Genomic DNA, 57,671 nt, shown 5'->3' on the forward strand with positions numbered 1-57,671 from the left:
GCTCAGCGCCTGAACTCCATGATCGTATCCAACGAACTGCCGGATGCGATTGTGCTGGACAAAGGTAAGGATGTAGAGCGTCTGGTAGACGCAGGCAAGCTGGTTGCGCTTGACCCTTATCTGGAGAAATATCCGGAGTTTGTTGCAGCGATCGGCGAAGAGACGCTGAACATGCTGCGCAGCGCCGACGGCAAGCTTTACCAAATTCCGAACTGGTACATTAACGGCGACCAAGGCAACGGCAACGCGGCCTACATCGTCAACAAGAAAATTCATAAAGATTTGGGCTCCCCTCCGCTTGAGACTTGGGATGACCTTGAAGCTTATTTGAAACAAGTGAAGGAAAAGCATCCGAACATTATTCCTTTTGATGCGGGTGAAGTACGCGACGGTTCCGAGCTGCAATTGCTTGGCATGCTGTATAGCGGCGCGGCGAATGGGAATACGCCTCATTACATCTCGCCAGGCGGCATATTCGGCGTACCGCAAGGCGACAAGATCGTCTCCATCTTCCAGGATGAGTCCTTCAAGGAAGCGGCGCTTTATACGAGCCGTCTGTTCCGTCAAGGCTTGACATCCCAGGATATGTTCACGCAAACCCGCGACCAAATCAATGAGAAGCTAAGAGCGGGCAATGTCGCTGTATTCGCAGCATACGACGCCGTAGTTGAAGGCATTGGACGCGAAGCGAACAACACACTTAAAGCCAAAGATCCAGAAGCGGGTTATGATGTGATCTGGCCAGTACACAAGGCGGGCGTAGATAGAAATCAGGTGTTCCCGTCCGGTTACAATGCACTTGGCTGGAACGTCAACGTCATTACGACCAAGGCTTCTGATCCTGAAGCGATCTTCGCTTACATGAACTGGGCAACGAGCGAAGAAGGTCAACGCGTATTCTTCTTTGGTCCTCCGGGACTGTTCTATGACGACGTACTAGACGGTGTGCCGGTACCGAATGATGCTTACATCAACCGCGATCTCAAAAAATACGATGAGCTGAAAATCGGCGAATTCAACTGGTATGGCAATACGGTTTATATCGATACGACAAAAGGCAAGCGTGAGCAATTGCTGTCAGAGGAAGCGCAAGATTGGACGACAGTCGGTCAGACGACCATATCGTTCAAGACGTCCAAAAACATTACGGAGTTCTCCAATCTGACGCCGGTTCCAACGTCGGAAGAAGGCATTATTATGCAGCGTCTGACGGATTACTACAAGCAAGCTGTATCTCAGATCGTCTTCGCAAAGACTGACGCGGAAGTGGTTTCACTTATCGAGAAGGCCGATAAGGATACGCAAGGTTTGGGCTACCAAAAACTGCTGGACTGGAAGAGCACTAAGTGGAAAGAGAATCTTGAAATTATGAAAAAATAATTGTGCCACAACCCCTTCGACTTTGCGTTGATTGCTGATAGACGGCAACCGGCGCAAAAGTCGAAGGGGGTTTCATTAAGGAATAGGAAAGAGGGGCCGCTTTCGAAGGTTGTATAACCTGCGAGAGCGGCCCCTCTTACTTGCGGCTTAGTCGAGCGGCGGAGTTGTAACGCCTTCGCGCTCGGCTTGTCTGCGATGGGCGATGCGGCTTGCTGCGGAGGCGGCAATAGCACCGACAATATCATCGAGGAAAGTATGGATTTCGCCGTCGGTTTTGCTGTTCAGGCGGACGAGTATGCCTGGCTTTAATTTATCGACATAGCCGAAGTTCGTAAAACCGATGCTCCCGTATACGTTCACGATCGACAAAGCCAATATTTCATCGCAGCCATACAAGCCTTCATCATGCTTGATCATGTCTTGCAGCGGAGGCAGCAGCTTGCCTTCCTCAGCAAGCATATCCAGTTGGATCCCGGTCAGCACGGCGTTCTGCACCTCACGCTTGGACAATACGGCATCCACATGCTCCAGGCAATCATCCGCCGTCAGACCTGGAAAATAATCCTTCTGCAAGAAGAGCACCAGCTCGGCAATATCCCCTTTGGTCACTCCTCGTTTGGCGAGCCATTCATCCGTTGCAGCAGCTACTTTCGAGCTGTTCAGGCTGTAAGTATTCGAGTTCTCGTTCAATGTGGTTCCCCCTCATGATTTTATGGACAAAACTGGTCTAAAACAGGGAAGGGCTCGTATACATATTACTACAAATGAGGAGTTGTACAAAGCCGACAGGCTAAAATCAATTGGGGAGGAATTATCTACATGATTCAAAAAAAATGGATTCGCCGCACCGCATACGTTGCCCTTATGGCACTGCCCGTTCTAACCGCGGGATGCGGATTGTTCTCACAGCAAACAAGCAAATCAATCGATCCGCCGCAACAAGTGGAGCAGACCGATGGGATCGAGGGTGAAAGCGAGCCTACCGGACAGGCTCCGGCTGAGGGCATAACCGCCTCTACGCTTACGGTCTACTTGCAGGACAGCAATGGCTATTTGGCACCCGTTACGGTGCCTGCAGCATTGACTGAAAAGGAATCAGCACCGCAGAAGGCATTGGAAATTATGGTGGACAGCGGCGCTTACGCTTCCCTTCTGCCAGAAGACTTCCGTGCCCTCATCCCTCAAGGTACGCAGGTGCTGTCCTATGATTACGATGTGGAGCACAAAATCGCTAAAATCAATTTGTCCGAGGCGTTCACGGATTACCCGGAGCAGGATGAGCGAGCTATCGTCGAAGCGATTACATGGACGCTGACGGCCATGAGCGGCATCCAAGGTGTAGAGCTTCAAGTGGAGGGCGAGCCGCTTGAGGAGATGCCGGTAGCGGGCTTCCCGATTCAAGGCGAGCTGACGCGCACGATCGGCATCAATATCGAGCAGGCGGACGGCGTGAACATCACAAGCTCCTATCCGGTTACCCTGTATTTCTCCGCTGAGACGCTGCATGAGGAGCAATATTATGTGCCGGTTACCAGACTTATCGAGCGTTCAGATTCGACGGCGCACGCCGCACTTGAGCAATTGATCGAAGGACCGCTTGATAAGAAGAAGCTGACAAGTGTCATACTGCCCGATGTGGCAGTAACGAACATCGAAGAGAAAGACGGCGTTCTCGTAGTGGATCTGCAAGACGAGGCTTACGTAACAGGCCAGCTCATCCCATCCGAGATGCTGCAAGCTGTCGTCCTGTCGCTGACGGAGAGCACGAATGCGTCGCAGGTCCAGATCCGAATTAATGGGGAGACGAACCTGGTCGACGACAGCAACAATTCCTATAGTAAGCCAGTAGGCAGACCGCATCATGTGAATGCGCTGAAATCGTAAAACATAGGTGTGAGCGAATAAAAGACTGACCCGGCGGAGCAGTTGCCGCTAAGGGTCAGTCTTTTTTATTTTCATAGGAATTTGACACATGGAGCACTGTAATTTGCGCCTTTAGATGCATTCCTTTCATGACTTTGTTAGAATAGAAAGGGTTGAAAATGGATGAATGATTCAGGAGGCTTATCAAATGAGAAATGACAGCCGGGAGCCGAACCAGCTTCGGCCGGTATCGATTACGACGAATGTAAACAAACACGCAGAAGGTTCGGTCTTGATCGAGGTAGGCGATACGAAGGTTATCTGTACGGCCAGCATTGAGGAACGTGTGCCTCCTTTTATGAAGGGACAAGGCAAAGGCTGGATTAACGCAGAATATTCGATGTTGCCGCGCGCAACCCATTCGCGTAATCAACGCGAGTCTGCCAGAGGCAAGCTCACGGGACGCACGATGGAGATTCAACGCCTTATTGGCAGAGCGCTGCGATCTGTAGTCGATCTGAGCGCGCTAGGCGAGCGTACGATTACGTTGGATTGCGATGTGATTCAAGCCGACGGCGGCACGCGTACAACGTCCATTACGGGCGCCTTCGTGGCATTGGCTCTTGCGGTGCATCATATTTCGAAGACGGTCTCCTTCAATAAATATCCGATTCGCGATTTTCTTGCTTCCGTTAGTGTAGGCGTTATTCAGGAAAGAGCGCTGCTCGATCTGAATTACGAGGAGGATTCGAAGGCGAAGGTTGATATGAACGTTGTTATGACGGGTCAAGGCAAATTCGTTGAAGTGCAAGGAACGGGCGAAGATGCGCCGTTCTCGCGTGAGGAACTTAATGAGCTGCTTGCGCTTGGTGAGGCTGGAATCGCCGAATTGATCGAGAAGCAGCGTGAAGTTCTGGGAGAAGTTGCCGCTCGCATAGGGGTTAAGTAAATGACGAGAAACTGGCTTGAAGGTCATGATACCGTAGTCGTGGCTACCAAAAACGCCGGCAAAGTGAAGGAATTCGCTCATGCGCTCCAGAAGCTGGGGAAAGCTGTTGTCAGTCTGCACGACTATCCTTCCATTCCTGACATTGTCGAGGATGGAGATACTTTCGCGGCTAACGCTCGGCTTAAGGCAAAGGCAACTGGAGACGCGCTGGGCGTGCCTGCCTTGGCAGATGACTCCGGCTTATGCGTTGATGCGCTGGAAGGAAGACCAGGCGTCTATTCCGCACGTTACGCGGGTGAGGGGGCGGCTGATTCCGCTAATAACGCGAAGCTGCTGCAGGAACTGAGCCAGATTGGCGCTGCATTGGCGGAGCCTGAACTAAGTGACGGCTCGAAACCGCTCAGCCGCGCTCAATTCGTATGCGCGCTCGCGCTGTATGATCCCGCGACAGGTGAGTTTATCGAAGCGGAGGGCACCGTTGACGGCATTATAACGGATCGTCCGCATGGCGACGGAGGTTTCGGCTATGACCCGTTGTTCTGGCTTCCTCAGCTTGGCAGAGGGATGGCAGAGCTGTCCAAGGAAGAGAAGGGCGCTATCAGCCATCGAGGCGAGGCTTTGAAGCTGCTGATGACGAAGCTCGGAATCCATAATGAATAAGGCAATATGAGAAATGGCGATGCTCAGGATGGTAATCCTGTCATCGCCATTTTCTGTTCAGGAGTTGCTCGCTATCCCACTGTAACTTTATACTGCTTCAGCCACACATTGACTTGATAGAGATAGGCAAAAAGCTGGGGACCGGACATGAGCTGACCGAACCATGGGAGATTCGAGCTGGCGGAATCGGATTCTGCGAGTTCCCTTACCTTTTTCACATTAATTAAGGGAAGCAGAGGAGAGGTAGGATCGTTTAATACATCCAGCAGCAAGCCTTTGACCGCAGCCAAATAGTTTGGGTTATGCGTCTTCGGATAAGGGCTCTTCTTCCTCCACAGGACGTCATCGGGGAGAGCGCCTTGCAGCGCTGTGCGCAAAATCCCTTTCTCCCGGGTGCCTGCCGTCTTGATTTCCCAGGGTATGTTCCACACATATTCCACCAACCGGTGGTCGCAGAAGGGAACGCGAACTTCAAGTCCGGCAGCCATGCTCATCCGATCTTTCCTGTCTAGCAGCGTAGGCATGAACCGGGTTATGTTCAAATAAGACATGCGGCGCATCCGTCTACGGGTCTCATCCTCGCCATCCAATTGTGGAACTTCTGCAACTGCATCGGCATATCGGTCTCCGATATATTCAGCCGGCCTGATCCAGGCCGCGATATCAGGGGACAACAGATCCGCGCGCATCCCAGTTGCGAGTGACCATGGGAAAGTATCGGCCTTCAGTGCCTCCTCCCGATGAAACCACGGATAGCCGCCGAATATTTCATCCGCCGCTTCTCCTGAGATGGCCACAGTCGCCCCTTTTTTGATCTCATGACAGAAGAGCAGCAAGGAAGCGTCCACATCTGCCATGCCCGGCAAATCACGTGCTATCGTGGCATTGTGCAACGCGGCGACCAGCTCCGGTGTATCGAATTGAATCGGATGATGAATCGTGCCGAGATGCGAGGTCATTCGTTCGATCCAGGGTGCATCGCTATTCGGCTGGAAAGCATGTGCCTTAAAATGTTTGTCGTTGTCTCGGTAATCGACCGAATACGTATGGACGTTGCCCTGCCCGTTCTTAGTGTAATAATTAACAGCCAGCGTCGTAAGTGCGCTTGAATCCAGCCCGCCTGACAGGAGCGTGCATACCGGCACATCGGAAATAAGCTGGCGGATGACCGTGTCCTCCAGCAACTCTCCGACATGCTCCGCTGTTTGTTGCACATCATGCTCATGCGGGGCGCTCCTAAGCTGCCAGTACGTAATCGTTTTGACGCCCGCCCGGTTCACGACCATGCATTGTCCCGGTTTTAATTCGCTTATTCCTTTATAGACGCCATGACCTGGCGTTCTCGCCGGTCCGATGACGAAGATTTCGGCTAAGCCTTCTGCATCCACTTCCGCCTTCACTGCCGAGTGCTCTAGAATGCTTTTCGGCTCCGAGCCAAAAATAAACAAGCCGTCCCGCTGGCTGAAAAACAGCGGTTTGACGCCCAGACGGTCTCTTGCAAGGAACAGTTCCTGCGCGGTTGAATCCCAGATTGCAAAGGCGAATATGCCATTGAACCGTTCTACGCATGCCCTTCCCCACTCCATAAAGGCGACAAGCAGCACTTCCGTGTCGCAGGTTGTCGTAAAGGAGCGTCCTCGGCTCTGAAGCTCCTTCTTTAGCTCTGGAGCATTATATAGCTCTCCGTTATAGACGATCACATATTTGTCGTCTCCCGTATACCGAATCATGGGCTGGGCGCCATTCTCCGGGTCCATGACGGAGAGGCGGCGATGTCCAAGCGCGCAATGCGTTGTAATCCAGGTACCCGCCGCATCAGGTCCGCGCGGGGCGAGTGTATCTGTCATTCGCTCCAGATTGTCGCTTTCTTTGGTCAAGTCGCTGTTCCAATCCATCCAGCCGGTAATTCCGCACATCCTTCTCATTCCTCTCTATGCTGGACTCCAGTTGCGATCATAACAGTTATATGCTGAAAAAAGGGATATAATGTCTGTCCGACGGGGGAAGCTAAGAGGGACAGCATGGTGCTGAGAGGCAATTTCAAAATGGAAGGAATGGGCATGGAATGATGGATGAGCATCGTTATGAAGAAAGATTTGAAGGCAGCAAAACCTTCTATGTGTCCGTACAGGCCGGGCAAATACTAGAGGATCAAGGAGCGGCAGCCTATGAGCTGGAGATTTATACGAATGCTGACCAGGTCAATCTGCTCAGGGAGCTGTTTGAAGAGCTGGCATCGATGGATGAAGCACAAACCTTCCACTTCGCAGGCAGTCCTTTCTCGCCGAATAATGACGAGGCGCTGAACGGCGCATACGACGACATTATTGGTCGCATCTATCGGCTGCTGCATGAATGCGGAACCAGCGATACGAAGCGTCATATTGAATCGATGGAACTATTTTAATGGAGAGAGGAGAGGGATATAGTGGATACTCTTCGAGAGACATCCATGTTATAATTTGTCCTAAAATGTTTTGGGGGCGAATGGGATGCAAAAGCTGGTGTTTTTTGTAGGAGTAGCAGGTACGGGGAAGACGACGGTCGCTTTGAAGCTTAGCCGATTTATGCCCGCGGCATTTCTTGACCGGGATACGATTGGCGGCAGATTCGTAGAGGCTATTCTCGAGATGAAGGGGCTGGACCCGAAAGACCGCGATTCCGATTTCTATAAAAAGAACTTGCGCGATTTGGAATATGACACGGCTAAGGATGTCTGTATTGAGAACTTGGCTGCGGGGCAAAACGTTTTTATGATCTCGCCGTTTACAGCGGAGCTGAAAAACCGGGAGTGGATCGAGGACGTCCTTGCTGCCGCAGAGCTGACGAAAGAGCAGGTCGATGTGAAGGTAATTGTCGTTACTTTGCAGGACATGGAATTGCAGCATAATCGGATAGTGGCCAGAGGAACGGAGCGCGATACGTGGAAGCTGGAGCATTGGGGCGACTTCCAGAAACGGGTCGATTTTGTACCTGCGATTCAATGGGATATTCCTGAGAGCAGCATCCTGGTCTTCGACAACAGCGGCGAACTTACGGATGCGAAGGTAGAGCAATTGCGCAGCTTTGCGCTTGGCGAGTAACATATAAGCAGAATTTATTTGAGCTCCCGGCATACGTTGTCTTGCCTGGAGTTTTTTTATCTCGGGAGTTGCGGCTATTGTAGCTAACCGGATTTTTCGTATAAAAAAAGCTGCTTAGCAAGCCGGAATCGACTTCGCAAAGCAGCTGTATGTGTCATTCATGGCGTCCCAGGAGGGATTCGAACCCCCGACAACTCGCTTAGAAGGCGAGTGCTCTATCCGACTGAGCTACTGGGACGCGTGAGTAATAATATAGCATGGCTGCTGGAGGTTTTGCAAGACATTTTTTAGATATTATCAAAAAAACTTCGGCATTTTTTTCTTGCGACCAGGCGTGGTATAATCGTACGCAAGATTGCAGGATGATTCCTGAAGCCAAAAAAAGGGGTTACTCGAAGGCGGTGTTAACATTACAACTCCTCAAGATCCTCACACAGAGGGTAAAGACAACGTATACTTATTTCCAAGCATGCTGGATCAATATCAGATTCAATTGACCCGAATGCTGGAAGCGGAGCAATACCGCGAAGCGAAAGAGCTTCTAACCTTTCTTCTCCAATGCCAAGGGCAGGAGAAGCGGCATTACGAGGAATGGGACAGTCTGCTGGACTGGCTGGAGATGGCCTTTCCTGACGTTGCGGACAGCGGCGCTGATCCCGGAACGGACGATGCCGGGAATGAAGAAGAGACGCTGCGTGAGCAGTTGCTCAAACCGCCTGTTCAAGATGAAGCTTACATCCATCAGGTGATGTATATCATGCAGCATCATCCCATGATGGATCAGCAAATGCTGGCACTGGAGAGAGCAGCATACATAGATGACGGCAATGTAACAGAGACCATACTGGATTGGCTGAAGAGCGCACCGTTCCATCCGCTTCTCCAATTCAAAGCTCTGCAATGCTTGCGCAAGCGCGGAGCATCGGGCACCCTGTCCATTGAGCGTTTGGATGAGCAGGTGGAGGTAGAGGTTGAAGCGACTCCGCTGACGCTGGAAGAGTTCCCGCAGCCGATCGGGCGCATATTGGAGAGGACAGCGACGATCGCCGAAAACGATGATCCCACGCTGCCCCACTTTGCCAGAGAGCTGTGGAAGGAAAGTTTGGAATATTTGTACGGCACATCCGCCTACAGATGGATGCTGCACGACAACGACGAGACGGTTGACTGCTACGCAGCAGCGCTTCATTTGACGCTGAATTTGACGGTCTACGGCTCAGCGAATGACGACGATATACGCGATACATATGGCATTACGGATAGCCTCAGGTTCCGTTATGAGCAAGCATGCAGAACGCTTCGCGGTGTAGCCATGCAGCTCCAAGCAGACGGCGAAGAAGGCTAACCTTGAAAAAATTGTCCATCTTGTTTATAATGGAATGGTTTATGTAACGTGAAAACTTGTGATGCATGCGCATTTTTGGAGGGGAAGGCATAAAATGAAAGCAACTTGGGAAAAAATAGACAAGAACCTCGTCTCAATCGACGTCGAGGTAGATGCTGAGAAAGTAACGGTCGCACTCGACCAAGCCTTTAAGAAAGTGGTAGCAAAGGTTAACGTACCTGGCTTCCGCAAAGGCAAAGTGCCGCGGGGCATTTTTGAATCCCGTTTTGGCATAGAGAGCCTGTACCAGGACGCAATCGACATTTTGCTGCCTGAAGTGTACACAGCTGTTGTGAAAGAAAATGATCTTCAGCCGGTTGACCGTCCGGAGATTGACGTAACGCAATTCGCGAAGGGCCAATCCTTCAAATTCAATGCCAAAGTAACGGTTAAGCCTGAAGTTCAGCTTGGCGAGTACAAAGGCCTTGAAGTTGAAGCGGTTCAAGCAGAAGTGACTGAAGAAGAAATCGGAGCTGAACTGGAGCGTCTGCAAGGACGTCATGCCGAGCTGACGGTTGTGGAGGAAGGTCCTGCACAAAACGGTGATATCTCCGTAATCGACTTCGACGGATATGTAGACGGCGAGCAATTCGAGGGCGGCTTCAGCGAGCGCTACTCCCTTGAGATTGGTTCCGGTTCCTTTATCCCAGGCTTTGAAGAGCAAGTAGTGGGCATGGAGCTTGGCGATTTCAAGGACGTTGAAGTAACGTTCCCTGAGACTTACCACGCTGAGCACCTGGCAGGCAAGCAAGCTGTTTTCAAAGTGAAACTGCATGAGCTTAAGCGCAAATCTTTGCCGGCACTTGACGACGAGTTCGCGAAAGACGTTAGCGAATTCGACACGCTTGAGGAGTACAAGCAAGATCTCGTTAGCAATCTGAAAGAGCGCAAGGAAAAAGAAGCGGAGCAAGCTCGCGAAGTAGCTGTCGTAGACAAAGCGACTGCAGCGGCTGAAGTGGAAATTCCTGAAGCGATGATCGACACGGAAACGGACTACATGGTGAAGGATTTCGAAAACCGCCTGCGTATGCAAGGCATGAACCTTGACCTGTACTACCAATTCTCCGGCCAAACAGAAGAAGTGCTTCGCGGCCAAATGCGTTCCGACGCAGAGAAACGCGTTCGCAACAACCTGGTGCTTGAAGCGATTGCTAGCGTAGAAGGATTCGAGGCTTCCGATGCTGAATTGACAGAAGAGCTTGAGAAGCTGTCTACGCAATACAATCGTCCTGCAGAAGAACTGCGCGACATCTTCGAGAAGAACGGCAACATCAGCAATCTTCAAGAAGATATCTTGCTTCGCAAGACGATCAAGTTCCTTCTTGACAACAGCAAGACGGTATAAGACATCCCCGGCTTTGGCTGGTATAGAAGAATAAGAAGAACCAAAGATAAGGCGCGTGTATAATACGTGCCTTATTTTTACCCTACATATTGGTTTCAACCCTTGCATTTGCGGGCAATCCGCATACATATCGTTTCACCGTCGTCGTATACTGTAGTATTGGAAAATGACATCAAAACAAGTACGTGATACAATGAGTGAGCAACATACACTCCAAAACGAAAAGAGGTTGGTCGCATGAATCTGGTACCGATCGTAGTTGAACAGACGAATCGCGGAGAACGATCCTATGATATCTACTCCCGGTTGCTGAAGGATCGCATTATTTTTCTCGGAAGCGCTATTGATGATGACGTCGCGAACTCTGTTATCGCCCAGCTGCTTTTCCTGGCGGCCGACGATCCAGAGAAGGACATTCATCTATACATTAACTCCCCTGGCGGCTCTGTAACGTCAGGCATGGCGATATTTGATACAATGCAATACATCAAGCCGGATGTGTCCACGATTTGCATGGGCATGGCGGCAAGTATGGGTTCATTGCTGCTTACGGCAGGCGCCAAAGGCAAGCGATTCGCGTTGCCTAACGCCGAAGTTATGATTCACCAGCCGCTTGGCGGCGTGCGGGGGCAAGCGACAGACATTAAGATTCACGCGGACTGGATTCTGAAAACGAAACAGAAGCTGAATCAAATTTATGTCGATCGTACCGGACAACCGTACGAGAAGATTGACCGCGATACTGACCGCGACTATTTCATGAGTGCGGAAGAAGCTTTGGCCTATGGTTTGATCGATAAGGTCATTACTTCGCCGGGACTTGTGTAATTGACGACGACTTATAAGAAGGGGTGAGTGCATGTTTAAGTTCAATGACGAGAAAGGCCAATTGAAATGCTCGTTCTGCGGAAAATCCCAGGATCAGGTGCGCAAGCTGGTAGCCGGTCCTGGCGTATATATATGCGATGAATGCATCGAGTTGTGTACCGAGATCGTAGAAGAGGAGCTCGGCAATGAAGAAGAGCTCGATCTGAAAGATATTCCGAAACCGAAGGATATCCGCGCGATTCTGGATTCTTACGTTATCGGGCAGGAGTTTGCGAAGAAGTCGCTGTCTGTTGCGGTATACAACCACTACAAGCGCATTAATTCCGGCAGCAAGATTGAAGATGTCGAGCTTCAGAAGAGCAATATTTTGCTTCTGGGACCTACAGGTTCCGGCAAGACGCTTCTGGCTCAGACGATGGCCAAGATTTTGAACGTGCCTTTCGCAATCGCGGACGCCACTTCGCTTACAGAAGCAGGCTATGTCGGCGAAGACGTCGAGAATATTCTGCTTAAGCTGATTCAAGCAGCAGACTATGACGTGGAGAAGGCGGAGCGCGGCATTATCTATATCGATGAGATCGACAAGGTAGCTCGCAAGTCGGAGAATCCGTCCATTACGCGCGACGTATCCGGTGAAGGCGTGCAGCAAGCCCTCCTGAAAATATTGGAAGGCACGGTCGCTTCCGTACCACCGCAAGGCGGCCGCAAGCATCCGCATCAAGAGTTCATTCAGATCGACACGACGAACATCCTGTTCATCTGCGGCGGTGCATTCGACGGCCTCGAGCAGTTGATCAAGCGTCGTATCGGCAAAAAAGTAATCGGATTTAATTCTTCCGGAGAGCCTCAAAAAGATCTGAAGCCGGGTGAATATCTGTCCATGGTATTGCCGGAAGATCTGTTGAAGTTCGGTTTGATCCCGGAATTTGTCGGACGTCTTCCAGTCATCTCCACATTGGAGCCGCTTGATGAGCAGGCACTCGTTCGGATTCTGTCCGAGCCGAAAAACGCTCTTGTTAAGCAGTACCAGAAGCTTCTGGAGATGGACAACGTGAAGCTGGACTTCGAGCCGGCGGCACTCGATGCTATCGCGAAGGAAGCGATCAAGCGCAATACAGGCGCCCGCGGTCTGCGTGCCATTATCGAAGGGATTATGCTTGAGGTGATGTATGAGGTGCCGTCACGCGACGACGTCAGCACATGCCTTATTACCGAGCAATCGGTTCAGGATAAAATTATGCCTGAACTGACCGCCAAGAAGGGCAAGAAGAAGGAAGAAAGCGCCTAAACCATATGTAACATAACCCGTTCCACCCCATGGCAATTAGGCGTTCGCGCTCGGTCATGGGGTGGACTTTCGTGTTTTAATATAAGATAATATAAATGATTCGTTATTCCATTCATCTACCAAATCGGTAACGATGAATGGACATGTTTACCGGAGGCTCGTAGGTCTTATACGTTTGATGGGAGAGATCACTTATGTATTTGCGTCAGGACACAGTTGCGGTGAAGGTTGGAGATCTGACGATCGGCGGCAGCAATGAAGTTATTATTCAAAGCATGTGCACAACCAAGACGGCCGATGTGGAAGCAACCGTCGCAGAGATTCTCCGGCTGGAGGAAGCGGGCTGTCAGATCGTACGCGTGACCGTGAACAACAAGGAAGCCGCGGATGCTATTAAAGAAATAAAGAAACGCATTCATATTCCGTTAGTCGCGGACATTCATTTTGATTACAGGCTCGCGCTTGCGGCAATAGAGAATGGTATTGATAAAGTTAGAATTAATCCGGGCAATATCGGTCGTCGCGAGAAAGTCGAAGCTGTCGTCAAGGCCTGCAAAGATAAGGGCATTCCGATTCGAATCGGAGTTAACGCAGGCTCGCTTGAGAATCATCTGCTGGAGAAATACGGCTATCCAACGCCGGAGGCGATGGTTGAGAGCGCTTTGTTTCATATCGGCATTCTAGAGGAGCTTGACTTCCACGATATTATCGTGTCGCTCAAAGCATCCGATGTGCCAATGGCGATCGCCGCGTACAGCATGGCTGCGGAGAAGATCAAATATCCGCTTCATCTTGGCATTACAGAGGCAGGCACGCTCCATACTGGCACGATCAAGAGCTCTGCGGGTATTGGCGCGTTGCTGGCTTTGGGCATTGGCAATACGGTTCGCATCAGCCTAAGCGCTGACCCAGTAGAGGAAGTCAAGGTTGCCAGAGAGCTTCTGAAGACGTTCGGTCTCATTACCAATGCGGCAACACTCGTATCTTGCCCGACTTGCGGCCGTCTTGATATCGACTTGTTCTCCATTGCCAATGAAGTAGAGGACTATATTTCTAAAATTAAAGTACCGATCAAAGTATCTGTGCTTGGTTGCGCAGTGAACGGTCCTGGTGAAGCGCGCGAAGCGGATATCGGCATTGCCGGCGCTCGCGGTGAGGGTATGCTGTTCCGTTACGGAGAGATGATCCGGAAAGTGCCGGAGGCAGAATTGCTCAACGAATTGAAAAAAGAAATCGATGAAATCGTGCGTGTTTTTGAGGCTACTGGTGAAATTCCGGGCCGCAAAAACCATGCTCATGCTTAAGTGTGAAATGACGAAGGAGACTCTACCCTGTTGCAGGGCAGAGTCTTTTTTCGATGAAGCTATAATGGTCAACGAATAGAGCATAATTGTCCACATACGTAATATGGAGGGCTTGTCCTCTTAAGCCGCCTTATCCCCTGTAAACGGCTATGACCGCCATAAGCATTTGACCTACTACTCTTCAAACTTTGCCAAGCTCGTTCATCGAGGCTGCATTTATGGCTTGTGCTTCTTGTTTTTGTAGGATGTGATCATTTCATTAAACAGCCATGCCAAGCCGCTCGGCCAGTCTAGCCCCGCGGCATAGAAAGCAAGCGCATCCTGATCTCCGACGTTTGATGAAGCACCCTTGCCTTTTTCACCATCACGTTCATTGACGGTATCCTGGGAACGAGTAGCTTGTCCGTCTGTGCCTGCAGCGCCGTTCGCGTCTTCCTTGCCCGGATTCCCTCCTTGGCCCATAGCATGCGCTTCATTGTGTGTCTCGCTCAATGAATCTCCCCCTTTCCTGTCGATACTGACAAGATATTCATTAAGGGCAAGAAAGGTCAGGGGGAGTTGTACGAGGGAGAGTGCCTTTTTGTGCTGGCCACCCTCCTCATCTCCCCATTGAAATTGCTATTTTCCATCCGACAGGGCGATTATTCCGAAAGGCAAGAGGCAATACTGACTTAATACGGATAATTTTGACGGACGAACATCAGCAATCGCGCAGTACGCCAATAACCGCCGTCTTACGTTTGCGCTTGGAAGGAGCGGGTGAGAAATGAATTTAAGTCTTGTATTAATGTTGGTTCAAGTGTTTTTTGCGGTTGTCATTGGTCTGTATTTCTGGAATTTGCTTCGGAATCAGAAGACGAACCGCTCTGCGGTAGATCGCGAATCGAAGAAGGAGATGGATAAACTCAGGAAGCTGAGATCGGTCTCACTTACAAAACCGCTGGCTGAAAAGACGAGACCACAGACGATGGGCGATATTATCGGACAGCGTGATGGCCTCAGGGCGCTCAAGGCGGCGCTTTGCAGTGCGAATCCGCAACATGTCATCATCTATGGCCCGCCGGGTGTAGGCAAGACGGCAGCGGCTCGTGTCGTACTGGAGGAAGCAAAGAAAAATCCTTCGTCTCCGTTTTTGCCGGAAGCGAAGTTTACGGAAATTGACGCGACCACAGCGCGCTTCGATGAAAGAGGTATTGCTGATCCGCTCATCGGCTCGGTTCATGATCCCATCTATCAAGGTGCGGGAGCGATGGGAGTTGCAGGTATTCCTCAGCCGAAGCCGGGTGCGGTAACGAAAGCGCATGGGGGTATCCTGTTTATCGATGAGATTGGTGAATTGCATCCCGTTCAGATGAATAAGCTGTTAAAAGTGCTTGAAGACCGGAAGGTGTTTTTGGAGAGCGCTTATTACAATTCGGAAGATGCCAATATTCCGCTCTACATTCATGATATCTTTCAGAATGGCTTGCCGGCGGATTTCCGTCTGGTAGGAGCGACGACGCGTTCACCGCAGGAAATTCCACCTGCGATCCGATCGCGCTGCATGGAAGTTTTCTTCCGGCCGCTGCTTGCGGAGGAGATTGCCTTGGTAGCGGAGAACGCGGTAAAGAAAATCGGATTCGGACCATGTCCGGATGCGATCGATGTGGTAAAACGCTATGCAACCAACGGTAGAGAAGCGGTCAATGTCATTCAATTGGCAGCAGGTGTGGCTCTCTCGGAGAAGCGTGATGAAATATCGGCATCCGATATTGAATGGGTCGTTAACAGCAGCCAGATTCCGCCGCGTCCGGACCGCAAGGTGCCAAGCGCACCCCAGGTTGGCTTCGTGAACGGTCTGGCTGTGTATGGCCCTAATATGGGAACGCTCCTGGAGATTGAAGTTAGTGCGATAGAAGCGCTGAAGGGAAAAGGGCAGTTCACGATTACAGGAGTTGTGGATGAAGAAGAGCTTGGCGGGGGCTCGCGCACGCTGCGCAGGAAGAGTATGGCTAAGGGCTCGGTGGAAAATGTGCTGACTGTACTTAGGCGTATTGGGCTTCGTCCACAGGATTATGATCTGCATATCAACTTCCCGGGCGGTACGCCAATCGACGGACCTTCTGCCGGGATTGCGATGGCTACGGCTATCACGTCTGCCATTACAGGCGTGCCTATTGACAATAAGCTGGCCATGACAGGTGAAGTAGGCATACATGGCAATGTGAAGCCGGTTGGCGGTGTTTTGGCCAAGGTGGAGGCAGCATTCCAGGCTGGTGCGGTTCAAGTTGTCATTCCAAAAGAGAACTGGCAGGCGATCTTTGCGAATTTGGACGGTCTGAAGGTTATCCCTGTAGATAAGGTGGAAGAGGTATTTGATCTTGTATTCCCACAGTCAGTTCGGGCGGAAGAACAACCTGAGAAACCGTTTGGAGCTGATACTTTTATCTCCACGAACGTTCCGTATTTGCAGGCTGATTCAGCTGAATGATAAAATAAGGTATGATGTTAATGAATGGAGGTGCTGGCATGGGACCTGGCAAATCGAAAGGTCGTCGTCTGCCCTTGCTTCCGCTTAGAGGGCTTCTCGTGTATCCCAGCATGGTGCTCCACTTGGATGTGGGCAGGGACAAATCGGTTCGCGCGCTGGAGAGGGCGATGGTTGAGGATCATATGATCCTGCTTTGCTCGCAGTCGGAAGTGAACATTGAAGATCCGACCGAAGAGGATATTTATAAAATTGGGACCATAGCGAAAGTCAGGCAGATGCTCAAGCTTCCCAATGGGACGATCCGCGTGCTTGTGGAAGGCGTCGTGCGGGCGGAAGTGCTAAGCTATGTCGAGAACGATCAATTCTATGAAGTGCTGGCAAAGGAGCTTCCGGAGCAGGAGACAGACGATCCTGAAGTGGGCGCGTTAATGCGGACGGTGCTGAGCCAGTTCGAGCATTATATTTCCTTATCCAAGAAAGTAACGCCGGAGACGTATGCGGCCGTGTCTGACATTGATGAGCCAGGCAGGCTTGCCGATGTCATTACGAGCCATCTGTCGCTTAAGATCAAGGATAAGCAAGATATCCTGGAGACGATCGATGTGGCGGCAAGGCTGGAGCGTCTGCTAGATCTGCTCAACAATGAGCGCGAAGTGCTGGAGCTGGAGCGCCAGATCAACCAGCGCGTCAAGAAGCAGATGGAGAAGACGCAGAAGGAATATTATTTGCGAGAGCAAATGAAGGCGATTCAGAAGGAGCTCGGCGACAAGGAAGGGCGCGCTGGCGAAGCGGAAGAGCTTCGTACGCAGTTGACGGAAGCAGGCGTGCCTGAGAGCGTGATGGAGAAGGTTAACAAAGAGATTGACCGTCTGGAGAAAATGCCGCCCTCCTCTGCTGAGGGAGGCGTCATCCGCAATTATATCGATTGGCTACTTGCATTGCCGTGGAGCACATTGACCGAAGACGATCTTAGCATTGCCAAAGCAGAAGAGATTTTGAACGATGACCACTACGGCCTCGAGAAGCCGAAGGAGCGCGTGTTGGAGTATTTGGCCGTCCAGCAGCTGGTAAAGAAGCTGAAGGGGCCGATTCTATGCTTTGTAGGGCCTCCTGGTGTCGGCAAGACATCGCTTGCTCGCTCGGTTGCCAAGTCGCTGGGCCGTAAGTTCGTCCGCATCTCGCTTGGCGGCGTGAGGGACGAAGCGGAAATCCGTGGACACCGCCGTACATATGTAGGAGCGATGCCTGGCCGCATCATGCAAGGCATGAAGACGGCGGGCAGTCTTAATCCCGTATTTCTGCTGGATGAAATCGACAAGATGGCATCCGACTTCCGCGGCGATCCTTCTTCGGCCCTGCTGGAGGTGCTCGATCCGGAGCAGAACAGCACGTTCAGCGACCATTACATCGAGGTGCCATTTGATCTCTCGAACGTCATGTTCGTGACGACAGCCAATGCGCTTCACAATATTCCACGTCCGCTGCTGGATCGAATGGAAGTACTCTATATTCCGGGCTATACAGAGATCGAGAAGTATCAGATTGCCGTTCGTTACTTGCTGCCTAAGCAGAAGCGGGAGCATGGTCTTGCTGAAGAACAGCTTGAAGTGACGGATGAGGCGCTGCAGCTTCTTGTTCGGGAGTATACGAGGGAGTCAGGCGTACGGAATTTGGAGCAGCAAATTGCGGCAGTATGCCGGAAGGCGGCCAAATATTTTGTATCCGACGAAAATCGGGAATCTGCGGTTCCTCTTACGGTAGATGTCGAACGGATCAAAGAATGGATCGGTCCGCCCAAATTCAGATACGGCCTTGCCGAAAGCGAGAACCAGATTGGCGCAGTTACGGGTCTGGCTTGGACCGAAGTGGGTGGAGATACGCTTGTCATAGAAGTGACGGTGATGCCGGGAAGTGGTAAGCTAACGTTGACAGGGAAACTGGGCGATGTGATGAAGGAATCGGCGCAAGCCGCATTCAGCTTTACGCGTTCCAAGGCGGAGCAGCTTGGCATCGATTCGCAATTCCATGAGAAAAACGATATTCATATTCACATTCCGGAAGGCGCGATACCGAAGGATGGTCCCTCTGCCGGCATCACGATTGCAACAGCTCTAATATCGGCGCTTACGAATCGCTATGTCGACAAGGAAGTAGCGATGACGGGCGAGATTACGCTGAGAGGCCGTGTGCTGCCGATCGGTGGATTAAAAGAGAAATCGCTGGCTGCACATCGTGCTGGCATAAAGAAAATACTGTTGCCCAAAGACAATGAGCGCGATCTGCGCGATATCCCGGACAGCATACGCAGCGAGCTGACCTTCGTGCCTGTAAGCCATATGGACGAAGTGCTCCAGCATGCTTTGCTGCCGGCGGCAAATGAAGAGAAAGCAGGGACAACAATTTCATGAAAATTATGGACGTACAATTTATTATTAGCGCAGTCAGACCGGAGCAATATCCGGAGGATGCCTTGCCAGAGATTGCTCTGGCGGGGCGTTCCAACGTCGGGAAATCATCTCTGATTAATAAACTTATTATGCGCAAAAACTTGGCAAGAACGAGCTCGCAGCCGGGCAAGACCCAGCAGCTTAATTACTACCGGGTTAATGACATGATCTATCTGGTCGACTTCCCGGGTTACGGATATGCGAAAGTATCCAAGACGCAGCGTGAAAAATTTGGTGAAATGATCGAAACCTATCTGCAGGCACGTGAGCCGCATAAGCTGCAGCTGCTGGTAATCGATATTCGCCATGAGCCGTCCAAGGATGATGTGCTAATGTACAACTGGCTCAAGCATTTTGAGATTCCGACATGCATCGTGGCGACCAAAGCTGACAAAATTCCACGATCGAAGTGGGACAAGCATATCAAGATGATCAAAACAACGCTTGAAGCAGATCCCCGCGATTCCATCGTGCTCTTCTCCTCCGAGACAGGGCTTGGCCGCGAGCAACTTTGGGACGTCATTAACGAAGCGATCGCCACATAAGGCAGAAAGCGCCGCAAGTTCTTCTATAATTTAGAGAATACAGTGCAATTGTTGCGATTCCTTCTGGAATCTTCCGATTTTTCTTGGAATATGCGCAAATATGAAGACTGGATGGCAGGAATAAAAGCGATAGATCACGTATAATAAACATAAGCAATGCTGAAAAGGCTGCTACTGGCCGAAGCCGGTGGGGTCTCAAAGAATTGAGGAGATTTTTATGGCTAAGCGGCTAGCCACAGAGTATGTAAATGCCAAACTGCAGTTAAATCAAGAAGAAATGACAAGGTTCATCGCTTTTATGGAGGATCAGCAGCTGCGCATGCAGGTACTGGTACTTGATAACGGCAATCAGGAACTCCTTCTTCACGATATCGCAGGGAGGGAAGAAGTCCGACTGACTTTCGAGCGCAGGCAAGACTATTACGTTTGCGAGCTTTCTTGCCGTCTTGTAGAGCCTAAGCTGACCAACGCACTTCGCAAAGCGGTATCCTCTTTCCGAGGCAACGCGATCGTCAATCGCATTTACAGCCATTATACGATGATCTATCACTATAGGAGCGGCACCGTTCAGAAGATTGTGGAAAGTTCTGAAGCTGGCGAGCGGATTGTGTTTGAACACAAGGATACGCTTGGTCAACTGGAGCGTGTATTCAACAGTCGACTCATCGAACGGGAGATCGGATTGGTTCAGGGCGCTGTGAACGAGTTGCTGGATCTGCGCAACCAGACAGCCGATCGCGCCGAAATTGCCACCATTGACCAGAGGCTGACGGAGCTCACGCACAAGCTGTTCGTGCTTGAAGCATAGGAGCTGACGGGAATGTCCCAGGTGAGAAAGAGGGGCCGGCAAGCCGGCTTCTCTTTTTTTCTAAAGGTAGTTTCAGGACAAGCCAGAGGAACATAAAGTGAAACGTGATCCAATGCGATGGCCTCAAATTGGAGGCTTCGCAAAAAAAACTATTGCATTTCTCGCGGATAGATGTTATTTTTATTCTCGTTGAAAACATTGTTGCTCCACAATATTAGGAACCAGGATTCACTCAGGACATAGTTATGTTGCGAGAGATTAATCCCTCGGGAAGTGAATGACGTAGGTCCTAGCGGATGAAATTTTTTAAACATTTTATTCCTAGGAAGGGGGAACCGGAAGATGGAATACTCAACTTTCGGAAGACACGTTGCTGTTGATGCTTGGGGTGTAGATTTTGAATTGCTGAACAGCGCTGAATTTTTGCAATCTCACATGGTAGAGGCTGCTGAAGCTTGCGGCGCAACGGTATTGTCGGTACAATCCAAACAATTTGAACCTCAAGGCGCTACGGTACTCGTGCTGCTGTCGGAGAGTCACCTCTCGATTCATACGTACCCTGAGAGAGGCTTTGCTGCGCTTGACTGCTATACCTGCGGTGAAACTGTTGATCCTCAGCTCGCGATTGATTACATGCTGACGGTGCTTAAGCCAAAGACGACCCACGCGAAGAAGCTGGTTCGCGGCATGGGCGAGCTGCAAGTCGAAGATCCAAAAATGAAACAAATCGAGCTAGTGTAAGAGCTCATTATTGTATGATACGGGGATAACCATGGAGCCATTCCATGGTTATTTCTTTGTGAAATCAGGGTATACTGTGAATGTATTTTTCAAACATTATTCATAAATGAACCCAATATGAATGTCGAACTATGCTATACTATTCGATAACATCAAGGGATGGACTGGCATTAGAAGGGAGCAGGAGATCGCGCATGCACATTATCGTAGTAGGTCTGAATTATAGGACAGCTCCTGTAGAAGTGAGGGAGAAGTTTACGTTTGCCGAGCATGAGCTGCCGGCCGCGCTGAAGGGCCTCATGGAAACCAAGAGCATTATGGAATGTGTCATTGTGGCTACGTGCAATCGTACCGAGATGTATGCCGTAGTGGATCGCCATCATTTGTGCGGTCATTATATCCGAAGTTTTATGGAGAAATGGTTCAATCTGCCTCGTGCCGATTTCACGAATCATTTATATATGTACGAGGATGGCAAGGCTATTGAGCATCTGTTCCGGGTTACAAGCGGACTGGATTCCATGGTCATTGGCGAGACTCAAATCTTGGGCCAAGTGAAGAGCGCCTTCTTGCTGGCGCAAGATGAGAAGAAGACGGGCACCATCTTCAACATGCTCTTCAAGCAAGCTGTAACGATGGCTAAGCGAGCTCACTCGGAGACGATGATTGGCGAGACAGCCGTATCGGTCAGCTATGCGGCGGTGGAGCTTGGCAAGCAAATTTTCGGCCAATTTAACAAAAAGACTGTGATGGTGATTGGAGCAGGCGAGACCGGAGAGCTTACAGCAAAACATCTGTATGCGAACGGGGCGGACCGCGTATTGGTCGTGAACCGTACGTTCGAGCGTGCTGCAGCGTTGGCGGACAAGTTCAACGGCGTTCCTTGTTCCATGGACGAGGCGGTTAAGAAGCTTCATGAAGTAGACATTATAATTAGCTCAACAGGATCAAATGGATACGTACTTTTGCGGGATCAGGTGTCTGTTGCCATGCAACGTCGTAAATCTCGGCCGCTCTTCATGATTGATATTGCAGTGCCTCGGGATCTGGATCCGACAATTGCAGCAGTAGAGAACGTATTTCTTTATGATATCGATGATCTGGAAGGTATTGTACAGAGCAATCTGGAGCAGAGGCGTCAGGAGGCTGCGAAGATTAAAGTGATGATTGAAGAGGAAATCAAGCTGTTCGATAATTGGTATAAGACGCTCGGCGTCGTGCCGCTTATCCGGGCCCTGCAGACAAAGTCTGCGGAGATCCATGAGGATACCATGAACAGCCTGTCAAACAAGTTGCCCGATCTGGACGAGCATGAGCTGAAGGTCATTCGCAAGCTGACCAAAAGCATCGTGAATCAAATGATGCAGGATCCGATTCTTCGTATTAAGGAGATGGCCGGCGAGAAAAAGGCTGATGAAGCGATGAACATGTTCGTGAAGCTGTTCGCACTTGAGAACGAGCTTGAACAGTCTCGTGAGCAGGAGATGGCTGTGGCCCAGGAGCCTGCGCCTGCTGCTGTACAACCAAAACTCATTCATTCCCACGCAGCACCGGCATTTGCACGACCATAACGGGCTCATCACTTTGATATCGAGGTTTTCGCCTGTCATTCCGTGAAAGGCTGTGAAGTGGAGGAGCTATGGAAACGGCTAACTGGATGTACGACGCGATACTTTATATTTACGCCCTGAGCCTGCTGTTTTACTTTTCCGACTTTATGCATGCAAGTCGGAAAGCGAAGCGGATAGGCACAGGGCTGCTTGTTTTTGTATGGATATTACAGACTGGCTACTTGATAGCGAAGCTGTACTTGAGTCATCCCGACCAGAACACCTTCCTATATTGGCTGGCGTTCTCATGGCTGCTCGCCACGGTGTCCCTGGTCATCAGTCGTTTTTTTCATATTGATTATATTGTGTTTTTCGCCAACGTGGTCAGCTTCGCGGTTCTTGCTCTTAACTTATACAGTGGAATGGGCGGTGGCACGTCCTACGAGCCGTGGCAGGCGACAAGAGAGCTGCTGATTGTTCATATCAGCCTCGTATTATGCGCTTATGTCTCGCTTACGATCGGGGCGCTGCTGGCGGGAATGTACCTGTTCCTGCATCACCGGCTCAAGCGCAAGCGATGGTCACAAGTCGTACGCAGATATCCCAGTCTGGATACCATCGAGCGCTATGCCGACCGTGCCGTCATCATCGGTGTTCCCCTGCTTGCCATGTCGCTCGCGATTGCGACCGTGTCACTGATCGTGGAAGGCAGGGCGATGCTGCTGCTGGATTGGAAGGTGCTGACCTCCTTCGCTTCCCTTGTCATGTATATTGCCTACGTGTACCAACGGGCCGTGAAAGATCGGCCCGGCCATCAAATGGCCAAGCTTTATATCATTGCCTTTTGTATGCTTCTCTTGAATTTGATGACGAACTCATTTTCTTCATTCCACTAGCGGCAACAGGAAAGGGAGGGCTCCGGCATGGAAGGCAATACGGCAGGGGGGTTCTACCCCGTAGCATTAAGGTTGTCCGGCAAGCTTTGCATCATTATTGGCGGAGGCAAGGTGGCCGAGCGCAAGCTTAAAGGGCTTATGGAGTCAGGTGCTGACCGAATTGAATTGATCAGTCCCGTTGTGACGCAGGGGATTGAGGCTTGGGCCGCTTCCGGCCGCTTCCTCTGGCGGAGCCGTCCTTATGCGCCGGGCGATCTAGAGGGGGCCTGGCTCTTGATAGCGGCGACCGACGATCGTGCGCTTAATGCCGGTCTTGCGGCTGAGGCGGACAGGCTCGGTATCTTATCCAATATAGCGGACGATTATGAAAGCGGCAGCTTTATTACTCCAGCCGTCACGCGCAAGGGGCCGTTGCTTATTTCGGTTACCACATCCGGTGCCAGTCCCGCGCTGGCCAAGTCGCTTAATAAAGAGCTGGACGAAAGGTACGGGAAGCGTTATGGTGAAGCGGCAGCGAAGCTTGGCGAGCTGCGCAAGCTGATGATGACTAGAGAAGACATTCCTGAGGGAAAAGATGAGCTGCTCCGACTGGCGGCGAGGGAAGCGTTTGACGATAGGATAGAAACGATGATCCCGGAGCAATGGCTGGAGAGTTTGATAGCACGAACTAAAGGGAGGGCATGGTCATGAGCAACAACTCGAATGAACAACGTGTAATCGTCGTAGGAACCCGCCAAAGCGCGCTTGCGCTGACCCAGTCAGGCCAAGTGATAGATGAGTTGAAACGCATTAGCGAGCAGCAGGGACTCGGCTATACATTTGAAATCCGCAAGATCATAACGAAAGGCGACCGAATTCTGGATGTGACGTTGTCAAAGGTCGGCGGCAAGGGCTTGTTCGTCAAAGAAATCGAGCAAGCGCTTCTAGATGGGGAAATCGATATCGCTGTACATAGCATGAAAGATATGCCGTTTGAACTGCATGAGGGCTTAATGAACGGCGCTACACCAAAACGGGTTAATCCGCTGGATTGCCTTGTGACGCGAAACGGCCACGATCTGGATTCGCTGCCGCAAGGAGCGCGTGTCGGGACAAGCAGCCTGCGCCGTTCAAGCCAACTCAAAAACAGAAGGCCGGATTTGCAGTTGGAATCGATCCGGGGCAATATCGACTCTCGCATGCGCAAGCTGGAGACGGAGGGTTTCGATGCGGTAGTGCTCGCTGCAGCGGGTCTGACACGTATGGGATGGGAAGATCGCATCTCGGCCCTCATTCCGGAAGATGTCTGCATACCTGCTGTGGGTCAAGGCGCGCTCGGTATTGAATGCAGAGTGAATGACTCGCAAGTGAGGGAACTGCTTGCTCTTCTGAATGATCGAGAGACGGACATTACGGTTCGAGCGGAGCGCAGCTTCCTCGGTACGCTGAACGGAGGCTGCCAAGTGCCGATCGGGGCTCATGCCACGATCATATCAGAAGAGGCAGACGGTCCCTTGCTGGAGCTGACGGGCATGGTTGGATCACCTGACGGAGAGACGCTTCTGAAGGAGATCAAACGAGGAAAGGATCCGGAGGAGCTGGGCAAGAAAGTGGCTGAGTCGCTTATCGCTAGCGGCGCTGACCGCATTCTGGCGGAAATCGGGGGCTAATGCCATGAACAAGGGGAAGGTTTATTTGGTGGGCGCAGGTCCCGGTGATCCGAAGCTGATCACCGTAAGGGGACTGGAGTGCTTGAAGGATAGCGATGTAGTCGTCTATGACCGTCTCGCTAGTCCCAGATTGCTGAGATACGCAAAGCCGGGCGCGGAGATGGTCTATGTCGGCAAACTGCCGGACCGTCATACGATGAAGCAGGAGGAGATTAACCGACTCCTTGTGGATTTGGCGCTCGCGGGCAAGACGGTTACTCGCCTCAAGGGCGGCGATCCGACCATCTTTGGCCGGGTTGGCGAAGAAGCGGAGCTGCTGCAAGAGAATGGCATCGAATATGATATCGTGCCGGGCATTACGTCGGCCATCGCCGTACCGGCTTATGCGGGCATACCGGTGACGCATCGTGATCTGGCCTCCTCCTTGTCCATTGTGACGGGGCATGAAAGCCCGGATAAGCTTGACCGGTCCATTTATTGGGACAAAGTAACCAATGCGACAGGGACGCTGTTATTTCTAATGGGAGTAGCCAAAATCGGCTATATTGCGGATCAATTAATCAAGCACGGCAAACCTCCTGGAACGCCTGTCGCCCTAGTCCGTTGGGGAACAAGGGTGGAGCAGGAAACCATTGTCGGTACGCTTGAGACGATCGAGGCCATTGTGAAGGAAGCGAACTTTCAGCCTCCGGCGGTGATCATCGTAGGCGAGGTTGTCCTTCAGCGGGAGAAGCTGAAGTGGTACGAGAGCAAGCCTTTGTTTGGAATGAGAGTTATGGTCACCCGGGCAAGGCCGCAAGCGAGCGAGCTTGCGGATGTGATCGAGACGTTGGGCGGGGAACCTTGCGAGTTTCCTGTCATTGATATACGGGAGCCACAGGACGAGCAAGTCATCGAAGCGATCCGGAGAAGTCTGGATCAAGCCGAGAGCTATCAATGGCTCATGTTCACAAGCGTGAACGGTGTGGATTATTTCTTCCGTTATTTGCGTCGCTTCGGTATCGATATGAGAAGATTCCATGCTGCCAGAATCGTAGCCGTAGGGCCCAAAACGGCAGAAGCGCTCGTGGCTAAAGGACTTATCGTAGAGGAGCTTCCCGTTCAGTTCCATGCGGAGTCGCTGCTTGACCGGGTGAGTGAGTGGCTGAAGGACGGGGACAGGGCACTTCTGCCGCGAGGCGATCTGGCTCGCGAGGTTCTTCCGAGGGAGCTCAGAGCAAGAGGCGTCGAGGCTGTAGAGATCGACGTATATGAGACGGTGCTTGCCGATACACAGGATGAGCTGGCGCTGGAATGGCTTCGCGAAGGCGGCATTCATATGATAACATTTACGAGTTCGTCCACCGTGACGAACCTGCTTGAAGTATTGCGGCGCAGAGGCGTCGAGGACCCTGTTCAGTTGCTTAAGGATATACCAATCGCGAGTATAGGGCCGATTACAACCAAGACGATCGAAGAGGCTGGACTGCATGCGAGCGTCGAAGCGGAGGCATCAACGCTCGAGAGCTTGCTTGAAGCGATTACTGCATATAACCAGGAAAGGAGAGGGATAAAATGAGTTTCCCTATCGTAAGACATCGCAGACTGCGCAGAACGGGCGGGCTTCGCAGTATGGTGCGTGAAACTGTGCTTAGCGCAGATGATTTTATATATCCGTTGTTCGTCACCCATGGCAAGGAGGTTAAAGAAGAAATTCCATCCATGCCAGGCGTGTACCATCTGTCTATGGATTTGTTGGAGGCAGAGATTCGCGAGATTGCGGCTTTGGGCATCAAGTCCGTGCTATTGTTCGGTGTGCCGGATTACAAGGATGCGCACGGGTCTTCGGCCTATGATCCCAATGGCATCGTGCAAGAAGCGATCCGCGCGGTGAAGGGCTGGGCGCCTGAGCTTGTAGTTGTAGCCGATACTTGCCTGTGCCAATTTACAGATCATGGACATTGCGGGATCGTTCATCAGGATAAAGCTACCGGAGTGGCCGTTGTCGATAATGACCAATCGTTGGAGCTCCTTGTCCGTACAGCGGTCTCGCAAGCGGAGGCTGGTGCAGACGTCATCGCGCCATCGAATATGATGGACGGCTTTGTGCATGCCATTCGCGCAGGTCTGGATGAAGCGGGCTACAGCGATATCGCCATCCTGTCCTATTCGGTCAAATATGCGTCCGCCTTCTATGGTCCATTCCGAGATGCAGCGCATTCGGCTCCGCAATTCGGAGACCGCAAGACGTATCAGATGGACCCGGCTAATTCGCGTGAAGCGCTGCGTGAAGCGGAATCCGATGTAGCAGAAGGCGCAGATATGCTGATGGTCAAGCCTGCGCTGTCCTATCTGGATATTGTGAAGACGCTCAAAGAGCAATTCGATCTTCCAGTCGTCGCTTATAACGTTAGCGCCGAATATTCGATGGTAAAGGCTGCGGCTGCAAACGGATGGGTCGATGAACGGTCTATCGTGCTGGAGAAGCTGATCAGCATGAAGAGAGCGGGAGCCGATATGATTATTACGTATCATGCTAAAGATGCTGTACGCTGGCTGAAGGGGGAATAAGAGCGATGACTGAGAGCAACAGAAGACGCAATGATGCGCGTTCCGCCGAGGCGTTCGCCAGAGCGAAGAAAGTAATTCCAGGAGGCGTCAACTCCCCTGTTCGCGCGTTTAAGTCGGTAGGGCTTACGCCTGTCTACATGGAGCGGGGCCAAGGCAGCCGCGTCTATGACATCGACGGCAATATGTATATTGATTATGTAGCGTCATGGGGACCGCTTATTATGGGGCATGCCCATCCTGAGGTTGTCGAAGCGCTGCGCAAGACGGCAGAGCGCGGAACAAGCTTTGGAGCGCCTACCGAGTTGGAGACGCTTATGGCGGAGCTGGTATGCGAGCGCGTGCCGTCCGTAGATGTTGTACGGATGGTGAACTCCGGTACGGAGGCGACGATGAGCGCCCTTCGGCTTGCTCGCGGCTATACCAAACGAAGCAAAATTATGAAATTCGAAGGCTCTTATCATGGTCATGCGGACAGCTTGCTGATCAAAGCGGGCTCGGGCGTGGCGACGCTGGGCTTGCCTGACAGCCCCGGTGTGCCGGAGCATGTGGCTGCTCACACCATTACCGTGCCTTACAACGATATAGAGTCGGTTAAGCTTGCCTTCGAGAAATTCGGCGAAGAAATCGCCTGTATCATCGTAGAGCCGGTAGCCGGCAATATGGGCGTTGTGCCGCCGCTTCCGGGCTTCCTGGAAGGGCTGCGCGATGTGACAACGCAATACGGAAGCTTGCTGATCTTCGACGAAGTAATGACCGGATTCCGCGTAGGCTACCAATGCGCGCAAGGTTTGTTCGACATCAAGCCGGACTTGACATGCTTTGGCAAGGTTATCGGCGGCGGACTTCCTGTCGGCGCATATGGCGGCAAACGGGAAATAATGGAGATGATCGCGCCTAGCGGACCGATCTATCAAGCCGGCACTTTGTCTGGCAATCCACTGGCTATGGCAGCCGGTTATACGACGCTGAAGCTGCTGACGCCTGAGACGTATGAGCTGCTGGAGAGACAGGCAGTCCGTCTGCAGCTTGGTTTCGAGGCGAATGCGAGCAAGCATGGCATTGCGTCGACGATTAATCGCGTAGGCTCTATGGTCTGCCCGTTCTTCACGGAGAAGACGGTTATTAACTATGAGACAGCGAAGACTGCTGATATGGAACAGTTCAAGACTTATTTTGCGGCTATGCTTGATTTGGGTGTCAGCATTGCACCTTCCCAATTTGAAGGCATGTTCGTCTCTGCCGTTCATAGCGATGCGGATATCGACGAGACGATCGCCCTTCAAGAACAAGCGCTGAGCCGCCTGTAAGAACAATAGAGGAGGCTCGCGGCATGCTGGAGCTTGATCACTATACGCGCAGAAGCGGGGAGTGGCTGTTGCTGGATGCGGCAGCGCTGCAGGACGCATCACATCTATTCCCCGACAAATCCGGGATGCCAGGGCTACAGGCCGGCAGTCATCCGCATCACGTGCGGCAATGGCTGCTGGCCTCTTCCTTATTCCCGGCCAAATGGATTAATCGGTTATTTTCCGTTGGGGGCATTAAGTGGGAGGGCAATGATATTGGATTGCTCGCCTTTCCGGCATCGGATACAACCAAGGACAAGCTATACCGTAATCTGGCAAGCCGTCCGCAATCACAATCCATAGAAGTTCCTGAAGTGCTGTACGAGGACGATTATTGTCTTGTGCTGAATAAGCCGGCGGGGATGCCGGTCCATGCCGCTTATGAAGGTCATGCCGGCACGCTGGACGAAGCTGCATGTCGGCTGATGCTTGCCAAAAACGATCCTCTCCCGGTCAGGCATATTCATCGTCTGGATGATGAAACTTCCGGCCCTGTTCTTTTCGCCAAAAATGACCTTGCGCAATGGAAGCTCGATGAAGCCATGCGGGAGAAGGAGATTGATCGTATATATGTTGCCGTTGTTCAGGGAGTGATGAGGCGCGACAAAGGGGTGGTAGATGGGCCGATAGGGAAGGACCGTCATCACGCCGCCCGTCGGCGCGTTACGCCGTCTGGCGATGCGGCTTTGACAACATATGAGACAATCCGGAAATGGGATGGCATGACGATTGTCCGTCTTCGGCTGGAGACGGGAAGGACACATCAGATTCGTGTGCATATGAGCCACATTGGTCATCCGCTTGCGGGTGATACGTTATACGGCGGATCTAGCAGATTGCTCGGTCATCAAGCTTTGCATGGAGAGAGGCTGGTGTTCCCTCATCCTTTGACGAGTAAGCTGCTGGCGGTGGAGTCGCCTTGGCCTGACTGGCTTAAGCGCTTGTCTGGAGAATCTCGTCCCCGTTAAAAAGACAGTCATGCTCCCGCCCCTTCTACCATATAGATAAGTAGTGAATGTATAGCTAGCCCAAGCATTCAGTACGAAGGGAGGAAGATGTCATGTCAACAGGGTCGAACGGATTAAGATTTGACGTATATGAGCGGGTTCATCTGCCCGATGACGTTACGGGAATTGACGAGTTGGAGGAGATTGAGCTTGTCCCCCGTATTCAAGTTATTGATCAGGGGGATCAGGCTGTGTTGAAAGGCCAGCTACTTCTTAGCGGTGTCTATCGAGGACAGGATAGTACGGTGGGTCCGCTTGCGCTGGAACATTGGATTCCAGTGGAAATTTCTTTGCCGATGAACCGGGTTTCCAGACTGGATGACATTTCCATCGAAATTGATAATTTTGATGTGGACCTGCTGTCTGCTCGCACGTTGAACATTACTGGCGTTCTTTCATTACGCGGCATATCCGTGGAACCGGTAGAGGAGCAGGGATTGCAGTGGGAGGACGAACCTTTTACGGCGGTACATCAGAGAGCGCAGCAAGAGCCGAATGAGTTCGAGACGGAAGACGAATCTGAGTCAAATGCATACCATGAGTTGGTGTCCAATGAGTCGGAATCGGGGTTTCAAACAAGGGACGAGGAAGAACAGAGTGTGGACGAGGGCTACATAACGGAGGAAAGCGCTCAAGAAGTTGAATGGCAGGGAGCTGCAGAAGAACAGGAAGTTACGCTTGCATCAAGAGAAGAGGCTGTCGAGGGAAGTTGGCTACAGTGGAATGCGGAGCAGCAGCAGATTCAGCAGAACCAGCCTTACCAGCAGGCTGCGCCGCAGCAACCCTACCATCAGCAGGGTGTTTCTCAGCTGGCGTCACTCTACCAACAATTCCAACAGCCGACTTATCCGACGCAGCCCGCACAATCTGCGCCGGAGAATAGCAGGGAGGAAGCGGAATGGAGCGCCTCTCAGACCTATCGTCCTGAAGCAGAGGAAGAAGCTGTGGAGGAGCCTGTATTCGCACATCATGAGGAAGAGGCAGCCATTCAGTCGGAGGAAGAGACACCGGTATTCCAAGAGCTTGAAGCAGAAGCGGAGCCGCGCAAGCCTCAAGAAGTACAAATTGCATTTACAGGCAAATCCTCAACCGGGGCTAGTGAAGGGCAATCCGATCTTGGCTTCCGTACATTGCTTCAGTCCAGTAAGCGTGAGCAAGCTGCACGCGAAGCCGCCGAGCAGACGTTAACCGAGCAAGAGGAAGCGGCGCGTGTTCTGGCAACTGAGGAAGAGATTGAGTGGAAGAAGCTGTTCCTTAGCAAACAAGCGGAGGAGAATGAATTCCGCAAAATCCGGGTATGCATCGTGCAGCGCGAAGAGACGCTGGAGCAGATAGCGCTCAGGTACAGCCTGAATCCGCGTGAGCTGCTTGTTCATAATGGCTTGCATGAATCCTCCGTTGCAGAGGGACAGTTGCTGTATATTCCTTAAAGTCTCGGAAAAGGCTACCCAAAAGTAAAATCGTTCACTTGAGTGATGGTTCTTCCAATTGTTCATAAAAGAGCGGATGGCGGTGCTTAGGATACATTCCTGGCATCGCCATTCTATATGTCCGGCTCATTGCTGCTTTCTCCAGCAGATGGGCTCCTTTCATAGCCGAAACGGAGAATCGATGCGCGGTGCGACACACCACTAATTCGCTCTTATCGTCGAATCAGCCTGATTAGTAGTGTCACACACCGCTAATTAGCTCCAATCGGCGATCCAGCCCGATTAGTTGTGCCAGGAATGAGAGTAAGGGGCGATCCTTTATAGATAATGCCTATATCGTGATAGGATCTGGTTGACTCTGAACCTTAACAAAGGTATGATTAGACATATATGTGTGACAACAACGTTGAAGGGGATTAGTACGCAGCGTGCCTTCAGAGAGCGGAACCGTTACGCTGAGAGGTTCTGCAGGATGTGACTGCATACGGGTCGCCCCGGAGTTGCCTATACGAACCGCGAGATGATCTTGCGCTAATGTGGGCCGGCAACAGCCGTTATCTGTTCGAGTGCCGTGAGAATGTATTTCTCAGCGGAACAAAGGTGGTACCACGGAAGCATGACCTTTCGTCCTTTATCGATAGGACGAGAGGTCTTTTTTGCGTGTGTAGAAGAATTTGTGGAGGATGAAATCAATGTCAGATGACCAATTCAAACCGGCAATGCCAACAACTTACGATCCCAAAGCGGCAGAACAGAAATGGTATGAATACTGGGTAAAAGGCAATTATTTCGAAGCGGGCAAGCGTCCCGATGCGGAACCGTACACCATCGTTATTCCGCCTCCGAACGTTACGGGAATGCTTCATATCGGGCATGCGCTCGATTTCACGCTGCAGGATATATTGATTCGCACCAAGCGGATGCAAGGCTATGACGCGCTGTGGCTCCCGGGAACGGATCACGCCGGCATCGCAACTCAGACAAAGGTAGAGCAGAAGCTCCGCGAGCAAGGCACTTCCCGCCACGACCTGGGTCGCGAGGCATTCCTGGAGAAGGTATGGGAATGGAAGGATCAATACGCGAATACGATCCACGAACAATGGGCGAAGATGGGCTTGTCTCTGGACTATTCCAGAGAGAGATTCACCCTGGATGAAGGTTTGTCCAAAGGGGTGCGCGAAGTATTTGTTCGTTTATATGAGAAGGGCCTGATCTACAGAGGCAAAAAAATTATTAACTGGGATCCGACGGCTCGTACCGCTTTGTCGGATATCGAAGTCGATTACAAAGAACTGAACGGTCACTTGTATCATCTTCAATATCCGCTAAAAGACGGATCTGGCCATATTACGGTAGCTACGACTCGTCCGGAGACGATGCTGGGTGATACGGCGGTTGCTGTTCATCCGGAGGATGAGCGCTACAAGCATTTGATCGGCTCCATAATCGTGTTGCCGGTAGTGGGCAGAGAAATTCCGATCATCGCTGACGAATACGTCGAGAAGGATTTCGGCTCCGGCGCAGTTAAGATTACACCGGCGCATGACCCGAACGACTTCGAAGTAGGCGAGCGTCATAGCTTGCCGCAAATTATCGTCATGGACGAGACAGGTACGATGAACGTTGAAGCAGGCCCTTATCAGGGCATGGACCGTTTCGAATGCCGCAAGCAACTGGTGAAGGACCTGCAGGATCAGGGCGTCTGCGTGCGCATTGAGGACCATGTGCATCAGGTTGGCCATAGCGAGCGCAGCGGCGCGGTTGTCGAGCCATATTTGTCCACGCAATGGTTCGTTGCGATGAAGCCGCTGGCGGAAGCTGCTATTGCAGCTCAGAAGTCAGGCAAAGGCGTACAATTCGTCCCTGAGAGATTTGAGAAGATCTATCTGAACTGGATCGAAAACGTTCGCGACTGGTGTATCTCCAGACAGCTGTGGTGGGGTCACCGGATACCGGCATGGTATGACGATGCCACAGGCGAGACGCATGTATCCCGCGAGGATATGAAAGGCGAGCATCTTCGCCAGGACAACGACGTGCTGGACACTTGGTTCAGCTCCGCGTTGTGGCCGTTCTCTACTTTGGGCTGGCCGAATCAAACCGAGGACTTAAAACGGTACTACCCGACGAATGTTCTAGTTACCGGCTATGACATTATTTATTTCTGGGTATCCCGCATGATTTTCACTGCCCTCGAATTTACGGACGAGATGCCGTTCAAGGATGTGCTGATGCACGGTCTTGTACGCGACAAAGACGGACAGAAGATGTCCAAGTCGCTTGGTAACGGTGTAGATCCGCTTGATGTGATCGAGCAATACGGCGCCGACGCTATGCGCTTTATGATTTCTACGGGCAGCACGCCAGGTCAAGATTTGCGCTTCCGCTATGAGAAGGTCGAGCAGGCGCGCAACTTCGCTAATAAGATATGGAATGCATCTCGCTTTGCGCTTATGAATTTGGAAGGCTTCAGCGCAAGCGATATCGATATCAATGTCAAGCTGGGTACGGCGGATCGCTGGATTCTCCATCGCTTGAACGAAACCGTACGAGACGTAACCAGATTGATCGACAGCTATGAGTTTGGCGAAACTGGCCGAGTGCTGTACAACTTTATTTGGGACGATCTGTGCGACTGGTATATTGAATTCTCGAAGCTTAGCTTGAATGGCGGAGATGAAACGGCGAAGCGTGCGACGCAATCCGTACTGGCTTATGTGCTCGATCGGACGCAGCGCCTGATTCATCCGTTTATGCCATTCATCAGTGAAGAGATCTGGCAACATTTGCCGCATGAGGGTGAGACGATTACGCTGGCAGCTTGGCCGACATACGAGACGGCGTTGGAAGCGCCTGACGCGGTGAAAGAGATGGAGCTGCTCATGGAGATGATCCGTGCAGTTCGCAATATCCGCGCTGAAGTGAACGTGCCGATGAGCAAGAAGATCGAGCTGCTGATCAAACCAACTGGAGAGTACGAAGCAGCCATTCTGTCCCGCAACGAAGAGTTCATCAAGCGCTTCTGCGGCACATCTCTGCTGGAGAGCGGCATATCCATTGCTGCGCCGGATAAGGCGATGACGGCCATTATTACGGGCGCAGAGCTTTACTTGCCGTTAGCAGGCTTAATCGATATTTCGCAAGAGATTGCTCGTCTGGAGAAAGAGGTTAAGACGCTAATCTCCGAGGTGGAACGGGTTGAGAAGAAGCTCGGCAATGAGGGCTTCGTAGCGAAGGCGCCTGCCAAAGTTATTGAGGAAGAACGCGCCAAGATGGCTGATTACGCTGAGAAGAGAGACAAAGTGCTGGCTCGCATCACAGAATTGCGCGGCTAGTCCTAGAGCGGAAGAAGGGATAGACATGACAGATACAACGATGCAGCAGCATAGGGAGAGCGACGCTCTCCCTACCTACCAGGCAGCGACGGATTGGATCACAGGACTCCTGCCATTCGGCATTCGACCAGGTCTTGACCGGATTGAGGCGCTTATGGAGCGTCTCGGCAATCCGCATCGCAGACTGAAATTCATACATGTCGCAGGCACGAATGGCAAGGGATCGGTATGCGCGTATTTGACCAGCGTGTTGTTCCAAAGCGGATACGATGTCGGTACATTCACATCGCCTTATATCACGAAATTCACCAACAGATTTCAATATAACGGCAAAGACATACAAGAAGAGCAATTGCTGGCGCTTGCCAATGAGCTGAAGCCTCATGTCGAAGCAATCGGGGAGACAGAGCTAGGGTCACCGACGATGTTCGAAGTATCAACGGCGCTCGCCATTCTTTACTTCGCCAAGGTAACATACCCTGATTACGTCGTATGGGAGACCGGTCTTGGCGGTCGAATGGATGTGACCAATATCGTCTATCCGGTCATATCTGTCATTACCAATGTCGGTCACGATCATATGGACCGTCTTGGCGACACGCTGGCGCAAGTAGCGGAGGAGAAGGCTGGCATTATCAAGCCGGGCGTTCCAGTTGTCAGCGCGGTGACGCAGCCGGAAGTGGTGGATGTCATTCGGCGGGTTGCCGGGGAGAAGAGCAGCACGTTGTACATGCTCGGCGAGCAATTCAGCGAATCGGCGCTTGAAGTGCGGCAGGATGAACAGCAGTTCCGCTTCCAGGGCATGTTCCGAACCATTGAACCGCTTGGCATCTCGCTAAATGGGGCGCATCAGCGGACGAATGCAGCTGTTGCTGTCATGACGGTAGAGGTGCTGCGGCAATATCAGGCGCTAGTTGTCGAGGACGACGCCCTGCAAGAAGGTTTGCTCAAGGCAGAATGGCCGGGCAGGCTGGAGATGGTGAAGCGCGAGCCTCGCATTTTGCTTGATGGCGCGCATAATCCGGAAGGTGCGGAGATGCTGGCGAAGGCTTTGAAGGACACCTATAAGTACGATCGTCTCCATGTTGTGATGGGGATGCTGGAGAATAAGAATCATCGGGAGACATTTAAGCATATACTACCAATAGTGGATACGCTTATCTTAACCGAGCCCGATTATCGGATGAAGATGGAAGCGCAGGATTTGGCCGCTATCGTACAGGAGCTGCGCCAGAACCTGCAAGGCGGGAAGCCGTTCGAGCTTGTCATCGAGAAGGATTGGAAGCAGGCATTGCAAACATTACAACAGGTTACCGGGTCTTCGGATCTTGGGGTCGTGACAGGGACGCTTTATTTGATAGCGGACGTTCGCGCCCGCTTGCTGTACAACTCGGATTCTGAAAAAGGTTGGTGAACCGTCTTTGAATACGGCAGAACATGTTCATTTCATCGGGATCGGCGGTTACGGCATGAGCGCGATTGCGCGCGTCATGCTAGAGATGGGCTATAAGGTAACCGGTTCCGATGTCGCGAGGCAGGAGCTTACGGAGAAGCTTGCTGCAAAAGGAGCCGATATCTACATCGGCCATCAGCCGGAGCATGTGCGAGGCGCCGATCTGGTTGTGTACTCGACAGCTCTGACGAGCGACAATGTGGAGCGCAAGGCGGCGGAGGAGCTTAATATTCCGGTGCTGCACCGCGCACAAATGCTGGCAAGGCTGATGAATGCGGGGAAAGGCGTTGCTGTAGCGGGTGCGCACGGCAAGACGACCACCTCCTCCATGATTGCGCTTGTCATGGAAGCTTGCAAAGCCGATCCTACTTACATTATCGGCGGAGAAATCGTAAACGTAGGCACAAATGCAAAAGCGGGCAAAGGCGAATATGTGGTGGCGGAAGCGGATGAGAGCGACGGCTCCTTCCTGCAATACCATCCCTCCATCGCGATTGTTACCAATATCGAGCCTGATCATTTGGAAAATTATGATGGGGATTTCGAGAAGCTGAAGGCAGCTTATGTACAATTTCTACAGCAGGTGAAAGATGGCGGCAAAGCGATCGTCTGCATTGACAGCGAGACGGTTAGGGAGCTTCTGCCTCGTATCTATAAGGGGGACACGAATCGGGAAGCGTCTCAGCTCATCACTTACGGCATTCAAGAAGACGCCTTGTACAGGGCGGACAATATCGTACTCGGCGACCGCAAGGTATCCTTCGACGTGCTGAAGAGCGGTGTGCTTCTCGGCAACATCTCGTTATCCGTGCCAGGTCTTCACAACGTGTCGAACGCGATGGCAACCATCATTACGTGCTTGGAGGCGGGACTTGATTTCGACGCCATCAAAGCGGCAATTAGTTCCTTCCGTGGAGCCAAGCGGCGATTCCAGGTGCTCGGGGAAGTGAATGACATTCTCGTCATTGACGATTATGCCCATCATCCCACCGAAATCCAGGCAACCATCAGCGCAGCCAAGGCAACGGGCAAACGCATAATCGCGGTATTCCAGCCTCAGCGCTATACAAGAACGTTTTTCCTGTTTGAGCAATTCAGCAGATCGTTCTCGGAGGCGGATGAGGTGATCATTACCGATATCTACTCTCCAGCCGGAGAGAAGCAGATCGAGGGCGTCAACTCCGTCAAGCTGGTTGAGCTGATTCGCAAGAACAGCCATGCCACAGCGGAATACATTGCGACCAAGGAAGAAGTATTGAGCGTGCTCAAGGAGCGAGTGGCTCCAGGAGATCTGGTTATTACAATGGGAGCAGGAGACATTTGGAAAGCGGCTGATGCACTGGCCAAACATTTGACTTCGGCTTCCTGATGATAGGTGCGAAATAGGAGAAGCGGGACCCTCTTTAGAGGGTTCTGCTTCTTTTTTTGAATCTCTCAATATCTCGTCATAACTCTCTTTTTCATCTCATAGACTAATAGCAGACATTGGGACGAGGAGAGATGGACATGAATCCAAACAACCGGATAACCTACCGCTTTGATCGGCAAGGCCAGCAGATCGACAAAAAAGAAGCAATTCCGCAACGCAACGAAGAGCAGCGCAGGAAACAATCGCCAACTGGCAATGTAATCCCCTTATATCAGCCGGTGGTTTCGAATGGTATAGATGACACTCATCCATGGGACAGCGTCTTCCAGGAGGATGTCGGCGAGTTGGAGAAGCTGATCCGCGATTCTGCCGATGAAGCTGAGGATAGTAGAATGGCGAAGCAAGGGGATACCGGAGCTTCAAGAAGAAGCGGTGATGCAGAGCGGGAATCCAAGAAGTGGCAGGCGCCGGATGCGGCAGATCCATGGTCGTCCCTACAGCATGATCTCTCTGATTTTTCTGTTCCCGAAGCAAAGGACAGAGAGTATGAATCTGCATGGAACGGCGAACGCGATCATGGACCGATACTGGATGATGAAGGGCCGATCATTCGCAAATCAGGCGGACCGTCCTGGTTTAATGTGTTTTTGTCGGTTGCCGGAGCGCTGGCGACGGGCGCTTTGTTCGGTTACTTTATTCTGACCTTGTTCACGGGCGGCTTCATATGGCCGGGAAGCTCCCCGAATGGCGGTGCTGCAGAGGGGAATGGCATTACGCTAGAAGAAATCGTGAATCTACCTGTTACGGAGGGAATTGACGAAGGAGACAAGGGGAATACCGGCACAAAGACGCCATCTGCGGAGCAACCGGATAATCCGGTAACCGCCGCAACGGTTAGCCTGGGCGGAGGACAAGCGTATTCGGTGCTTCAATTCGGGGTGTTCAAGGGAACGGAAGGACGCGATGAAGCACTCAAGCAGCTTGCGGCCAAAGGCTTGCCGGCTGCGACGATCCACTCTGGAGATTCCTACTATGTGTATGCGGGCATAGCGATGAATCAGAAAGAAGCAGCAGTGCTGGCTGCCCAAATGCCTGATATGCTCATTTACAAAAAGGAGCTAAAGCTGGCGCTGCCGGATCGCCTCCCTTTCACAGGCAGCGAAGAAGAGGCAAAGCAGTTCTTTGACCAGACGCATGCTCTGATTACCTCGTGGTCGAGTCTAATTGTGACGCAATTGGAGCAAGCCGAATTGTCCCCGGTTGGAGAGGCTGCTTCGAAAGCGTGGCAAGACAAGGTGGAAGAATGGAAGACTGCAGCCGAAATTATGAAAAACGGCATAGGCGATGGCAAGGAAGGCGTCTATTTGGCCCAGCTGTCAGGCGCTGTGGGAGATGCCGGTGACGCGATGATTGGCTATGACAAGAAGACGAGCAAGGCGAGTCTGTGGAAGGCGCAAGAAGCCTTGATGCGCGCTGTGCTGGCGCAAAAAGAATGGTTTGAGTCTATGAGCGCATTGTAAAGAGCGAGCAACCTGCGTATAATAGAGTCAGGTGTCAATTCGTGGCGAAAGGGATTGAACGATGAAGAAAAATGGCTGGATCTTTTTCTTGTTTATCGTACTGGGACTTGTGGCTGGCGCTCTCGTAGCCCGTTGGCTGGAGCCCGTTCAAGGCCTGTCTTTTCTGACCAAGCCGATCGTGACAACCTGGTCGCCTGCGCTTGATTTGTACGTGCTAAGCTTTGATTTTACGCTGAATTTGCAATTGAGCTTGTTCAGTATCGTGGGCGCGGCACTCGCTATCTGGCTGTATCGCAAGATGTAGAATACGGTCTGGCAATTAGAGTCATAGCGATTGGACAGGCAATCTAAGGAGAATACGAAGTATGTCTATTAATTTGAGTGTAAACGAACCGATAAGCCGGATCGTATTGGCTTCATCGTCACCGCGCCGGAAGGAACTGGTCGCATCTTTGGACCTTTCCTTGCCGGTTTATATTTTGTCTACGGATGCGGACGAGACTGTCCAGGACCACTGGACGCCGCAGGAAACCGTGGAGGAGCTTAGCCTGCTCAAAGCTACAGCAGCGCTTGCCATGCTTCCCAAGCGGGGGGATAAGTCCGATGGAACCTCTGATCTCATTATCGCTGCGGATACGATCGTGGCGCTAGGTGGAGATATTCTGGGCAAGCCGCGGAACGACGATGAGGCGGCAAGCATGCTGGAGAGGCTGTCGGGTCATCAGCATGACGTCTTCACGGGCATTGCTTGCATCGCTGTGGATTCCGGCAAGACGCTGGTCGCCAGCCGCAGAACCAAAGTGAGGATGAAGGAGCTTGGCAGCGAGCGGATCAGACGTTATGTGGCGACTGGCGAACCTCGCGATAAGGCGGGCTCTTACGGCATACAAGGGCTGGGTTCTACGCTGGTGGAAGAGATCGAAGGTTGTTATTTCAACGTCGTCGGCCTTCCGTTGTCGCTCCTGTCAGATATGTTGGAGCGGTATGGCATCCGTGTTTTATAAGCGATAGGATCGATTCTTGACGGGGAATGAAATGGCGAATAAATACTTTTAACAAGAGGGCAGGTTAGGGACATGATTGCGCATACATCAGGTTTGCGGAATGTCCCCCATGAAGAACGTCCAAGAGAGCGCATGATGACATATGGGGCTGAAGCTTTAAGCCATGCGGAATTGCTGGCTATATTATTGCGGACTGGCACTAGGAATCAGTCTGCCGTGCATGTGGCAGGCGCTATTCTCAAGCAATGCGGCAATCTGCGCAATTTGATGGACATGAGCATGGAAGAACTGACGGCTATATCCGGGGTCGGTCCGGCCAAAGCGCTCCAGCTTCGTGCAGGCATTGAGCTTGGGCGGCGTATTACTAAGAGCAGGCTTGGCGACGTTACGACGGTGAGAAGGCCTAAGGATGCTGCCGACTTTATTATGGAAGAGCTTCGTTATCTCAAGAAAGAGCATTTTGTATGTATGTTTCTCAACACCAAAAACCACATTATTGCCCGGGAAACATTGTCAGTAGGAACGCTTAATGCATCGCTTGTGCATCCAAGAGAAGTGTTCCGGGCAGCGATCAAATATAACAGCGCATCTATTATATGCGCGCACAATCATCCAAGCGGCGACCCAGCGCCAAGTCCAGAGGATATTTCCTTGACGGGGAGATTGGCGGAAGCGGGGCAACTGGTCGGAATTGAACTGCTCGATCACTTGGTCATCGGGGATGGCAGATTCGTCAGTTTGAAGGAGCTAGGCCATCTGTAATATAATATAAGGGATTGTCGTAATGAGAAGGGAGCAAGAACATGTTTGGGAGCTTTTCGAAAGATTTGGGAATTGATTTGGGTACGGCAAACACTCTTGTTTATGTAAAAGGAAAAGGCATTGTCGTAAGAGAACCGTCGGTGGTGGCTCTGCGTACTGATACAAAAACAATCGAAGCGGTCGGCGAGCAAGCGAAAAAAATGATCGGTAGAACGCCGGGCAACATTCGTGCTGTCAGACCGATGAAAGACGGCGTTATTGCAGACTTTGAGACAACGGCAACGATGATTAAGTATTTCATCCGATCCGCTCAGAAGCAGCGGTCGTTGTTCCCGCGCCATCCTAATGTGATGGTCTGTGTGCCATCCGGCATAACAGCTGTTGAGCAGAGAGCGGTAGAGGACGCAGCCAAGCAAGCGGGCGCGCGTGAAGCGTTTATTATCGAGGAGCCGTTCGCAGCGGCTATCGGGGCGGACCTTCCAGTATGGGAGCCAACTGGCAGTATGGTCGTGGATATCGGCGGCGGTACGACTGAAGTTGCGGTAATCTCGCTGGGCGGCATCGTAACGAGCCGTTCGATCCGCGTGGCGGGCGACGAGATGGATGAGGCGATTATTCAGTATATCAAGCGTCTGTATAACCTAATGATCGGTGAGAGAACGTCTGAGCAGCTTAAGATGGAGATCGGATCGGCGCTTCAGCTCGACAAGCCGGAGACGCTAGAGATTAGAGGCCGCGATCTGGTATCAGGCCTGCCTAAGACGTTGCCGATTACGTCGGATGAGATTACGGACGCATTGATGGACACCATTAACTCCATTGTCGACGCCGTCAAAGTTACGCTGGAGAAATGTCCGCCGGAGTTGTCCGCCGACATTATGGACAGAGGTATCGTGCTTACAGGCGGAGGCGCTCTTCTACGGAATCTTGACAAGCTGCTGCAACGCGAGACGGGGATGCCGGTTATCGTAGCTGAGAACCCGCTGGACTGCGTGGCGATCGGAACGGGTCGCTCTCTCGACAACATCCATTTGTTCAAGAACAGAGGCTCTTCGGGACGATCCAAGCGCTAGGCCGGTTTTCGATTAACAGGAATGGATAAGGGATGGGCAGGTGATCGGGCTGTTTAATCTAATGAGGAATAAGCGAGTCTTCATGCTTATGATCGGATTGATATTGTTCATTGCGATCATCGGCTTCTCATTAAGTGATCGCAAGGAGATGAGCTGGCCGGAGAAGTTTCTAAGAGATACGACCGGTTATGTTCAGCAATGGTTCTACAAGCCCGCTGGTTATATAGCGGGCTTCTTTGAGGATATTAGAAATCTTCGTCAACTTCACGAAGAAAACGAGCAACTTAAATTGTTGGCTGCGGCGTATGCTCGCGACAAGGTAACTTATAATTTCATCAAGAACGATAACGAGCGGCTGCAGCGGGAGCTTAATTTCACCGAGCAGCAGAAGCAGATGTACAATTACAATTATTTGATCGCACAAGTTATATCGGTTAATAATGACGCTAATAATCGCACGATGAGTATCAATCTGGGCTCGAAAAACGGCATTAAGCCGAATCTGGCAGTGACGACAGTCGACGGCCTGATCGGTTTGGTCAGTTCTGTCACCCCTTATACGGCGACCATTACACCGATTACGGAGCTTAACGAAGTGTCGATAGCGTTCAATTCGATCTCAGCGACGATTGAGGGGCGCGAGAACGAGTCGTTCGGCATCCTGAGCAGCTACAACCGTGATACAGGCATGCTTATTATGACGAAAATTGGCGAGACCGACAAAATGGAGATTGGCGATACGGTCATTACGTCCGGAATTGGCGGCGTGTATCCGCGCGGACTTCGCGTCGGGACCGTTGAGACAAAGCAGGTAGGTGATTTCGGTCTCACTTATACGGCTTCAGTGAAGCTGGCAGCCAGCTTCGACCATCTGACAGAAGTGTTTGTTGTTCAGCCGCCGGAGATGGATACGGATTCGGAGGATGAGCAGCAATGAGCATGAATAGGATCGTTATCCTCATGCTGCTTTTATTCGTTATCGAAGGCGCAATTATGCCTTGGATTATCCCGGCTGGATTCGGAGATCGAATCATCCCGCACTTTGTTTTCGTTATTGTGCTTTATTCGGCTCTTTATGGCAATCGCCATCAGGCTTTAATGTTAGGCGCGGGTTTTGGCCTGCTGCAAGATATTGTCTATTACGGACATTTAATCGGCGGACATTTTTTTATGATGGGACTGATAGGTTACTTTACAGGCGTGTTGCTGGAGCGCAAGCGCGTCACGGTAATCATGGCGTTGACGGTCATTGGGTTCGCTTGCATCGTGTATGATACGGCCTTGTTCTATATTTATAAGGTATTCCGCATTACCGACGCTGCTTATGCATGGGCACTGCTGAATCATATACTGCCAAGCCTGTTTCTCCAACTTGCATTCGCGCTTGCTTGCTATATTCCGGTCAGACGCATTTTTGAATCTCGAAGCAAGGCATTGCCTGACAGCGAAGAAGAATAATTCGATGCGCAATTGCAGGAATTCGGCGCGGCCAGCAAGAATTCATTAGGTTGGGGAGGGACGGTTGTGACCGAGAAACAACATATCATGATTAAAGGCGTCAAGGAAGGTCTCTTGTTCCTTCTCGACGATCAGTGTGAATTCGAAGCTTTGCTAGCCGAATTGCAATATAAACTGGAGAAAACTCATCAGCAGCTGCTTACCGGACCGCTTGTGCATATCCATGTAAAGCTGGGCTCGCGAATAGCGAGCGATGAGCAGAAGGAGCAGCTAGCAAGTATTATCCGATCTCAAGGAAATCTGATTATCGGATCGATGGAATCGGATTTGCCGGAGCCTTCGGACCCTACATCGAACAAATCCAAACTTCATGTCATCACGTCCATCGTACGCTCGGGACAGACACTGGAGCATGACGGCGATCTCTTGCTGATTGGCGATGTGAATCCGGGCGGGACCTTGTTGTGTACGGGAGATATCTATGTGCTCGGCGCGCTTCGCGGGATGGCCCATGCTGGAATAGCGGGGCGGCAGGATGTTGTCATCGCGACATCGCTCATGAGGCCGACGCAACTGCGCATTGCAGATATCGTAAGCAGGCCGCCGGAAGAATGGCTGACCGGAGACGCTGCGATGGAATTCGCTTATTTGGAAGAAGGACAGATGCAGATCGACAAGCTGTCTCAATTATTCCGAATCAGGCATAATCCTATAATGTTTAAAGGAGTGTAGAGCATGGGAGAAGCGATCGTGGTAACATCAGGCAAGGGCGGAGTCGGCAAAACGACAACCTCGGCCAATATCGGAACAGCGCTCGCGCTGCTGGGCAAAAAAGTATGTATGATTGATACCGATATCGGACTCCGCAACCTGGATGTAGTGATGGGGCTTGAGAATCGGATAATATACGATCTGGTAGACGTAGCGGAAGGACGCTGCCGTCTGAGCCAAGCGCTTGTCAAAGATAAGCGGTTCGATGAGCTGTATATGCTTCCCGCTGCCCAGACGAAGGATAAGGATTCTGTCAAGCCGGAGCAAATCCGGGCAATGGTGCTTGAGCTGAAGCAGGACCATGATTATGTTATTATTGATTGTCCTGCCGGCATCGAGCATGGTTTCCGCAACGCGATTGCGGGTGCCGACCGTGCCATTGTGGTAACCACACCAGAGAATGCCGCTGTTCGCGATGCAGATCGCGTCATCGGATTGCTGGAGGGCGAGAAGATTCCATCCAAGCTTGTTATTAACCGTATTCGCCAATCGATGGTGAAAAACGGAGAGATGCTTGATATTGATGAAATCTGCCAAGTATTGGCCATTGATTTATTGGGAATAGTGCCCGATGATGAAAAAGTGATATCTGCGGCCAATAGCGGAGAGCCTACTGTTATGAATCCGGCTTCGCGGGCAGCTATCGCCTACCGCAATATTGCGCGCCGTATACTCGGCGATATGGTACCGCTTATGCTGCTGGATGAAAAGGCGGGTGCCTTCAAGCGATTCCGCAAGTTCCTTGGAATAGGATGATTGCCTTGTGCTTAACAAACTGAAAAAGCTGGATTGGGGCATCTTGATCATCTTGCTGTGTCTTATGGCCATTAGTTCGTTGGTTATACACAGCGCTACGGCCAACAATCCGATGTATCACAACAACGACATGAAGCAGCTAGCTTTTTTCGGCCTAGGTTTTGTCGTGGCGATTGTGTCCGTGTTGTTCGACTACCGTATCGTGCTGAAGTTCTGGTATGTGTTTTACGGCATTGGCGTTGCGCTGCTCATCCTGGTCTATTTCTTCGGAGCTGAGATTAACGGTGCCAAAGGATGGTTCAAGCTAGGGGAGTCGATTAACTTCCAGCCGGCGGAAATGATGAAAATCATTCTGATTATTGGCATTGCGTATATTATGGGCAGACGGCAAGGCGATAAGCTAAACTTTACGAATGATATCATTACGATCGGAGCGTTCGTATTCCTTCCGTTCTTGCTTGTTATGGTTCAGCCTGACCTCGGCAATGCCATTATCTACTTGGTTATTGTGATCGGTATGTTGTGGATAGGCAATATCAAATATACGCATGTGGCGATCGGGCTTGCGATTGTCGTAGGCAGCGTCATGCTGTTTGTCTTTCTGTTCAACAGCTTCAATACGGAGATCAAAGATTATTTGGTAGGCCACAAAAAGACGCATTGGTATGAACGGATTAATACCTTTATTAATCCAAGCGAAGCCACAGCAGATGCAAGGCGCCAATCGCTGAATGCGCAAATCGCTATCGGTTCGGGCGGTTTAAGCGGAGACGGCTTCTTGCAAGGAGATATGAAAAATGGCGGTTTCGTGCCCTATACGTATTCGGATTCGATCTTTGTCGTTATCGGGGAGGAATTCGGATTCCAAGGTGCTGCTATACTGCTGCTGCTCTACTTCCTGCTGATCTATCGAATGATCATGATCGCCTTCAAATGTTATGACAGGCGAGCCTCATTCATTGTCATTGGGGTAGTCTCCATGTTCGTATTCCAAATCTTCCAGAACATCGGCATGATGATCGGATTGATGCCGATTACGGGTATTACGCTTCCTTTCATTAGCTATGGCGGTACTTCACTATTGCTCAATATGCTGTCGATCGGGTTAGTGTTCAGCATTAAAGCGCATCAGGAAGTCTATGAATTGGCAGATAACTAAATACAATCATTAAAGCATGGTTTGTACAGAGTTCCGCTCTGTCAGGCGATGCTTTTTTTGCATGCTGTCTGCACGAATACTTGTCTCATTCCTCTCATAGTTATGAGAGATGAGATATGGGCGGCAGAGAAAGAAGCCGCCGATTCGGGGAGGACAGGCCATGGGACTTAGAGATGACGTGAAGCAGCGCAGGCATGAGAAAATAAGAAGTCTGCTCCATTATTATAACGGGTCGCAGGATAAGGATAGGCGAGACGAGCAAGCAAACGAATGGAACACGGATTCTGACAGCAACATCTCAGCGGACAAATCACTTCAGGAGGCTCGTGCGTCAAATGAGACTGCAGACCCGCCCTTACGGAGGGGTAATCGCCCTGTTGGTCTGACCCAGACAGGTTCGGCTGACCCGGAACTGGCATGGAAGCAAAATCCCAATCCTTGGGCGGCATGGGGAGAAGACCGAGGTTCAACTGGAACAAGAAGTTTTGTGAAATCTCAGCATACAGACGATTTCGAACCGCCAAGGGGCGGATGGAGAAGACTGCGTAAAGAATTAGCTTGGAAGTTCGCCTTATCGGTCGCTATTTTCGGAGGCATATGGACTATGTTCGAATCGGAGCACCCCTGGTCGGCGAAAGGACAGGCTTTTGTATCAGACGCAATGTCGAACGAGATCGATTTTGCTTCCGTTGCTCTTTGGTACAAGGACGTATTCGCGGGAGCCCCTTCCTTTATTCCTATATTCGGGGGCAAGAGCGGCAATGCAACACTGGTGGACGGTCAACCTAAGGGGCTTGTTGTCTCGCCTTTGGAGGGGGCGACAGTCGTACGGACTTTCGCTGATTTGCTCAACGGCGTGGAGCTGGCTGGTGATCCGGAAGCTGCTGTCGTCGCAGCGGAGACGGGAAGAGTGATCCAGATTTCCACACGAAAAGACAGCGTGCTGATCCAACATGCCAATGAACGAATATCAATCTATGGCAAGCTGGCAACGGTGAACGTAGCGGTCAATGATTGGGTGGAAGCGGGGCAGCTTATTGGCAAGCTTCAGCCGGTAGAGAATGATGCTGGTTACAGCTTCCTATACTTTGCAGTGAAGCAGAAAGACCGGTATATGGATCCGTTGGACGTGATACCGATTGATTAAGTGCGGAGGCATACGCTGGTCGATTCATCCGTTGTTCATTATCGTCATGCTGGCTTCAGCTGTCACGGGTTACTTTGCCGAGCTGCTGACGCTGTTTATTCTTGTGCTGGTGCATGAATTAGGTCATGTTGTCGTTGCGAAAGGATTCGGTTGGACGATCAGGGAAGTGAAGCTGCTCCCATTCGGCGGTGTGGCTGAGGTGGATGAAGCGGGAGGCATTACAGCCAAAGAAGACGCCATCGTGGCGATTGCGGGCCCTCTCCAAAACGTATGGATGGGCGCGCTTGCATGGGGACTTGGCGTTGCGGGCATTTGGGATGAAGCATGGGCTCAGTATGTCGGGCAAGCCAATCTGATGATCGCCTTGTTCAATCTTCTGCCGATCTATCCGCTTGATGGGGGGAAGCTGCTGCAGGCTCTGCTCAGCTATATGATGAATTATTATCGCATGTTGATTTGGTCTGCCAGACTCAGCTTGCTGTTCAGCGCTATGATGCTCCTTGGCGCGTTGTTCCCTTTGATCGGAGGCGAGGGTATTCAACTTAATTTGTTCATCGTGGGTACGTTCCTTCTTGTATCGAATTGGACGTATCACCGGAACATTCCTTATTTGTTCTATCGTTTTTTGACCCATCGGAGCAATCAAGCAGAGGATGTGTCGGAACAAGGGAAGACAGTGAGCCCTATTATTGTGAATGGCAAGCAATCCGTTCTCTCTGTCGCCAAGCTGTTCAATAGGGAACGCTACCACCTTGTGTATGTGATTGGTGCTTCGTCAACGGGCTTGCAGGTGCTTCCTGAAGGGCGGATCGTCGATGGATGCTTGTCCGGACTGAACCCTCATCGTGCAGTAAGCGAGCTTTTCAGTTAAACTAAGGAAAAGGCTTGCTTGGGAGGATCGGTAAGGATGAAACAAATGCTCATGCATGTGGAAGGCGATGCGCTGCAAACCGCGGTTCTAAGAGACGGCTGTCTGGATGAATTTTTTATGGAGCGTTCCGGCGGGGGAAGCCTCGTCGGCAATGTCTATAAGGGAAGGGTTGTTAATGTGCTGCCAGGCATGGAAGCGGCTTTTGTCGATATTGGACTGGGCAAAAACGCCTTTCTGTATATTGATGATATGCTTCATCCTCATGCGGACAAGCAGCCCAAGCAAAAACCGGCAGTTGCCGAAATTGCGCGGCCGGGCCAGGAGCTCGTCGTTCAGGTTGTGAAGGACCCCCTGGGAGGAAAGGGGGCTCGCGTCACGACTCATTTCAACTTGGCGGGAAGATGGCTTGTCTATATGCCAAGCGCAGGATACGTCGGCATATCCAAAAGAATCGATAGCGAAGCTGAGAGGGAACGGCTTCGATTGCTTGGCGAGCAGCTGCGCCTGGAGGATGAAGGTATTATTATGAGGACGGCAGCAGAAGGGGAAGGCGAGGAGTCTCTGGATGGGGATGTCGGGAAGCTGCGCGAGCTATGGCGGGCAGTGGAGGGACGAGCTGCCGAAGTGAAGGCGCCTGCGTTGCTTCATTGCGAAGCCGGCCTTATGCATCGTGTCGTTCGCGATTCGTTGATGCTTGATATCGATGAATTATGGATCGACAGCCCGTCACGATTCGATGAAGCTTCCAAGCTGTTGTCAGATATGACGCCTAAACTGAAGGAACGGCTTCGATTGTACGAATCGGAGGGCCGCGGCGGCTTGTTCCAGTCGTTCGGAGTATCCGCTCAGATCGAAGAGGCGTTCTCCAAGCGAATTCCAATGAACAATGGCGGATATCTCATATGGGAAGAGACCGAGGCGCTCACTGTCATCGATGTGAATACGGGCAAATATACAGGTACGAACAATCTGGAGGATACCGTCTTTCGAACCAATCTGGAAGCGGCTGCGCTTATTGCCAGGCTGCTGCGTGTACGGGACGTTGGCGGCATTATCATTATCGATTTTATTGATATGCAGCAGGAAGACAGCAAGAGTAAAATTTTGACTAAAATGATAGATGAGGTTCGACGCGACGGTACAAAATGTACGATCGTTGGTTGGACAAAGCTCGGTCTCATGGAGCTGACACGCAAAAAGGCGCGGGAGAATGCCATCAGCCAGATGGGCGAGGTATGCAAAACCTGTGGTCAAAGCAGTTAAACAGTTAAACGATACGGCTTAGTGCATAGTATCCTTGAAGGAAATAGCTTGTAATAGGTTTCCGGTTATGGTAAGCTGTTTGGGTGTATGTTCCGTATCATCATGGTGCGAATGTACAGGTACCGCTCCGATCAGGTACATAAGCGCACAGGCTTCGGTCTAGTGTCCACCTACATCAGGCGAGTCTTCGAAAATAAGGAGGTGCACCACAATGTTCGCAATTATCGAAACTGGCGGCAAGCAATACAAAGTTCAGGAGGGCGATGTAATCTACATCGAGAAACTGGACGGCAACCAAGGCGAAAACGTAACGTTCGATCGCGTACTGGCCGTATCCGGCAAGGACGGACTCGTAACTGGCGCTCCGGTTGTATCCGGCGCAACAGTAACAGGCAAAGTCGAGAAACACGGCAGAGGCCAAAAGATCACCGTTTACAAATACAAAGCCAAAAAGAACTACCGTCGTAAGCAAGGCCATCGTCAGCCTTACACGAAAGTAACGATCGAGAAAATCCAAGCGTAAGAGGACTTCTATGATTAACGTTACATTTCTTCGGAATGCTGATAAACGCATCGTATCGTTTGCAGTCGAAGGACATGCTAAATATGCGAAGCCCGGCAAAGACATTGTCTGTGCCGGCGTGTCGGCAGTATCGGTCGGCACGGTGAATGCGATTGAGACATTGGCGGGGTTTGAGCTTCAGACTACGATGAAGAACGGCTGGCTGTCTTCGGATATTCCGGTTCTGCCTGATGCGGAAGCGGATAGCCGAATGCAGCTGCTGCTTGAATCGATGTTGGTTATGCTCGAGTCGATCGCTACATCATACGGCAAGCACGTCGTTATACAGGAGCGGCTGCAATAAGCCGCCTCACTGCGACGCAACAACTTAAGAAGGAGGGATACACCATGTTGAAACTGAATCTTCAGCTATTCGCATCGAAGAAAGGTGTAGGTTCCACGAAGAACGGACGCGACTCTCAGTCCAAGCGCCTTGGCGCTAAGCGTGCTGACGGTCAAGTCGTTACTGGAGGAAGCATCTTGTTCCGTCAACGCGGAACGAAGATCCACCCAGGCACTAACGTTGGCATCGGTAAAGACGACACTCTGTACGCGAAAGTGGACGGCGTTGTGAAGTTCGAGCGCCTCGGACGCGATCGCAAAAAAGTGAGCGTATACCCTGTTGCTCAAGCTCCAGTAGCTGCGGCAGTAGAAGCTTAAGACAGAAACGTAAGCGGCTGACGTCGTCTTCCCAGACGGCGCAGCGTACGTTTTGCGTCGAGATAGAAGCCCGGTATAAGTGCGAAACCTATACGACTTGTATTTCGATAAAGCCCCGGCCGGCATTGCTAGGCCTGGGGCTTTTGTTATTTAGGGAGATGACCAAGCTGGATCGCCATGGTATACTGAATGAGCTAGTACATTAGGGTGAAGGTAGGTTCTTGCGAATGGGACGCTATACGACGGCGAAGCATTACGCGGCGGCATCCATCTTGCTGCCTGGAAGCGCGGCATTGATCTGGCCGGGCAAAGTTTGGCTGACAGCTTTGTTTCTCATCTGGCTAGTCGCGAGCGCGGCATACTGGATTCGCGAGGAGCGCAAGGAGAATCAAGAGCGGCTTGCAAGAACGATTGGAGCCATGCAGAACTCCGGTATTCGCACCCTGAACCATCATCGCCATGATTGGATGAATGATTTGCAAGTACTGTTCGGATATACCAGAATGGGAAAATTGGATAAGACGATCGAGTATGTGGAGAAAATAAGAGAGAGAATGGCTGCAGAAAGCGCCATCTCGAAGCTTGGTTCGCCCACTTTGGTCAGCTTTATTCACTCTTTTAGAACGATCACCAATTCTCTCTCGCTTCAAGTGGATATAAAGGGAGACCTTCATCTGAACGAGCTGGCTCTGGACGGAGAGGCTGTTGCAGAGACGATCATACATACGATAAATGCCTACCGGTTCGCCGTGAAGTCGGATAGCGCTGCCTGGTCTGTACTCAAGCTGGAATTGAGTGCGGATGACGAAGCGCTGTATGCATCGTTTTATTATGAAGGTGAATTGATGAATGAACAACAATGGAGTCAAAAAATAAAACAGCAGTTGGAGGGTGCGCCGCTGAAGCCTATCGGCTCCGTGCAGAACTTCTCCAAAGTGCTGCTAAGGGCGGAACTACGCGCTTGAACGGAGGCAAGACATGTTTGTCGATAAGGCAAAGATATTTGTAAAAGGCGGAGACGGCGGAGACGGTATCGTCTCATTCCGTCGCGAGAAATATGTAGAGAACGGCGGTCCGGCCGGCGGCGACGGCGGTCATGGGGGCGACCTGATATTCCGAGTGGATGAAGGCTTGCGTACGCTGATGGACTTTCGTTATCAGAAGCATTTTAAAGCGCAGCGCGGAGAGCGCGGCAAAGTAAAAGGCATGCACGGAGCAAGTGCGGATGATACGATTGTCCGTATCCCTCCGGGCACAGTCATCGTGGACGATGATACGAATGAGATCGTTGCGGATTTAACCCGGCACGGACAGCAGGTTGTCATAGCCAAGGGCGGACGCGGCGGGCGCGGCAATATCCGATTTGCCACAGCTACCAATCCGGCTCCTTATATCTCCGAGAATGGAGAAGAAGGTCAGGAGCGCTGGGTTGTGCTGGAGATGAAGGTGATGGCGGATGTTGGGCTAGTCGGCTTCCCAAGCGTAGGCAAATCAACTCTGCTTTCGGTCGTATCGGGTGCAAAGCCGAAAATCGGCGCCTACCATTTCACTACGATTACACCTAATTTGGGTGTGGTTGACGTTGGCGATGGACGCAGCTTCGTCATGGCGGATTTGCCAGGACTTATCGAAGGTGCCCATGAGGGTATCGGGCTTGGCCATGAGTTTCTGCGACATGTAGAGCGTACGCGCGTCATTATTCATGTCATTGACATGGCGGCTTCGGAAGGGCGCGATCCTTACGAGGATTGGCAGAAAATCAATGCGGAACTGTCTCTCTACAATGAAAAGCTGGCTGATCGTCCGCAGATTATTGCTGCGAATAAGATGGACATGCCGGAAGCGGCGGAGCAGCTTGAGCTGTTCAAGCAGCAGTTGGAGGAGTCCGGAAGCGAGCGTGTTTACGAGATCATTCCGATTTCTTCCCTGACAAAGCAAGGTATTCAGGAGCTGCTCTACAAAGCGGCAGATGTTCTGGATACGGTAGCTGTAGGGACCGAGATCGAAGAAGTGAAGGCGATCGAAGAACGCAAAGTATTCAGCTACGAGAAGAAAGCAGAGATTACGTTCACTATCCACCGAGAAGACGAAGTGTTCGTGGTGGAAAGCGAAGGCATCACGAATATGATGAAGCGGATGAACTTGAACTCCTATGATGCCGTTATGCGATTCGCACGCATTATGAGAAAGCTTGGTGTGGACGATTCACTTCGTAAAGCAGGAGCAAAGGATGGCGACATGGTTCGTGTAGCGGATTTTGCTTTTGAATTTTTTGAAGGAAGCGACTACAATCCGTACGATTGACAGAGGAGACGACGAAAGTCGTCTTTTTTCTTTTCGGCCTATTGCCGCATGATGCGGTTTTCGATATAATGTCCACTATAGGTGTACAATTGTCTTTTTGAGGAGGACTGGGATGGCGGATCGCTATTTTGTCGTTCGGGAGGATATATTGCCGGAGGCAATTCAGAAAACCATACTGGTGAAATCGCTCCTCAGCAGCGGGAACGCGGCAACCGTCCATGAAGCTGTGGAGCGTGCAGGCTTAAGCCGAAGCGCCTTCTATAAGTACAAGGACGGCGTGTACGAGTTGAATGAAATCGCGCAAGAGCGGATTATCACCGTCTCCATGGATTTGGAGCATCGGGCGGGCGTGCTGTCGAGCGTACTTGCTCTAGTGGCCAGTCAGGAGGGCAATGTTCTGACCATGAATCAAAGCATACCTCTGCAAGGATTCGCCAATGTCGTGCTTTCCATCGATGTATCACAAGTCGCAGGAGACGCATCAGAGCTTATGGAATTGCTTCGCCGCCAATCCGGTGTGCGCAAAGCGTCCATCATCGGTCGAGGATAACAACTAAGCAATGGAGGGAATATATGAAGCCGGTTAAAGTAGGTTTGCTAGGACTAGGAACAGTAGGGACAGGCGTAGTGCGCATCGTAGAGGCGCATCAGGAAGATTTGCAAGGTCAGGTCGGGTCTCCGATTACCATTGAAAAGGTGCTTGTGCAAAACAAAAGCAAATCGCGAAACATCTCGATCTCGTCAGATAAGCTGACTGAAGATCCATGGGAAGTTATTCGCCATCCGGAGATCGATGTTATCGTTGAAGTAATGGGCGGCATCGGACAGACGAAGGAATATATACTTGAGGCGCTTTCGCTTGGCAAGCATGTTGTGACAGCGAACAAGGATTTGATGGCATTGCACGGACCAGAAATACTGGCCAAAGCGAAGGAGCATTCCTGTGATGTGCTGTATGAGGCCAGTGTTGCGGGCGGCATACCGATCATTCGTACACTGGTGGAAGGTTTCTCCTCCGACCGTATTACGAAGATCATGGGGATTGTGAACGGCACTACCAACTACATCCTGACGAAGATGAGCCAAGAAGGCGCAGCCTATGCTGATGTGCTGAAGGAAGCGCAAGCGCTTGGATACGCCGAAGCGGACCCAACTTCCGATGTGGAAGGGCTTGACGCTGCTCGCAAAATGACGATTCTGGCAACGCTTGGCTTCCACACGAACGTTAATCTGGAGGATGTATCGGCAGAGGGGATTTCTTCCGTAAGCAAGGATGATATTCTATATGCGAAACGTCTGGGTTATGAGTTGAAGCTGCTGGGCATTGCTGAGCGCCAGGACGATCTGATCAGCATTAGCGTACAGCCAACTATGGTGAAGCATTCCCATCCAATCGCATCTGTGAACGGCGTGTTCAATGCGGTGTACGTCTATGGCGAGGCGGTAGGCGAGACGATGTTCTATGGAGCAGGCGCAGGCGAACTGCCTACGGCAACTTCCATCGTTGCGGATTTGGTAGCTGTGGTGAAAAACTTGAAGCTTGGCGTTAATGGCAAGCATAGCGGCATTGCCTTCAAGGAGACAAGGCTTAAGACGGATGAACAGATTTCGTCGAAGTACTTCTTGCTGCTGCATGTAGCGGACCGGGCAGGCGTACTAGCCCGTATCACCCAGGTGTTCGCGGATGCTGAGGTTAGCTTGGAGTCTGTGCTGCAACAGCCGAATCCAACGAATCCGGAAGCGGAAATTATTATCATTACTCACGATGCAAGCAAAGCCGCTATCCAGAAGGTGCTTGGAACGTTCGATTCGCTGGATGTTGTTCATAAAGTGAAGAGCGTATACCGGGTGGAAGGATAAGCGGATGAAGGATCGCAAAGTCATCGTAAAAGTACCTGCCAGCACGGCAAATCTTGGCCCAGGTTTTGATACGCTTGGGATGGCACTTAGCCTCTATGCATGGATTGAAATGTCAGAGTCGGTTACAGGAGAGACGACTTTCCAGCTGTATGGCGACGGTATGGAGGGCTTGCCGCAGGACAAATCCAATCTTATCTACAAGGTGGCACAGCTTGTATTCGAGGAAGCTGGTGTTGCTGTTCCGGAGCTTCATATCGCGATGTACAGCGATATCCCACTTACGCGCGGGCTTGGCAGCAGCGCATCGGCTATTGTAGGGGCCCTTGTCGCAGCCAATGCGCTGATTGGCAGTCCGCATAGCGACGATAAGCTGTTCCAGATGGCGACGGAGCTGGAAGGGCATCCTGACAATGTCGGCGCATCGCTGTTCGGCGGCATTGTGGTATCGGCCTGGGACGGCTCGGAAGCGCAGCATGTGCGGATCGAGCCGCATAATAGGCTGGAGACGCTGGTTGCTATTCCAGCGTTCCAGTTGTCTACGGAGAAGGCCCGCCATGCGCTGCCTTCTCAGATCTCGATGGCCGACGCCGTATTCAATGTCGGCCGCAGTTCATTGCTCGTCGCGGCACTGGCAAGCGGCGAGCTTGGCTTGATTCGCCATGCCATGCAGGATCGGCTGCACCAGCCTTATCGTGCAGCGCTTATTCCCGGCATGGTGGAAATTTTGGAGCGCGCCGCCGACTTTGGCGCGCTGGGTGCAGCGCTCAGCGGAGCGGGACCGACGCTGATTGCGTTTGTCGATACGGAGAGCCAAGGCAAAGCGGCGCTCCAGCAATTTTTGAAGGCGACGCTGGCCAAGGAAGGCATCGACGCGGAGACGTTATGGCTCTCGCCATGCACGAGCGGCCCAGTTGTAACAGTGGAAGAAGGAAGTGCCGGCAGCCAGACGGAAACTGGAGAAACGGTTACGCTGCTGGATCGAATTAAAGGAGAAATCAAAGCATGAAGACGATAGCCTTGTTGCCGGCCGGCTCTGTATCGGATGAAGCGGCAAAACAACTGTTTGCCGGTGAAGATCGGGTCGAGTGGAAGCATCATCGGCTCATCGCCGATGTATTCCAATCAACTGTGAATGGAATAAGCGACTATAGCGTAATTCCTATTGAAAATACGATTGAAGGCTCTGTAAGCCTTCATATGGATTGGCTCGTTCATGAGGTCGATCTGCCGATGCAAGCGGAATGGGTATATCCATCCATCCAAAATTTGATCAGCAGACGATCTGAGCTTCAGAATGCTGCGGGGGAATTGGATTTCTCCCGTATCAAGAAGGTGATTAGCCATCCTGTTGCGATGGCTCAATGTCTTCAGTTCTTACGAGAACATATGCCGAATGTGGAGACGGAGCATGTGAGCAGCACAGCTGAGGCGGTCCGTATTGTGCGGGACCACCCGGGAGAGGGGATTGCGGCGATTGGCACCCGCATTGCGGCAGCAAATAATGGGCTGGACTTGCTCGCGACGGAAATAACCGATCACGACAACAACTATACCCGCTTTATGCTGGTAGGCTCTGAGCCTTATACGGCCCGCAAGTCTGACCGGATCAAAACCAGCATTCTGGTAACGCTGCCCGAGGACTATCCGGGAGCGCTTCATCAAGTGTTGTCCGCTTTCGCTTGGCGGAGAATCAACTTGTCGCGGATTGAATCCCGTCCAACGAAGAAGAAGCTGGGCAACTATTATTTTTACATCGAAATCGAAATGTCGCTTGATTCGGTCCTGCTTCCTGCTGCGCTGGAGGAGATCGAGGCGATCGGCTGCTCGATTCGGGTGTTGGGATGTTATCCAAGCTTCACCTATGAGCAATTGCTCTAATCATTGACTATTTATCGGAGGTGTATGGCAAGGTATGGCACAGCAATGGATTTATCTAAATGGCGATTTCGTAACGAAAGATGATGCAAAAGTATCGGTCTACGATCACGGTTTTTTGTATGGCGACGGTATATTCGAAGGCATTCGCATCTACGACGGCAACATCTTTAAGTGCAAAGAGCATTTGGACAGGCTGTATGATTCCGCCAAATCTATTATGCTTGACATACCTTTGACCTTCGACGAGATGCAAGCAGTGCTCGTTGAGACCATCCGACGCAATGAACTGAATGACGGCTATATTCGGCTAGTCGTATCTCGCGGACCGGGCAACCTTGGGCTTGATCCCAGACGCTGTCCATCTGCATCGGTTATCATTATCGTGGAACAGCTCTCGATCTATCCGGAGGAGGCCTACAAGAACGGGCTTGTCTCTGTCTCCGTATCTCAGCGCCGCAACATCCCGGATGCGCTGAATCCGAAGATCAAATCGCTCAACTACCTGAATAATGTACTGGTCAAAATCCAGGCTAATCTGGCAGGCGTTGGCGAAGCGATCATGCTGAATGCGCAAGGATATGTCGCCGAGGGCTCCAGTGACAATATCTTCATCATTAAGAACGGCACCGTATATACGCCACCTTGCTACGTAGGTGCGCTTGAGGGCATTACCCGCGGGGCGATTATGCAGCTGTGCGACAAGTTTGGTTACAAGCTGAAAGAGGAGCCTTTTACGCTGCATGATGTCTATATTGCCGATGAAGTATTCTTCACGGGAACAGCGGCCGAGGTTATTGCGGTGCGCGAGGTTGACGGACGCAAGATTGGCTCAGGACAAGCCGGCCCGATCACAACCCATCTGCTGCAGGAGTTCCGCAGCATCGTCACAGTCGACGGTGTAAAAGTTTACGAGTAGACCGGATATTAAGATAAGAAACAACCC

Annotated in this window: 54 protein-coding genes, 1 tRNA gene and 1 other annotated feature (1 of these 56 cut by a window edge); of the genes, 51 read left to right on the forward strand and 4 right to left on the reverse strand. The window is 51.5% G+C overall.

Annotated features, from left to right (window positions below; all coding sequences use genetic code 11):
- A protein-coding gene (locus DX130_RS02110) for an extracellular solute-binding protein (protein WP_116042447.1) crosses the window boundary here: on the forward strand, positions 1-1,380 show its 3' portion. Its footprint begins 330 nt before the window's first position; 1,380 of the gene's 1,710 nt are visible here — the last part of the coding sequence; its start codon lies off the left edge, out of view; it ends in the stop codon at positions 1,378-1,380.
- Between the two features lie 147 nt (positions 1,381-1,527).
- Here the strand turns inward: DX130_RS02110 and DX130_RS02115 are convergent, their stop codons facing one another.
- Positions 1,528-2,070: a phosphatidylglycerophosphatase A family protein gene (locus tag DX130_RS02115; RefSeq protein WP_116042449.1), complete on the reverse strand. Its 543-nt coding sequence runs from the start codon at positions 2,068-2,070 to the stop codon at positions 1,528-1,530.
- A 129-nt stretch (positions 2,071-2,199) separates the two neighbouring features.
- Here DX130_RS02115 and DX130_RS02120 point away from each other — a divergent pair, with 129 nt between their 5' ends.
- The 3 genes from DX130_RS02120 (at position 2,200) to rdgB (ending at position 4,852) form a co-directional block, all read left to right on the forward strand.
- Positions 2,200-3,264 carry a GerMN domain-containing protein gene (locus DX130_RS02120; protein ID WP_116042451.1) on the forward strand — a complete coding sequence of 355 codons (1,065 nt, stop codon included), beginning with the start codon at positions 2,200-2,202 and terminating at the stop codon, positions 3,262-3,264.
- A 187-nt stretch (positions 3,265-3,451) separates the two neighbouring features.
- Positions 3,452-4,192 carry a ribonuclease PH gene (gene rph / locus DX130_RS02125; protein ID WP_116042452.1) on the forward strand — a complete coding sequence of 247 codons (741 nt, stop codon included), beginning with the start codon at positions 3,452-3,454 and terminating at the stop codon, positions 4,190-4,192.
- Positions 4,193-4,852, forward strand: a complete 660-nt coding sequence (gene rdgB, locus DX130_RS02130) for an RdgB/HAM1 family non-canonical purine NTP pyrophosphatase (RefSeq protein ID WP_116042454.1) — start codon at positions 4,193-4,195, stop codon at positions 4,850-4,852.
- Between the two features lie 71 nt (positions 4,853-4,923).
- Here rdgB and asnB read toward each other — a convergent pair whose 3' ends face one another.
- Positions 4,924-6,768, reverse strand: coding sequence for an asparagine synthase (glutamine-hydrolyzing) (gene asnB, locus DX130_RS02135; RefSeq protein ID WP_116042455.1), 1,845 nt, complete (start codon positions 6,766-6,768; stop codon positions 4,924-4,926).
- A 149-nt stretch (positions 6,769-6,917) separates the two neighbouring features.
- Between asnB and DX130_RS02140 the strand changes: the two genes are divergently transcribed.
- Together DX130_RS02140 and DX130_RS02145 are read left to right on the forward strand one after the other, a co-directional pair.
- Positions 6,918-7,259, forward strand: a complete 342-nt coding sequence (locus DX130_RS02140) for a hypothetical protein (RefSeq protein WP_240644128.1) — start codon at positions 6,918-6,920, stop codon at positions 7,257-7,259.
- Positions 7,260-7,344: 85 nt separating this feature from the next.
- Positions 7,345-7,935: a P-loop nucleotide/nucleoside kinase family protein gene (locus DX130_RS02145; protein WP_116042457.1), complete on the forward strand. Its 591-nt coding sequence runs from the start codon at positions 7,345-7,347 to the stop codon at positions 7,933-7,935.
- 161 nt (positions 7,936-8,096) lie between these two features.
- Here DX130_RS02145 and DX130_RS02150 read toward each other — a convergent pair.
- Positions 8,097-8,173: transfer RNA gene (locus DX130_RS02150), tRNA-Arg, on the reverse strand.
- Between the two features lie 231 nt (positions 8,174-8,404).
- Between DX130_RS02150 and DX130_RS02155 the strand changes: the two genes are divergently transcribed.
- From DX130_RS02155 to ispG, 5 genes are all read left to right on the forward strand, one after another.
- Positions 8,405-9,280 carry a hypothetical protein gene (locus DX130_RS02155; RefSeq protein WP_116042458.1) on the forward strand — a complete coding sequence of 292 codons (876 nt, stop codon included), beginning with the start codon at positions 8,405-8,407 and terminating at the stop codon, positions 9,278-9,280.
- Positions 9,281-9,374: 94 nt separating this feature from the next.
- Entirely contained in the window at positions 9,375-10,664 is a 1,290-nt protein-coding gene (gene tig, locus DX130_RS02160; RefSeq protein ID WP_116042460.1) for a trigger factor, read from the forward strand.
- Between the two features lie 237 nt (positions 10,665-10,901).
- Complete coding sequence (gene clpP, locus DX130_RS02165; protein WP_116042462.1) at positions 10,902-11,492, forward strand: ATP-dependent Clp endopeptidase proteolytic subunit ClpP; 591 nt, start codon at positions 10,902-10,904, stop codon at positions 11,490-11,492.
- Between the two features lie 31 nt (positions 11,493-11,523).
- Positions 11,524-12,780: an ATP-dependent protease ATP-binding subunit ClpX gene (gene clpX, locus DX130_RS02170; RefSeq protein ID WP_116042464.1), complete on the forward strand. Its 1,257-nt coding sequence runs from the start codon at positions 11,524-11,526 to the stop codon at positions 12,778-12,780.
- A 194-nt stretch (positions 12,781-12,974) separates the two neighbouring features.
- A complete protein-coding gene (gene ispG, locus DX130_RS02175) occupies positions 12,975-14,084 on the forward strand; it encodes a flavodoxin-dependent (E)-4-hydroxy-3-methylbut-2-enyl-diphosphate synthase (RefSeq protein ID WP_116042465.1) in 1,110 nt (369 codons plus the stop codon).
- Between the two features lie 216 nt (positions 14,085-14,300).
- Here the strand turns inward: ispG and DX130_RS02180 are convergent, their stop codons facing one another.
- Positions 14,301-14,576 (reverse strand): hypothetical protein, encoded by a 276-nt coding sequence (locus DX130_RS02180; protein ID WP_116042467.1) that lies wholly within the window; start codon positions 14,574-14,576, stop codon positions 14,301-14,303.
- A gap of 274 nt (positions 14,577-14,850) precedes the next feature.
- On the opposite strand from DX130_RS02180, the gene lonB reads away from it, so the two are divergent.
- The 40 genes from lonB (at position 14,851) to ilvE (ending at position 57,644) form a co-directional block, all read left to right on the forward strand.
- Complete coding sequence (lonB, locus tag DX130_RS02185) at positions 14,851-16,554, forward strand: ATP-dependent protease LonB (RefSeq protein ID WP_116042468.1); 1,704 nt, start codon at positions 14,851-14,853, stop codon at positions 16,552-16,554.
- Positions 16,555-16,592: 38 nt separating this feature from the next.
- Positions 16,593-18,962 carry an endopeptidase La gene (gene lon, locus DX130_RS02190; protein ID WP_116042470.1) on the forward strand — a complete coding sequence of 790 codons (2,370 nt, stop codon included), beginning with the start codon at positions 16,593-16,595 and terminating at the stop codon, positions 18,960-18,962.
- Positions 18,959-19,546, forward strand: a complete 588-nt coding sequence (gene yihA, locus DX130_RS02195) for a ribosome biogenesis GTP-binding protein YihA/YsxC (RefSeq protein ID WP_116042472.1) — start codon at positions 18,959-18,961, stop codon at positions 19,544-19,546. Before lon ends, yihA begins: the two co-directional genes overlap by 4 nt.
- A gap of 217 nt (positions 19,547-19,763) precedes the next feature.
- Positions 19,764-20,354 carry a non-ribosomal peptide synthetase module gene (locus DX130_RS02200; protein ID WP_116042473.1) on the forward strand — a complete coding sequence of 197 codons (591 nt, stop codon included), beginning with the start codon at positions 19,764-19,766 and terminating at the stop codon, positions 20,352-20,354.
- Between the two features lie 342 nt (positions 20,355-20,696).
- Positions 20,697-21,095, forward strand: a complete 399-nt coding sequence (gene speD, locus DX130_RS02205) for an adenosylmethionine decarboxylase (RefSeq protein WP_116042475.1) — start codon at positions 20,697-20,699, stop codon at positions 21,093-21,095.
- A gap of 194 nt (positions 21,096-21,289) precedes the next feature.
- On the forward strand, positions 21,290-22,666 hold the full coding sequence (gene hemA, locus DX130_RS02210) for a glutamyl-tRNA reductase (protein ID WP_116042477.1): 1,377 nt from the start codon (positions 21,290-21,292) through the stop codon (positions 22,664-22,666).
- A gap of 68 nt (positions 22,667-22,734) precedes the next feature.
- The gene (gene ccsA, locus DX130_RS02215; protein WP_116042478.1) at positions 22,735-23,541 is read left to right on the forward strand and encodes a cytochrome c biogenesis protein CcsA; all 807 of its coding nucleotides are present in this window, start codon (positions 22,735-22,737) and stop codon (positions 23,539-23,541) included.
- Between the two features lie 27 nt (positions 23,542-23,568).
- The gene (locus DX130_RS02220; protein WP_116042480.1) at positions 23,569-24,231 is read left to right on the forward strand and encodes a precorrin-2 dehydrogenase/sirohydrochlorin ferrochelatase family protein; all 663 of its coding nucleotides are present in this window, start codon (positions 23,569-23,571) and stop codon (positions 24,229-24,231) included.
- Positions 24,228-25,190, forward strand: a complete 963-nt coding sequence (gene hemC / locus DX130_RS02225) for a hydroxymethylbilane synthase (RefSeq protein WP_116042481.1) — start codon at positions 24,228-24,230, stop codon at positions 25,188-25,190. The genes DX130_RS02220 and hemC overlap by 4 nt, the downstream gene beginning before the upstream one ends.
- Before the next feature lie 4 nt (positions 25,191-25,194).
- Positions 25,195-26,748, forward strand: a complete 1,554-nt coding sequence (gene cobA / locus DX130_RS02230) for a uroporphyrinogen-III C-methyltransferase (protein WP_116042483.1) — start codon at positions 25,195-25,197, stop codon at positions 26,746-26,748.
- Positions 26,745-27,740 carry a porphobilinogen synthase gene (gene hemB / locus DX130_RS02235; RefSeq protein ID WP_116042484.1) on the forward strand — a complete coding sequence of 332 codons (996 nt, stop codon included), beginning with the start codon at positions 26,745-26,747 and terminating at the stop codon, positions 27,738-27,740. The genes cobA and hemB overlap by 4 nt, the downstream gene beginning before the upstream one ends.
- A 5-nt stretch (positions 27,741-27,745) precedes the next feature.
- Positions 27,746-29,047, forward strand: a complete 1,302-nt coding sequence (hemL, locus tag DX130_RS02240; RefSeq protein ID WP_116042486.1) for a glutamate-1-semialdehyde 2,1-aminomutase — start codon at positions 27,746-27,748, stop codon at positions 29,045-29,047.
- Between the two features lie 23 nt (positions 29,048-29,070).
- Positions 29,071-30,054, forward strand: coding sequence for an RluA family pseudouridine synthase (locus tag DX130_RS02245; RefSeq protein WP_116042488.1), 984 nt, complete (start codon positions 29,071-29,073; stop codon positions 30,052-30,054).
- Between the two features lie 92 nt (positions 30,055-30,146).
- Entirely contained in the window at positions 30,147-31,523 is a 1,377-nt protein-coding gene (locus DX130_RS02250; RefSeq protein WP_116042489.1) for a LysM peptidoglycan-binding domain-containing protein, read from the forward strand.
- Between the two features lie 397 nt (positions 31,524-31,920).
- Positions 31,921-32,158 (forward strand) — a binding site (T-box leader).
- A 57-nt stretch (positions 32,159-32,215) separates the two neighbouring features.
- A complete protein-coding gene (locus DX130_RS02255) occupies positions 32,216-34,858 on the forward strand; it encodes a valine--tRNA ligase (RefSeq protein ID WP_116042491.1) in 2,643 nt (880 codons plus the stop codon).
- 25 nt (positions 34,859-34,883) lie between these two features.
- Positions 34,884-36,272 (forward strand): bifunctional folylpolyglutamate synthase/dihydrofolate synthase, encoded by a 1,389-nt coding sequence (locus DX130_RS02260; RefSeq protein WP_240644138.1) that lies wholly within the window; start codon positions 34,884-34,886, stop codon positions 36,270-36,272.
- Between the two features lie 7 nt (positions 36,273-36,279).
- Positions 36,280-37,680 carry a UDP-N-acetylmuramate--L-alanine ligase gene (gene murC, locus DX130_RS02265; protein ID WP_116042492.1) on the forward strand — a complete coding sequence of 467 codons (1,401 nt, stop codon included), beginning with the start codon at positions 36,280-36,282 and terminating at the stop codon, positions 37,678-37,680.
- Between the two features lie 137 nt (positions 37,681-37,817).
- Positions 37,818-39,200 (forward strand): hypothetical protein, encoded by a 1,383-nt coding sequence (locus DX130_RS02270; protein ID WP_116042494.1) that lies wholly within the window; start codon positions 37,818-37,820, stop codon positions 39,198-39,200.
- A 61-nt stretch (positions 39,201-39,261) separates the two neighbouring features.
- Entirely contained in the window at positions 39,262-39,504 is a 243-nt protein-coding gene (locus DX130_RS02275; protein WP_116042495.1) for a DUF4321 domain-containing protein, read from the forward strand.
- A 61-nt stretch (positions 39,505-39,565) separates the two neighbouring features.
- Positions 39,566-40,204: a Maf family protein gene (locus tag DX130_RS02280; RefSeq protein ID WP_116042497.1), complete on the forward strand. Its 639-nt coding sequence runs from the start codon at positions 39,566-39,568 to the stop codon at positions 40,202-40,204.
- A gap of 72 nt (positions 40,205-40,276) precedes the next feature.
- The gene (gene radC / locus DX130_RS02285; RefSeq protein WP_116042499.1) at positions 40,277-40,966 is read left to right on the forward strand and encodes a RadC family protein; all 690 of its coding nucleotides are present in this window, start codon (positions 40,277-40,279) and stop codon (positions 40,964-40,966) included.
- 41 nt (positions 40,967-41,007) lie between these two features.
- Positions 41,008-42,039: a rod shape-determining protein gene (locus tag DX130_RS02290; protein ID WP_116042500.1), complete on the forward strand. Its 1,032-nt coding sequence runs from the start codon at positions 41,008-41,010 to the stop codon at positions 42,037-42,039.
- A 61-nt stretch (positions 42,040-42,100) separates the two neighbouring features.
- Positions 42,101-42,976, forward strand: a complete 876-nt coding sequence (gene mreC / locus DX130_RS02295; protein ID WP_165861125.1) for a rod shape-determining protein MreC — start codon at positions 42,101-42,103, stop codon at positions 42,974-42,976.
- Positions 42,973-43,497: a rod shape-determining protein MreD gene (gene mreD, locus DX130_RS02300; RefSeq protein WP_116042502.1), complete on the forward strand. Its 525-nt coding sequence runs from the start codon at positions 42,973-42,975 to the stop codon at positions 43,495-43,497. Before mreC ends, mreD begins: the two co-directional genes overlap by 4 nt.
- 87 nt (positions 43,498-43,584) lie before the next feature.
- The gene (gene minC / locus DX130_RS02305) at positions 43,585-44,229 is read left to right on the forward strand and encodes a septum site-determining protein MinC (RefSeq protein WP_116045666.1); all 645 of its coding nucleotides are present in this window, start codon (positions 43,585-43,587) and stop codon (positions 44,227-44,229) included.
- A gap of 3 nt (positions 44,230-44,232) precedes the next feature.
- Positions 44,233-45,024: a septum site-determining protein MinD gene (minD, locus tag DX130_RS02310; protein WP_116042504.1), complete on the forward strand. Its 792-nt coding sequence runs from the start codon at positions 44,233-44,235 to the stop codon at positions 45,022-45,024.
- Between the two features lie 7 nt (positions 45,025-45,031).
- A complete protein-coding gene (locus DX130_RS02315; RefSeq protein WP_116042506.1) occupies positions 45,032-46,183 on the forward strand; it encodes an FtsW/RodA/SpoVE family cell cycle protein in 1,152 nt (383 codons plus the stop codon).
- A 160-nt stretch (positions 46,184-46,343) separates the two neighbouring features.
- A complete protein-coding gene (locus DX130_RS02320; RefSeq protein ID WP_165861126.1) occupies positions 46,344-47,330 on the forward strand; it encodes a M23 family metallopeptidase in 987 nt (328 codons plus the stop codon).
- On the forward strand, positions 47,323-48,201 hold the full coding sequence (locus DX130_RS02325; RefSeq protein WP_116042509.1) for a M50 family metallopeptidase: 879 nt from the start codon (positions 47,323-47,325) through the stop codon (positions 48,199-48,201). The genes DX130_RS02320 and DX130_RS02325 overlap by 8 nt, the downstream gene beginning before the upstream one ends.
- 36 nt (positions 48,202-48,237) lie before the next feature.
- Positions 48,238-49,464, forward strand: a complete 1,227-nt coding sequence (locus DX130_RS02330) for an Rne/Rng family ribonuclease (protein WP_165861127.1) — start codon at positions 48,238-48,240, stop codon at positions 49,462-49,464.
- 211 nt (positions 49,465-49,675) lie between these two features.
- Positions 49,676-49,987: a 50S ribosomal protein L21 gene (gene rplU, locus DX130_RS02335; protein ID WP_116042511.1), complete on the forward strand. Its 312-nt coding sequence runs from the start codon at positions 49,676-49,678 to the stop codon at positions 49,985-49,987.
- A gap of 10 nt (positions 49,988-49,997) precedes the next feature.
- Positions 49,998-50,330: a ribosomal-processing cysteine protease Prp gene (locus tag DX130_RS02340; RefSeq protein WP_116042513.1), complete on the forward strand. Its 333-nt coding sequence runs from the start codon at positions 49,998-50,000 to the stop codon at positions 50,328-50,330.
- A gap of 44 nt (positions 50,331-50,374) precedes the next feature.
- On the forward strand, positions 50,375-50,686 hold the full coding sequence (gene rpmA, locus DX130_RS02345) for a 50S ribosomal protein L27 (protein WP_116042515.1): 312 nt from the start codon (positions 50,375-50,377) through the stop codon (positions 50,684-50,686).
- 227 nt (positions 50,687-50,913) lie between these two features.
- On the forward strand, positions 50,914-51,651 hold the full coding sequence (locus DX130_RS02350; protein ID WP_116042516.1) for a Spo0B domain-containing protein: 738 nt from the start codon (positions 50,914-50,916) through the stop codon (positions 51,649-51,651).
- 13 nt (positions 51,652-51,664) lie between these two features.
- Positions 51,665-52,990: a GTPase ObgE gene (gene obgE, locus DX130_RS02355; RefSeq protein ID WP_116042518.1), complete on the forward strand. Its 1,326-nt coding sequence runs from the start codon at positions 51,665-51,667 to the stop codon at positions 52,988-52,990.
- A gap of 112 nt (positions 52,991-53,102) precedes the next feature.
- Positions 53,103-53,540: an ACT domain-containing protein gene (locus DX130_RS02360; RefSeq protein WP_116042520.1), complete on the forward strand. Its 438-nt coding sequence runs from the start codon at positions 53,103-53,105 to the stop codon at positions 53,538-53,540.
- Between the two features lie 23 nt (positions 53,541-53,563).
- Positions 53,564-54,850, forward strand: a complete 1,287-nt coding sequence (locus tag DX130_RS02365; RefSeq protein WP_116042521.1) for a homoserine dehydrogenase — start codon at positions 53,564-53,566, stop codon at positions 54,848-54,850.
- A 4-nt stretch (positions 54,851-54,854) separates the two neighbouring features.
- Entirely contained in the window at positions 54,855-55,856 is a 1,002-nt protein-coding gene (gene thrB / locus DX130_RS02370; RefSeq protein ID WP_116042523.1) for a homoserine kinase, read from the forward strand.
- Complete coding sequence (pheA, locus tag DX130_RS02375) at positions 55,853-56,728, forward strand: prephenate dehydratase (RefSeq protein ID WP_116042524.1); 876 nt, start codon at positions 55,853-55,855, stop codon at positions 56,726-56,728. The genes thrB and pheA overlap by 4 nt, the downstream gene beginning before the upstream one ends.
- 34 nt (positions 56,729-56,762) lie before the next feature.
- Positions 56,763-57,644, forward strand: a complete 882-nt coding sequence (ilvE, locus tag DX130_RS02380) for a branched-chain-amino-acid transaminase (RefSeq protein ID WP_116042526.1) — start codon at positions 56,763-56,765, stop codon at positions 57,642-57,644.
- The last annotated feature ends 27 nt before the right edge of the window (positions 57,645-57,671 follow it).

It is taken from the genome of Paenibacillus paeoniae, from assembly GCF_003388735.1.
Classification (GTDB): Bacteria; Bacillota; Bacilli; order Paenibacillales; family Paenibacillaceae; genus Pristimantibacillus; species Pristimantibacillus paeoniae.

Excerpts from the sequence above, each read along its gene's own strand:
- DX130_RS02120 (WP_116042451.1), top strand. The coding sequence starts at position 2,200 with ATGATTCAAAAAAAATGGATTCGCCGCACCGCATACGTTGCCCTTATG.
- rph (WP_116042452.1), top strand. The coding sequence starts at position 3,452 with ATGAGAAATGACAGCCGGGAGCCGAACCAGCTTCGGCCGGTATCGATT.
- rdgB (WP_116042454.1), top strand. The coding sequence starts at position 4,193 with ATGACGAGAAACTGGCTTGAAGGTCATGATACCGTAGTCGTGGCTACC.
- asnB (WP_116042455.1), bottom strand. The coding sequence starts at position 6,768 with ATGTGCGGAATTACCGGCTGGATGGATTGGAACAGCGACTTGACCAAA.
- DX130_RS02140 (WP_240644128.1), top strand. The coding sequence starts at position 6,918 with ATGATGGATGAGCATCGTTATGAAGAAAGATTTGAAGGCAGCAAAACC.
- DX130_RS02145 (WP_116042457.1), top strand. The coding sequence starts at position 7,345 with ATGCAAAAGCTGGTGTTTTTTGTAGGAGTAGCAGGTACGGGGAAGACG.
- DX130_RS02155 (WP_116042458.1), top strand. The coding sequence starts at position 8,405 with ATGCTGGATCAATATCAGATTCAATTGACCCGAATGCTGGAAGCGGAG.
- tig (WP_116042460.1), top strand. The coding sequence starts at position 9,375 with ATGAAAGCAACTTGGGAAAAAATAGACAAGAACCTCGTCTCAATCGAC.
- clpP (WP_116042462.1), top strand. The coding sequence starts at position 10,902 with ATGAATCTGGTACCGATCGTAGTTGAACAGACGAATCGCGGAGAACGA.
- clpX (WP_116042464.1), top strand. The coding sequence starts at position 11,524 with ATGTTTAAGTTCAATGACGAGAAAGGCCAATTGAAATGCTCGTTCTGC.
- ispG (WP_116042465.1), top strand. The coding sequence starts at position 12,975 with ATGTATTTGCGTCAGGACACAGTTGCGGTGAAGGTTGGAGATCTGACG.
- lonB (WP_116042468.1), top strand. The coding sequence starts at position 14,851 with ATGAATTTAAGTCTTGTATTAATGTTGGTTCAAGTGTTTTTTGCGGTT.
- lon (WP_116042470.1), top strand. The coding sequence starts at position 16,593 with ATGGGACCTGGCAAATCGAAAGGTCGTCGTCTGCCCTTGCTTCCGCTT.
- yihA (WP_116042472.1), top strand. The coding sequence starts at position 18,959 with ATGAAAATTATGGACGTACAATTTATTATTAGCGCAGTCAGACCGGAG.
- DX130_RS02200 (WP_116042473.1), top strand. The coding sequence starts at position 19,764 with ATGGCTAAGCGGCTAGCCACAGAGTATGTAAATGCCAAACTGCAGTTA.
- speD (WP_116042475.1), top strand. The coding sequence starts at position 20,697 with ATGGAATACTCAACTTTCGGAAGACACGTTGCTGTTGATGCTTGGGGT.
- hemA (WP_116042477.1), top strand. The coding sequence starts at position 21,290 with ATGCACATTATCGTAGTAGGTCTGAATTATAGGACAGCTCCTGTAGAA.
- ccsA (WP_116042478.1), top strand. The coding sequence starts at position 22,735 with ATGGAAACGGCTAACTGGATGTACGACGCGATACTTTATATTTACGCC.
- DX130_RS02220 (WP_116042480.1), top strand. The coding sequence starts at position 23,569 with ATGGAAGGCAATACGGCAGGGGGGTTCTACCCCGTAGCATTAAGGTTG.
- hemC (WP_116042481.1), top strand. The coding sequence starts at position 24,228 with ATGAGCAACAACTCGAATGAACAACGTGTAATCGTCGTAGGAACCCGC.
- cobA (WP_116042483.1), top strand. The coding sequence starts at position 25,195 with ATGAACAAGGGGAAGGTTTATTTGGTGGGCGCAGGTCCCGGTGATCCG.
- hemB (WP_116042484.1), top strand. The coding sequence starts at position 26,745 with ATGAGTTTCCCTATCGTAAGACATCGCAGACTGCGCAGAACGGGCGGG.
- hemL (WP_116042486.1), top strand. The coding sequence starts at position 27,746 with ATGACTGAGAGCAACAGAAGACGCAATGATGCGCGTTCCGCCGAGGCG.
- DX130_RS02245 (WP_116042488.1), top strand. The coding sequence starts at position 29,071 with ATGCTGGAGCTTGATCACTATACGCGCAGAAGCGGGGAGTGGCTGTTG.
- DX130_RS02250 (WP_116042489.1), top strand. The coding sequence starts at position 30,147 with ATGTCAACAGGGTCGAACGGATTAAGATTTGACGTATATGAGCGGGTT.
- DX130_RS02255 (WP_116042491.1), top strand. The coding sequence starts at position 32,216 with ATGTCAGATGACCAATTCAAACCGGCAATGCCAACAACTTACGATCCC.
- DX130_RS02260 (WP_240644138.1), top strand. The coding sequence starts at position 34,884 with ATGACAGATACAACGATGCAGCAGCATAGGGAGAGCGACGCTCTCCCT.
- DX130_RS02270 (WP_116042494.1), top strand. The coding sequence starts at position 37,818 with ATGAATCCAAACAACCGGATAACCTACCGCTTTGATCGGCAAGGCCAG.
- DX130_RS02275 (WP_116042495.1), top strand. The coding sequence starts at position 39,262 with ATGAAGAAAAATGGCTGGATCTTTTTCTTGTTTATCGTACTGGGACTT.
- DX130_RS02280 (WP_116042497.1), top strand. The coding sequence starts at position 39,566 with ATGTCTATTAATTTGAGTGTAAACGAACCGATAAGCCGGATCGTATTG.
- radC (WP_116042499.1), top strand. The coding sequence starts at position 40,277 with ATGATTGCGCATACATCAGGTTTGCGGAATGTCCCCCATGAAGAACGT.
- DX130_RS02290 (WP_116042500.1), top strand. The coding sequence starts at position 41,008 with ATGTTTGGGAGCTTTTCGAAAGATTTGGGAATTGATTTGGGTACGGCA.
- mreC (WP_165861125.1), top strand. The coding sequence starts at position 42,101 with ATGAGGAATAAGCGAGTCTTCATGCTTATGATCGGATTGATATTGTTC.
- mreD (WP_116042502.1), top strand. The coding sequence starts at position 42,973 with ATGAGCATGAATAGGATCGTTATCCTCATGCTGCTTTTATTCGTTATC.
- minC (WP_116045666.1), top strand. The coding sequence starts at position 43,585 with ATGATTAAAGGCGTCAAGGAAGGTCTCTTGTTCCTTCTCGACGATCAG.
- minD (WP_116042504.1), top strand. The coding sequence starts at position 44,233 with ATGGGAGAAGCGATCGTGGTAACATCAGGCAAGGGCGGAGTCGGCAAA.
- DX130_RS02320 (WP_165861126.1), top strand. The coding sequence starts at position 46,344 with ATGGGACTTAGAGATGACGTGAAGCAGCGCAGGCATGAGAAAATAAGA.
- DX130_RS02330 (WP_165861127.1), top strand. The coding sequence starts at position 48,238 with ATGAAACAAATGCTCATGCATGTGGAAGGCGATGCGCTGCAAACCGCG.
- rplU (WP_116042511.1), top strand. The coding sequence starts at position 49,676 with ATGTTCGCAATTATCGAAACTGGCGGCAAGCAATACAAAGTTCAGGAG.
- DX130_RS02340 (WP_116042513.1), top strand. The coding sequence starts at position 49,998 with ATGATTAACGTTACATTTCTTCGGAATGCTGATAAACGCATCGTATCG.
- rpmA (WP_116042515.1), top strand. The coding sequence starts at position 50,375 with ATGTTGAAACTGAATCTTCAGCTATTCGCATCGAAGAAAGGTGTAGGT.
- DX130_RS02350 (WP_116042516.1), top strand. The coding sequence starts at position 50,914 with ATGGGACGCTATACGACGGCGAAGCATTACGCGGCGGCATCCATCTTG.
- obgE (WP_116042518.1), top strand. The coding sequence starts at position 51,665 with ATGTTTGTCGATAAGGCAAAGATATTTGTAAAAGGCGGAGACGGCGGA.
- DX130_RS02360 (WP_116042520.1), top strand. The coding sequence starts at position 53,103 with ATGGCGGATCGCTATTTTGTCGTTCGGGAGGATATATTGCCGGAGGCA.
- DX130_RS02365 (WP_116042521.1), top strand. The coding sequence starts at position 53,564 with ATGAAGCCGGTTAAAGTAGGTTTGCTAGGACTAGGAACAGTAGGGACA.
- thrB (WP_116042523.1), top strand. The coding sequence starts at position 54,855 with ATGAAGGATCGCAAAGTCATCGTAAAAGTACCTGCCAGCACGGCAAAT.
- pheA (WP_116042524.1), top strand. The coding sequence starts at position 55,853 with ATGAAGACGATAGCCTTGTTGCCGGCCGGCTCTGTATCGGATGAAGCG.
- ilvE (WP_116042526.1), top strand. The coding sequence starts at position 56,763 with ATGGCACAGCAATGGATTTATCTAAATGGCGATTTCGTAACGAAAGAT.